This window comes from Sphingomonas mollis (assembly GCF_016427505.1).
GTDB lineage: Bacteria > Pseudomonadota > Alphaproteobacteria > Sphingomonadales > Sphingomonadaceae > Sphingomonas > Sphingomonas mollis.
Window position 1 is genome coordinate 1 of sequence record NZ_JAELXS010000008.1, and the last position, 56,557, is coordinate 56,557.

52 protein-coding genes, 1 tRNA gene and 1 pseudogene (1 of these 54 cut by a window edge) are annotated in these 56,557 nt (G+C 66.5%); 27 read left to right on the forward strand and 27 right to left on the reverse strand.

Going from position 1 to position 56,557, the window contains the following annotated elements:
* Positions 1-241, forward strand: a pseudogene (locus JAO74_RS13915) (methyl-accepting chemotaxis protein); the annotation flags it as partial.
* Positions 242-251: 10 nt separating this feature from the next.
* On the opposite strand, the gene JAO74_RS13920 reads toward JAO74_RS13915, so the two are convergent.
* The 3 genes from JAO74_RS13920 to purD all read right to left on the reverse strand — a co-directional run bounded on the left by JAO74_RS13920 (position 252) and on the right by purD (position 3,359).
* On the reverse strand, positions 252-1,037 hold the full coding sequence (locus tag JAO74_RS13920; protein WP_199039258.1) for a helix-hairpin-helix domain-containing protein: 786 nt from the start codon (positions 1,035-1,037) through the stop codon (positions 252-254).
* A 49-nt stretch (positions 1,038-1,086) separates the two neighbouring features.
* Entirely contained in the window at positions 1,087-1,902 is an 816-nt protein-coding gene (locus JAO74_RS13925; RefSeq protein ID WP_199039261.1) for a hypothetical protein, read from the reverse strand.
* Positions 1,903-2,072: 170 nt separating this feature from the next.
* Positions 2,073-3,359 carry a phosphoribosylamine--glycine ligase gene (purD, locus tag JAO74_RS13930; RefSeq protein ID WP_199039263.1) on the reverse strand — a complete coding sequence of 429 codons (1,287 nt, stop codon included), beginning with the start codon at positions 3,357-3,359 and terminating at the stop codon, positions 2,073-2,075.
* On the opposite strand from purD, the gene xseA reads away from it, so the two are divergent.
* Genes xseA through JAO74_RS13945 form a run of 3 tightly spaced genes read left to right on the forward strand, consistent with a single transcriptional unit; the run spans position 3,358 to position 5,839 of the window.
* A complete protein-coding gene (gene xseA / locus JAO74_RS13935) occupies positions 3,358-4,731 on the forward strand; it encodes an exodeoxyribonuclease VII large subunit (RefSeq protein WP_199039264.1) in 1,374 nt (457 codons plus the stop codon). The two genes, purD and xseA, sit on opposite strands and share 2 nt — an antisense overlap.
* A gap of 23 nt (positions 4,732-4,754) precedes the next feature.
* On the forward strand, positions 4,755-4,955 hold the full coding sequence (locus JAO74_RS13940; protein WP_199039266.1) for a DUF2093 domain-containing protein: 201 nt from the start codon (positions 4,755-4,757) through the stop codon (positions 4,953-4,955).
* Positions 4,952-5,839 carry a M23 family metallopeptidase gene (locus tag JAO74_RS13945; protein ID WP_199039270.1) on the forward strand — a complete coding sequence of 296 codons (888 nt, stop codon included), beginning with the start codon at positions 4,952-4,954 and terminating at the stop codon, positions 5,837-5,839. Before JAO74_RS13940 ends, JAO74_RS13945 begins: the two co-directional genes overlap by 4 nt.
* On the opposite strand, the gene JAO74_RS13950 is transcribed toward JAO74_RS13945, so the two are convergent.
* Positions 5,836-6,351: a hypothetical protein gene (locus JAO74_RS13950; protein ID WP_199039274.1), complete on the reverse strand. Its 516-nt coding sequence runs from the start codon at positions 6,349-6,351 to the stop codon at positions 5,836-5,838. The genes JAO74_RS13945 and JAO74_RS13950 overlap by 4 nt on opposite strands.
* 183 nt (positions 6,352-6,534) lie before the next feature.
* Here JAO74_RS13950 and JAO74_RS13955 point away from each other — a divergent pair, with 183 nt between their 5' ends.
* The 3 genes from JAO74_RS13955 to JAO74_RS13965 all read left to right on the forward strand — a co-directional run bounded on the left by JAO74_RS13955 (position 6,535) and on the right by JAO74_RS13965 (position 11,241).
* Positions 6,535-9,531 carry a TonB-dependent receptor domain-containing protein gene (locus tag JAO74_RS13955; RefSeq protein WP_199039277.1) on the forward strand — a complete coding sequence of 999 codons (2,997 nt, stop codon included), beginning with the start codon at positions 6,535-6,537 and terminating at the stop codon, positions 9,529-9,531.
* A gap of 118 nt (positions 9,532-9,649) precedes the next feature.
* A complete protein-coding gene (locus JAO74_RS13960) occupies positions 9,650-10,933 on the forward strand; it encodes an aspartyl/asparaginyl beta-hydroxylase domain-containing protein (protein WP_199039279.1) in 1,284 nt (427 codons plus the stop codon).
* 50 nt (positions 10,934-10,983) lie between these two features.
* A complete protein-coding gene (locus JAO74_RS13965; RefSeq protein WP_199039282.1) occupies positions 10,984-11,241 on the forward strand; it encodes a hypothetical protein in 258 nt (85 codons plus the stop codon).
* A 7-nt stretch (positions 11,242-11,248) separates the two neighbouring features.
* Here the strand turns inward: JAO74_RS13965 and clpB are convergent, their stop codons facing one another.
* Positions 11,249-13,828 carry an ATP-dependent chaperone ClpB gene (gene clpB, locus JAO74_RS13970; RefSeq protein WP_199039285.1) on the reverse strand — a complete coding sequence of 860 codons (2,580 nt, stop codon included), beginning with the start codon at positions 13,826-13,828 and terminating at the stop codon, positions 11,249-11,251.
* Positions 13,829-13,961: 133 nt separating this feature from the next.
* Between clpB and JAO74_RS13975 the strand changes: the two genes are divergently transcribed.
* The 3 genes from JAO74_RS13975 (at position 13,962) to JAO74_RS13985 (ending at position 19,024) form a co-directional block, all read left to right on the forward strand.
* On the forward strand, positions 13,962-16,808 hold the full coding sequence (locus JAO74_RS13975; protein WP_199039289.1) for a M16 family metallopeptidase: 2,847 nt from the start codon (positions 13,962-13,964) through the stop codon (positions 16,806-16,808).
* A 24-nt stretch (positions 16,809-16,832) separates the two neighbouring features.
* Positions 16,833-17,132, forward strand: a complete 300-nt coding sequence (locus JAO74_RS13980) for a hypothetical protein (RefSeq protein WP_056532298.1) — start codon at positions 16,833-16,835, stop codon at positions 17,130-17,132.
* Positions 17,133-17,221: 89 nt separating this feature from the next.
* Positions 17,222-19,024 (forward strand): DUF885 domain-containing protein, encoded by a 1,803-nt coding sequence (locus JAO74_RS13985; protein ID WP_199039292.1) that lies wholly within the window; start codon positions 17,222-17,224, stop codon positions 19,022-19,024.
* Positions 19,025-19,161: 137 nt separating this feature from the next.
* On the opposite strand, the gene JAO74_RS13990 is transcribed toward JAO74_RS13985, so the two are convergent.
* From JAO74_RS13990 to hisG, 7 genes are all read right to left on the reverse strand, one after another.
* Positions 19,162-21,099 carry an alpha/beta hydrolase family protein gene (locus JAO74_RS13990; protein ID WP_332908816.1) on the reverse strand — a complete coding sequence of 646 codons (1,938 nt, stop codon included), beginning with the start codon at positions 21,097-21,099 and terminating at the stop codon, positions 19,162-19,164.
* Positions 21,100-21,195: 96 nt separating this feature from the next.
* Positions 21,196-23,358, reverse strand: coding sequence for a sodium-translocating pyrophosphatase (locus tag JAO74_RS13995; protein ID WP_199039294.1), 2,163 nt, complete (start codon positions 23,356-23,358; stop codon positions 21,196-21,198).
* 104 nt (positions 23,359-23,462) lie between these two features.
* Entirely contained in the window at positions 23,463-24,368 is a 906-nt protein-coding gene (gene thiL / locus JAO74_RS14000) for a thiamine-phosphate kinase (protein WP_199039296.1), read from the reverse strand.
* Between the two features lie 38 nt (positions 24,369-24,406).
* A complete protein-coding gene (gene nusB, locus JAO74_RS14005; protein WP_199039298.1) occupies positions 24,407-24,862 on the reverse strand; it encodes a transcription antitermination factor NusB in 456 nt (151 codons plus the stop codon).
* Positions 24,863-24,914: 52 nt separating this feature from the next.
* Positions 24,915-25,619 (reverse strand): PEPxxWA-CTERM sorting domain-containing protein, encoded by a 705-nt coding sequence (locus JAO74_RS14010; protein ID WP_233151019.1) that lies wholly within the window; start codon positions 25,617-25,619, stop codon positions 24,915-24,917.
* 100 nt (positions 25,620-25,719) lie between these two features.
* On the reverse strand, positions 25,720-27,015 hold the full coding sequence (gene hisD, locus JAO74_RS14015; RefSeq protein ID WP_199039300.1) for a histidinol dehydrogenase: 1,296 nt from the start codon (positions 27,013-27,015) through the stop codon (positions 25,720-25,722).
* The gene (gene hisG, locus JAO74_RS14020; protein ID WP_199039303.1) at positions 27,012-27,674 is read right to left on the reverse strand and encodes an ATP phosphoribosyltransferase; all 663 of its coding nucleotides are present in this window, start codon (positions 27,672-27,674) and stop codon (positions 27,012-27,014) included. Before hisG ends, hisD begins: the two co-directional genes overlap by 4 nt.
* A gap of 44 nt (positions 27,675-27,718) precedes the next feature.
* Here hisG and JAO74_RS14025 point away from each other — a divergent pair, with 44 nt between their 5' ends.
* Entirely contained in the window at positions 27,719-28,837 is a 1,119-nt protein-coding gene (locus JAO74_RS14025) for a DUF2332 domain-containing protein (RefSeq protein ID WP_199039306.1), read from the forward strand.
* Between the two features lie 85 nt (positions 28,838-28,922).
* Here JAO74_RS14025 and JAO74_RS14030 read toward each other — a convergent pair whose 3' ends face one another.
* The 4 genes from JAO74_RS14030 to JAO74_RS14045 are packed head-to-tail and all read right to left on the reverse strand — an operon-like array spanning position 28,923 to position 31,302.
* Positions 28,923-29,807, reverse strand: coding sequence for an alpha/beta fold hydrolase (locus tag JAO74_RS14030; RefSeq protein WP_199039309.1), 885 nt, complete (start codon positions 29,805-29,807; stop codon positions 28,923-28,925).
* The gene (locus JAO74_RS14035; RefSeq protein WP_199039313.1) at positions 29,804-30,277 is read right to left on the reverse strand and encodes an NUDIX hydrolase; all 474 of its coding nucleotides are present in this window, start codon (positions 30,275-30,277) and stop codon (positions 29,804-29,806) included. The genes JAO74_RS14030 and JAO74_RS14035 overlap by 4 nt, the downstream gene beginning before the upstream one ends.
* A 16-nt stretch (positions 30,278-30,293) precedes the next feature.
* Positions 30,294-31,001, reverse strand: a complete 708-nt coding sequence (locus JAO74_RS14040) for a glutathione S-transferase (RefSeq protein ID WP_199039316.1) — start codon at positions 30,999-31,001, stop codon at positions 30,294-30,296.
* Between the two features lie 16 nt (positions 31,002-31,017).
* Positions 31,018-31,302, reverse strand: coding sequence for a BolA family protein (locus JAO74_RS14045; protein ID WP_199039319.1), 285 nt, complete (start codon positions 31,300-31,302; stop codon positions 31,018-31,020).
* Between the two features lie 36 nt (positions 31,303-31,338).
* Here JAO74_RS14045 and JAO74_RS14050 point away from each other — a divergent pair, with 36 nt between their 5' ends.
* The gene (locus JAO74_RS14050; RefSeq protein ID WP_332908817.1) at positions 31,339-31,947 is read left to right on the forward strand and encodes a J domain-containing protein; all 609 of its coding nucleotides are present in this window, start codon (positions 31,339-31,341) and stop codon (positions 31,945-31,947) included.
* A gap of 129 nt (positions 31,948-32,076) precedes the next feature.
* Here JAO74_RS14050 and JAO74_RS14055 read toward each other — a convergent pair whose 3' ends face one another.
* The 6 genes from JAO74_RS14055 to JAO74_RS14080 form a co-directional block, all read right to left on the reverse strand.
* On the reverse strand, positions 32,077-32,532 hold the full coding sequence (locus JAO74_RS14055) for an SRPBCC family protein (protein WP_199039323.1): 456 nt from the start codon (positions 32,530-32,532) through the stop codon (positions 32,077-32,079).
* Positions 32,529-33,014 carry a VOC family protein gene (locus JAO74_RS14060; protein WP_199039325.1) on the reverse strand — a complete coding sequence of 162 codons (486 nt, stop codon included), beginning with the start codon at positions 33,012-33,014 and terminating at the stop codon, positions 32,529-32,531. Before JAO74_RS14060 ends, JAO74_RS14055 begins: the two co-directional genes overlap by 4 nt.
* 100 nt (positions 33,015-33,114) lie before the next feature.
* A complete protein-coding gene (locus tag JAO74_RS14065; RefSeq protein WP_199039327.1) occupies positions 33,115-33,798 on the reverse strand; it encodes a VOC family protein in 684 nt (227 codons plus the stop codon).
* Between the two features lie 13 nt (positions 33,799-33,811).
* Positions 33,812-34,531 carry a DUF1428 domain-containing protein gene (locus tag JAO74_RS19285; RefSeq protein WP_199039329.1) on the reverse strand — a complete coding sequence of 240 codons (720 nt, stop codon included), beginning with the start codon at positions 34,529-34,531 and terminating at the stop codon, positions 33,812-33,814.
* Positions 34,528-35,244: a glutathione S-transferase family protein gene (locus JAO74_RS14075; protein ID WP_199039331.1), complete on the reverse strand. Its 717-nt coding sequence runs from the start codon at positions 35,242-35,244 to the stop codon at positions 34,528-34,530. The genes JAO74_RS19285 and JAO74_RS14075 overlap by 4 nt, the downstream gene beginning before the upstream one ends.
* A gap of 196 nt (positions 35,245-35,440) precedes the next feature.
* Entirely contained in the window at positions 35,441-35,875 is a 435-nt protein-coding gene (locus tag JAO74_RS14080) for a VOC family protein (RefSeq protein ID WP_199039333.1), read from the reverse strand.
* Positions 35,876-35,939: 64 nt separating this feature from the next.
* Here JAO74_RS14080 and JAO74_RS14085 point away from each other — a divergent pair, with 64 nt between their 5' ends.
* The 9 genes from JAO74_RS14085 to JAO74_RS14125 all read left to right on the forward strand — a co-directional run bounded on the left by JAO74_RS14085 (position 35,940) and on the right by JAO74_RS14125 (position 44,954).
* Positions 35,940-36,653 carry a winged helix-turn-helix transcriptional regulator gene (locus JAO74_RS14085; protein WP_199039335.1) on the forward strand — a complete coding sequence of 238 codons (714 nt, stop codon included), beginning with the start codon at positions 35,940-35,942 and terminating at the stop codon, positions 36,651-36,653.
* Positions 36,654-36,697: 44 nt separating this feature from the next.
* The gene (cobS, locus tag JAO74_RS14090; RefSeq protein WP_199039344.1) at positions 36,698-37,702 is read left to right on the forward strand and encodes a cobaltochelatase subunit CobS; all 1,005 of its coding nucleotides are present in this window, start codon (positions 36,698-36,700) and stop codon (positions 37,700-37,702) included.
* Between the two features lie 52 nt (positions 37,703-37,754).
* A complete protein-coding gene (locus tag JAO74_RS14095; protein ID WP_199039348.1) occupies positions 37,755-38,036 on the forward strand; it encodes a type II toxin-antitoxin system Phd/YefM family antitoxin in 282 nt (93 codons plus the stop codon).
* A complete protein-coding gene (locus tag JAO74_RS14100; protein WP_199039351.1) occupies positions 38,033-38,422 on the forward strand; it encodes a type II toxin-antitoxin system VapC family toxin in 390 nt (129 codons plus the stop codon). The genes JAO74_RS14095 and JAO74_RS14100 overlap by 4 nt, the downstream gene beginning before the upstream one ends.
* The gene (gene cobT / locus JAO74_RS14105; protein WP_199039368.1) at positions 38,422-40,245 is read left to right on the forward strand and encodes a cobaltochelatase subunit CobT; all 1,824 of its coding nucleotides are present in this window, start codon (positions 38,422-38,424) and stop codon (positions 40,243-40,245) included. Before JAO74_RS14100 ends, cobT begins: the two co-directional genes overlap by 1 nt.
* Positions 40,246-40,262: 17 nt before the next feature.
* Complete coding sequence (locus JAO74_RS14110; protein ID WP_199039371.1) at positions 40,263-41,057, forward strand: MipA/OmpV family protein; 795 nt, start codon at positions 40,263-40,265, stop codon at positions 41,055-41,057.
* A 2-nt stretch (positions 41,058-41,059) separates the two neighbouring features.
* Positions 41,060-41,368 (forward strand): ribbon-helix-helix domain-containing protein, encoded by a 309-nt coding sequence (locus JAO74_RS14115; RefSeq protein WP_199039803.1) that lies wholly within the window; start codon positions 41,060-41,062, stop codon positions 41,366-41,368.
* Between the two features lie 51 nt (positions 41,369-41,419).
* A complete protein-coding gene (locus tag JAO74_RS14120; protein ID WP_199039805.1) occupies positions 41,420-43,885 on the forward strand; it encodes a TonB-dependent receptor in 2,466 nt (821 codons plus the stop codon).
* A 70-nt stretch (positions 43,886-43,955) separates the two neighbouring features.
* Positions 43,956-44,954, forward strand: coding sequence for a PepSY-associated TM helix domain-containing protein (locus JAO74_RS14125; protein WP_199039374.1), 999 nt, complete (start codon positions 43,956-43,958; stop codon positions 44,952-44,954).
* A 65-nt stretch (positions 44,955-45,019) separates the two neighbouring features.
* Here the strand turns inward: JAO74_RS14125 and JAO74_RS14130 are convergent, their stop codons facing one another.
* On the reverse strand, positions 45,020-49,612 hold the full coding sequence (locus JAO74_RS14130) for an NAD-glutamate dehydrogenase (RefSeq protein WP_199039377.1): 4,593 nt from the start codon (positions 49,610-49,612) through the stop codon (positions 45,020-45,022).
* A 49-nt stretch (positions 49,613-49,661) separates the two neighbouring features.
* Positions 49,662-50,933 carry a PAS domain-containing protein gene (locus JAO74_RS14135; protein ID WP_416194312.1) on the reverse strand — a complete coding sequence of 424 codons (1,272 nt, stop codon included), beginning with the start codon at positions 50,931-50,933 and terminating at the stop codon, positions 49,662-49,664.
* Between the two features lie 141 nt (positions 50,934-51,074).
* Here JAO74_RS14135 and JAO74_RS14140 point away from each other — a divergent pair.
* From JAO74_RS14140 to JAO74_RS14155, 4 genes are all read left to right on the forward strand, one after another.
* Positions 51,075-51,150, forward strand: a tRNA-Thr gene (locus JAO74_RS14140).
* Positions 51,151-51,376: 226 nt separating this feature from the next.
* Positions 51,377-51,604: a hypothetical protein gene (locus JAO74_RS14145; RefSeq protein ID WP_199039380.1), complete on the forward strand. Its 228-nt coding sequence runs from the start codon at positions 51,377-51,379 to the stop codon at positions 51,602-51,604.
* Positions 51,605-51,884: 280 nt separating this feature from the next.
* Positions 51,885-52,070: a hypothetical protein gene (locus JAO74_RS14150; RefSeq protein ID WP_199039383.1), complete on the forward strand. Its 186-nt coding sequence runs from the start codon at positions 51,885-51,887 to the stop codon at positions 52,068-52,070.
* Between the two features lie 2 nt (positions 52,071-52,072).
* Positions 52,073-52,258 carry a DUF6961 family protein gene (locus tag JAO74_RS14155; protein WP_199039386.1) on the forward strand — a complete coding sequence of 62 codons (186 nt, stop codon included), beginning with the start codon at positions 52,073-52,075 and terminating at the stop codon, positions 52,256-52,258.
* A gap of 219 nt (positions 52,259-52,477) precedes the next feature.
* Here the strand turns inward: JAO74_RS14155 and JAO74_RS14160 are convergent, their stop codons facing one another.
* Together JAO74_RS14160 and JAO74_RS14165 are read right to left on the reverse strand one after the other, a co-directional pair.
* Positions 52,478-53,314, reverse strand: a complete 837-nt coding sequence (locus JAO74_RS14160) for a hypothetical protein (RefSeq protein ID WP_233151020.1) — start codon at positions 53,312-53,314, stop codon at positions 52,478-52,480.
* 15 nt (positions 53,315-53,329) lie between these two features.
* Positions 53,330-53,845: a hypothetical protein gene (locus JAO74_RS14165; protein ID WP_199039392.1), complete on the reverse strand. Its 516-nt coding sequence runs from the start codon at positions 53,843-53,845 to the stop codon at positions 53,330-53,332.
* A gap of 105 nt (positions 53,846-53,950) precedes the next feature.
* Here JAO74_RS14165 and JAO74_RS19165 point away from each other — a divergent pair, with 105 nt between their 5' ends.
* Entirely contained in the window at positions 53,951-54,982 is a 1,032-nt protein-coding gene (locus JAO74_RS19165; RefSeq protein ID WP_199039394.1) for an ImmA/IrrE family metallo-endopeptidase, read from the forward strand.
* 3 nt (positions 54,983-54,985) lie between these two features.
* A complete protein-coding gene (locus JAO74_RS18805) occupies positions 54,986-55,432 on the forward strand; it encodes a hypothetical protein (RefSeq protein ID WP_233151021.1) in 447 nt (148 codons plus the stop codon).
* Positions 55,433-55,801: 369 nt separating this feature from the next.
* On the opposite strand, the gene JAO74_RS14175 is transcribed toward JAO74_RS18805, so the two are convergent.
* Positions 55,802-56,557, reverse strand: the 3' portion of a protein-coding gene (locus JAO74_RS14175; protein ID WP_199039397.1) for a Y-family DNA polymerase. 516 nt of this gene lie beyond the right edge of the window; 756 of the gene's 1,272 nt are visible here — the last part of the coding sequence; its start codon lies beyond the right edge, outside the window; it ends in the stop codon at positions 55,802-55,804.

Sequence of the window (56,557 nt, forward strand, 5' to 3'; positions counted from 1 at the left end):
GGCGGCGATCGGGACGATGGACCAGTCGACGCAGCAGAACGCGGCGATGGTCGAGGAGACATCGGCGGCGGCGCGCAGTCTGGTGGCGGAAGTCGGTGGACTGGTCGGACAGGCGAACCGCTTCAGAACGGGGAAGGACGGTCGGCGCCCGCCGGCCGGCCGACCCGATTATGCCAGCCGGGCCGCCTATGATCCTCCTGCCAGGGACTTGCACGGGCTGCACATGGCAGGGTGCAAGTAAGGAGCCGCCCTTACAGTCTGCCGAAGACCGCTTCGAATCCGGCGCGGTCGCCGGCGGCGAGGAGGCGGGCCTGTTCCAGCCAGCGGTCGCGGGTCATGCGGCCGGTGAAGGGGCCGAGTTGCGCGTCGAGCGCTTCGGCCTGTTGCTCGGTCAGGGCGGCGAGGTCGCCGACCGTGGTGATGCCGTGGCCGGCGAGGCGGGTCGCGAGTTTCGGGCCGAGGCCCTTCAGCTGGGTGACGGGCGTGTCGGCGTGGTTGGTCGCATCGACCGGTGCGGGAGCGGGTGCCGGCACGGCGGTGGCCAGCGGTGCCGCCATGGGTGCCGGGGGCGTGTCGGCGGCGACCGAGGCGGGGGTGGCGTCCAGCGGCGCGGCGGCGGGGATCGGCTCGTCGGCCAGCGGGGCGGGTTCGGAGGTCGGCTCCGCTACGGGTTCGGCCGGGGGTGGCGGCGGGGCCACTGGCTCGACCGGGATCGCGGCCACCGGGGCGGGGGCCGGCGCAGGCATGGGTGCCGGGGGTGGTGCGGGCGGGGGCGGCGTCGGTGCCTCGACGACGGCGGCCGGTTCGGGCTTCGGGTCTTTGGCGGGTGGCGTCATGCCGGCTTCGCGGGCGTTGATCTTTACCTGCCGCTCGGCCTTCGTGCGGATGCGCTTGCGGCGGATGCCGACGATGATGATCGCGATCGCGGCGATCGCCACCAGCAACATGAAGACCATGTGGACGGCGGTGATCGCGCCGATGCCGTCGGGCAGCAGGCTGGCGCCCGATTGTGACGCGGTGGCGCTGGTGTCGTTCATGGATATCATCCTAAGGGTACAAACTCGATCGGAACAGGGATCATGATCGTCAGACGCGGTGCTGATCCAAAAAGGCTATAATACGTTGCCTGTCGGCGTCCGACTGGCAGATTGAGCCCTTTGCTTCCGTAAAATTGACCTCCAGGTCATTATAAAGGAACCGGGCCACACATATTGGTGAACTGGAATCGCACTCGATAGATAACTGTGACGGACCATGGCCCGATACACCAACAACTCGGCTTGCACTCGGTGCATTGGGGTATCTTATCACTGCACTGAGAATTCCCACGTTCCCCTTGATCGTACCATACATATTGAATCCGCAGTAGGATCCTACTGGTTGTAGGCCAAATCTATCGAGATAACTCGGCGTAACATGGATAGGAAGGTGTGCATCAACTATCTGCGATACGATCGTGACGGACAAGTCACGTAGGCTAAACCGTTGGTAGATCGCACTTGGTTCATATGCACCGAACTTCCTATAGACCTTCGACAAAAAGTCTGACAGCGATTGCATATTCGTGCGGTCGACAAGGAGGGTCACCATCCATTGAGGTCCTCCCTGCTGATTATTTCGCCAAGCGTAGAACTTTGCAGGAAATTGGAAGGATACAGGCTCATCCTCAATCCGGTAATCATTGCCTGCACCATTACCATATTGGTATTTGTACAGCCGGGTGATCACCGGCGTATCGCTGTCGACGATGTTAAATCCATAAGGCGGGTCGACCTTTACCCGGTCGCCAGGCTTAGGCTCGCTGCAAGCGGTAATGCCGAACATGGCCATCAGGGCAACGCTGGAAATAAAGAGAGGGGCGCGTCCTCGCGCGGATACAACGCCATTCATCTTGTTTTCCATGATATTGTTCGTTGAAACGCTGCGCAGACACGTGGCGGTGCCACGTACAAGCAATTAACGCGGCCAGCGGTCTTCTCCGGGCGACCGCCTCCGGCACCAGATTCGGCTCCGTCATGACCCTGTTCTGATCGAGTTTGCACCCTAGCGGTGACGGGGGCGGGCGGCGAGATTTATTCGCCGCGCTCGCGGGCGACTTCGCGCCAGCCGATGTCGCGGCGGCAGAAGCCATCGGGGAAATCGAGCAGCGCGGCGGCGCGATAGGCGGCGGCCTGTGCCGCCGCGACGCTGGCGCCGCGTGCCGTGACGGCCAGCACGCGGCCGCCCGAGGCGACGAGCGTGTCGCCGGATAGGCCAGTGTTGAACAGGCGCGTGCCGGCCTGGAAGACGGTGGCGCCGGTCGCCTCCGCCGCATCGATGCCGGCGATCGCACCACCGGCGGCGGGGGTGCCGGGATAGCCGCGCGCGGCGACCACCACGGTCAGCGCGGGATCGGCGGCGAAGACGGGGGCGGGGGCCTCGTCCAGCCTGCCTTGCGCGGTGGCGAGCATCAGCGCGGCGAGATCGCCTTCGAACCGCAGCATCAGCACCTGCGTCTCGGGATCGCCGAAGCGGGCATTGTATTCGATCAGCTTGGGCCCCTGCGCGGTCAGCATCAGGCCGGCGTAGAGGACGCCGACGAACGGCGTACCCTCGGCCGCCATCGTTTCGACCGTGGGGCGGACGATGGTGTCGATCGCCTGTCGTTCGAGATCGGGGGTGAGGACGCGGGCGGGGCTATACGCACCCATGCCGCCGGTGTTCGGGCCGGTATCGCCCTCGCCGACGCGCTTGTGATCCTGCGCGGAGCCGAACGGCATCAGATGCGTGCCGTCGGTCAGGACGAAGAGGCTGGCTTCCTCGCCGCTCAGGAATTCCTCGATCACCGCTTCGGCGCCGGGGGTAGCGAACAGGTCGTCGATCGCGGCCATCGCCTCGTCACGGGTCATCGCCACGGTCACGCCCTTGCCGGCGGCGAGGCCGTCCGCCTTGATGACGACGGGCAGGCCGAAGGTGCCGTTCAGCGCGCGGACGGCGGTGTCGCGGTCGGTGACGCGCAGATAGCCGGCGGTGGGGATGCCGGCGCGGGCGCACAGATCCTTGGTGAAGCCCTTCGATCCTTCCAGCTGCGCGGCGGCCTTCGACGGGCCGAACACGGGCACGCCGGCGGTGCGGAGCGAATCGGCAAGGCCGTCGACCAGCGGTGCCTCTGGCCCGATGACTACGAGGCCGATCGTTTTTTCCGCGCAGAAGGCGACGACGGCGGCGTGATCCGTCGCATCGAGCGGCACGAGCGTCGCATGGGCGGCGATGCCGGGGTTGCCGGGTGCCGCGAAGAGCGTATCGAGCAATGGCGACTGCGCGAGCTTCCACGCCAGCGCATGTTCGCGGCCGCCGCCGCCGATCAGCAGGATGTTCATGCCCGACCCTTTTTCCGATGAAGCGCGGCTGGTAGCCGAGCCGGTGCCCGGCGACAACGCGCTCGCGCTGTCCGTCAGCGAGCTGTCGTTCAAGCTGAAGCGGATGGTGGAGGGCGAATTCGGCCATGTCCGCCTGCGCGGCGAGATTTCGGGCTATAAGCGGGCGACCTCGGGCCATGTCTATATGAGCCTGAAGGACGATGCCGCGGTGATCGACGGCGTGATGTGGAAGGGATCGGCATCGACGCTGGCGTTCCAGCCGCAGGACGGCGTCGAGGTGATCGCGACGGGCAAGCTGACGACCTATCCCGGCCGCTCTAAATACCAGGTCGTGATCGAGCGGATGGAGCTGGCCGGCGCGGGGGCGCTGATGGCGCTGTTCGAAAAACTGCGCGCGAAGCTGGCGGGGGAAGGGCTGTTCGATCGGGAACGCAAGAAGCCGCTGCCGTTCATGCCGCGGGTGATCGGGGTCGTGACCTCGCCGACGGGGGCGGTGATCCGTGACATCCTCCACCGGCTGGAGGATCGCTGCCCCAGCCATGTGATCGTGTGGCCGGTGAAGGTGCAGGGCGAGAGCGCGGCGGCGGAGATCGCGGCGGCGGTGCGGGGGTTCGATGCCATCCCCGCCGGTGGACCGGTGCCAAGGCCCGATCTGGTGATCGTGGCGCGCGGCGGTGGCTCGATCGAGGATCTGTGGGCGTTCAACGAGGAAGTGGTGGTGCGCGCGGTTGCGGATTGTTCGATCCCGATCATATCGGCGGTGGGGCATGAGACGGATACGAGCCTGTGCGATCATGCCGCCGACCTGCGCGCGCCGACGCCGACCGCGGCGGCGGAGATCGCGGTGCCGGTGCTGGCGGATGTGCGGCTGACGGTGGCATCGCATAGCGCGCGGACCGAGCGGTGCGCGCGGCGTTACGTGGAGCGCGGGCGCGAGCGGCTGGACGGGTTGTCGCGACTGTTGCCGAAACGGGATGCGTTGCTGGGGCCGCAGCGGCAGCGGGCGGATGAGGCGGGCGCGCGGCTGGATCGCGGGCTGGAGCGGCGGGTGACGAACGCGCGCAGTCAGTTGGGGCACGCGGCGGGGGCGCTGCGCCCGGCGGTGCTGGAGCGGCAGGCGGAGAGCGCGCGCGACCGGCTGGCGGCGACGTGGCGGTTGGTGCAGTCGCTGAACCCCGATCGCATCCTGGAGCGGGGTTATGCGCGGGTGACGGCGCGGATCGGTGGCGAGACGCTGTCGAGCGCGGCGGCGGTGCGGGCGGCGGGCGCGGTGTCGCTCCGCTTCCGCGACGGCACCGTCGATGCACGGGTTGAGCGGGCGGCCGGCAAAACCTATGTCGTGGAGAAGCCAGAGCAGCCGTCGCTGCTGTAATCCACCTTACGGAAGCTGCCGCCATGCTGATGTCGAACACCGATCGCCCTGCCCGCCTGCATTATATGGCCAATGGCTTCCGCGTGCTGGCGCCGGGCGATCATGTGGTGTGCGCGGTATCCGGCGTGCGCGTGCCGCTGGACGAGCTGCGATACTGGAGCGTGGGCGCGCAGGCCGCCTATGCCAGCGCCGCGATCGCGAGCGAGGCGCTGTCGCCGCGATGAGGCGGATCGCGGCGATCGGTGGCGTGGCGGTGCTGGCCGGATGCGTCGCGCCGTCCGGACCGCCGCCGGTCGCTGCGCCGCCGGTCGTGGCGGTGCCGAGCCCCCCCGTGCCTGTGGTGCCGGCGGTGTTCCGGATGACGGGCGTGCCGATGCAGGGCGGGCTGGTGCGGGGGCAGGCGCCGAATGGGGCGGTGTCGGTGATGCTCGACGACAAGCCGGTGGCGGTCGCGGGAGACGGGCGCTTCATTCTGGGTTTCGACCGCGATGCGCCAGGGACCGCGCGGCTGGTCGCGATGCTTGGGGATGGCCGACAGGTGACGCAGGCGCTGACGGTCGCGCCGCGGGAATGGCGGATCGAGCGGGTCGACGCGCCCTATCGCGCGGGCAAGAGCGACGCCGAGTTCGATGCGGCCCGTCCGGCCGAACTGGCGCAGATCGTCGCGGCGCGGGCGCGGGTGACCGATGCGGCGGGGTGGCGACAGCCGATGCGCTGGCCGGCGAGCGGTCGCCAGTCCGGCTGGTTCGGTGCGCAGCGTGTATATCAGGGCAAGCCCGGCAGCTATCACGGCGGCGCCGATGTCGCGGTGCCGACGGGCACGCCGGTAATGGCGCCGGCCGATGGCGTCGTGATCCTGGCGGCGGACCGGCCCTTCACGCTGGAGGGCAATCTGTTGATGATCGACCACGGCATGGGCCTGAACAGCGCGATGCTGCACCTGTCGCGGATCGACGTGCGCGTCGGCGACCATGTGCGCCAGGGGCAGCCGGTCGGCCTGTCGGGTGCGACGGGGCGCGCGACGGGGCCGCATCTGCACTGGGGGCTGCAGTGGCGGGGGGCGAAGCTGGACCCGTTGCTGGTGGTGGGCGTGGGGCCGGCGGGTTAGCGGAGGCGCTTGACCAGAAAGGCGCGGCGACCGCCGATCTTGGCGCGAAAACCACCCAGTCGTGTGGCCGTGATGTTGATCGTTTCGCCCGATTGCGGCGGTGAGACGGGGTCGAGTGTTTCCCAACGCGATCCATCTGCCAGTGTCACGATGTAGCGTCCGGGCGTGCGCGTTGGACTCGTCCCCCGCACGACGCCAGCCAGTTCTTTCACCTCGGCGTTCTTCACATCCGCCGCTGCCATCTGGCTGGATGCGGGCAGGCCGAAGCTTCGCTTCCGGCGTTCTACCACGGCTTTCCGATCCAGCACGACCAGATCGCCAGAACGCTGCGCATCCACTAAATTACCGGCGGCCCGGTCGTAACAAGCCAGTCGTGTGACATCGTCGCGCATCCCGCGGCATGTAGCCAATTCATCGCCGAGATTTCGACCAGACGTCTGTTGCGCCAACGCCGGTGCGTGAAGCCACGTCAGGATCGTCAGGGCGATCAGCCGTTTGGGACGCACGATCACATTCTCCATCCATATTCCGACACGCTTCTACAAGGCCGGGGTCTGTCGCAGAAGTGTGGCGGAAACGTCACAAAACGTCAGGAAAGGCTTGCATGTCCGCAGAGGCGATTGATCGCGGCTGATCGCTGGTCGTAGACATCGAGAATATTCGGCGTCGAAGCCGGGAAAAGGGAATTATATCACATGATGAAACTGACGCGCCAGCGGCTGTTGGCCTCAACACTCTTCATGGGCTCCGCGCTGGTCGGGTCGTCGGCGCTTGCGCAGACGGCGCCGCAGACGCCGGAGACGGTGACCCAGACGCAAGATCCCGCGCAGCCCGACGACCAGTCGCCCGGCAGCGACATCGTCGTCACCGGCACGCTGATCCGCAACCCCAACCTGGTGAGCGCAACGCCCGTCACCTCGATCGGGTCGGACGAGATCGCCCTGCGTCAGTCGAATGTCGCCGAGCAGTTGCTGCGCGAAACGCCGGGCGTCGCATCGAGCATCGGTTCGTCGACCAACAACGGCAACGGCGGTGCGTCTTTCGTCGATCTTCGGGGCCTGGGCCAGAACCGCAATATCGTGCTGCTGAACAGCGCGCGGATCGTGCCCGCCAACCTGAACGGCGCCGTCGATCTGAACAACATCCCGCTGGCCCTCCTCGACCGGGTCGACATCCTGACCGGCGGCGCGAGCACGACCTATGGCGCGGATGCAGTGTCGGGCGTCGTCAACTTCATCACCAAGCGCGATTTTTCGGGCATCGACCTGAACGTGAGCGAGCAGATCACCGATCGCGGTGACGGCAACGTCTTCCGCGCGGATCTCGCCGTCGGTGCGAACTTCGACGACGGTCGCGGCAACGCGGTGCTGGCGCTGGGTTATCAGCAGGCCGATCCCGTGTTCTTCGGCGGATCGCGCGAGCGGTCGAACCTGACGATCGATTCGTTCGATGGTTCGGGCAGCGGTGCATCGCAGACGGCCGTACCGTCGCGCTTCTCGGTATCGGGCGTGGGCAACCGCAACATCGATCCGGCGACCGGCCAGCTCGTTCCCGTGTTCGCGCTGTTCAACTTCAATCCCTATAATATCTTCCAGACGCCGTTCGAGCGTTTCAACATGTACAGCGCCGCACGCTATCAGGTGTCCGACGCGGTCGAAGTGTACAGCGAAGGCCTGTACTCGCAGAACACCGTGCAGACGATCATCGCACCGTCGGGCACGTTCTCGACACCGTTGCTGGTGCCGATCAACAACCCGTTCCTGCCAGCGGCCGCCGGCCAGACGCTCTGCCAGAACAATATCGATCTGGACCCGACCGCGGCCGGCATCCTGCGCCCCACTGCCGCACAGTGCATTGCGGCCCGCAATACGGCGCTCGCGCCGGGCGATGCCGGCTATCTGGAAGCGCCGACCAACGTGTCGCGTCGTCTGGTCGAGGCCGGTGGCCGGATCAGCAGCTATCGGACCGAACTGTTCAACTTCAAGGCTGGCTTCCGCGGCGATGTCGCGCAGGGCATCAGCTATGACGTCTACGGCGCCTATGGCCGCAGCACCAACACGCAGACGATCCTGAACTACGTGTACACGGATCGTGTGCAGCAGGGTCTTCGTGCAGCGAACACGACCACGTGCCGTGATACGTCGAACGGTTGCGTACCGGTCAACATCTTCGGTGCGGCGGGATCGATCACGCCGGATCAGGTCAACTACCTGTTGGTGCCTGCGACTTCGGGTAACCGGTCGTCGCTCGCACAGGTCCACGGCGTGCTGAACGCCGAACTGGGTCACCTCGGCGCATCGCAGCCGGTGTCGGTCGCGGTCGGTTCCGAGTATCGCAAGTATACCGCCGAAGTCTTCGCCGATCTGCTGGCGCAGGACCCCGGTGCACTGGGCGGCGCGGGCGGTGCGACCGTCCCCGTCACCGGTGGATATGACGTGATCGAAGGGTTTGGCGAAATCGTCGCGCCGTTGATCGCCGACCAGCCGTTCTTCCAGAGCCTGACCGCCGAAGCCGGCGTCCGGTATTCGAAGTACAAGATCGATGCAGCCGGCAGTCCGTCGTTCGATGCATGGACGTACAAGGGTGGCCTGACCTGGGAGCCGGTGCGTTCGCTGAAGCTGCGCGGCAACTATCAACGCGCGGTCCGTGCGCCGAACATCGGCGAATTGTTCACGCCGAACGCGGTCGGCCTGGTGAACCTGCGCAACGATCCCTGTCAGGGTGCGGCACCGGTGACCAACGCCAACCTGCGCGCGGTCTGCATCGCGCAGGGCGCCCCGGCGGGCCAGATCGGCGCGATCGATCCGCCGTCGGCCGGCCAGATCAACGGCAACTTCATTTACAGCACCAACAACCGGCCGGAAAAGGCGGATACGTATACGTTCGGTGCCGTGTTCGCGCCGGACTTCATCCGCAACCTGACGATCTCGGCCGATTACTATAACATCAAGATCCGTGACGCGTTGTCGACCCCGGCCGTCGGCGATCTGATCGCCGCCTGCTTCGGTAACCTGACCGCTGCCAGCGCGACCAGCACCGCCTGCACCTCGATCCGTCGTGATCCGGCGACGGGTGGTCTGGACGGTGATCCCAGCACGACCCCGGGCGTGCCGCAGACGCTGACCAACAGCGGCCGACTGCAGACGGATGGCATCGACGTCGTGGCGAATTATCGCACCGACTTGACAGCCGACGTCCGTCTTGGCCTGAGCTTTAACGCCAATTATGTCCTGAACTCGAAGTTCCGGGCGACGTCGGGCGGGTTGAACCGTGAGTGCGCAGGCTATTACAGCATCAACTGCTCGCTCACCGGCTCGATCCTGCCGGAGTTCACGTTCAACCAGCGCACCACGCTGTCGTTCGGCGACATCGATCTGTCGCTGTTGTGGCGCCATCTTTCGAGCACCAAACAGGAGCCGTTCGACGCGGACAGCAGCAACTTCGGTGCCAACGGTCCGGCCTTTGCGGCTTTCCGAAAGATCGATGCGTTCAACTATTTTGATATGACGATCCGCGCGAACGTGACCGACAACTTCGAATTGACGCTGACCGGTACCAACATCACCGACAAGAAGCCGCCGACGGTGGGTAGCAACATCGGTGTGACGACGTTCAACAGCGGCAACACCTTCCCGGCCACCTACGACGCAATCGGTCGTCGTTATGCGGTCGGTGCACGGGTTCGCTTCTGATCGGACGATCCTCGATCTGAAAGGGGCGGGTTTCCTTTGGAAGCCCGCCCCTTTTTTTGCCTGGCGCGAAATGGTCTTGGCAATTGTCGACACCGGATTGCTGGCATAGAAGATCGTCGTGACCGTAACTTCCATCGCCCAGAATCTGGCTGCCGCCAGCGCCGCGCAGCGTCGTGGCGATCATGCGGGCGCGATCGCCCAGTATCGCAGCGCGCTGGTCCACGATCCGCGCAATCCGCAGGTCCACAACGCGCTGGGCAATGCGTTGCTCGTCACGGGTGACGCGGCGGGCGCGCGTCGCCATTTCGACGATGCCGTTGCGGCCGACCCCACCGCCCCCGAACTATTCCTGAATTTGGCGAAGGCATGTCGACTGCTGTCCGAGGATGCAGCCGAGCAGGCGGCGCTGGATGCTGCCTTAAGGATCGATCAACGCCATTTCATGGCGCGTCTGCGCTTGGCGGAACTGCACGAGCGCCGGGCCGATGGTGCAGCGGCGGCGACGCATTGGGCCGCAGTCGTGGCGCTGGCTCCGTCGGATGCCGAATGTCCGCCGGGGTTGGTGCCCGTGCTGGCTCATGCGCGTCGTTTTCTGGCGGGACGCATGGCGGCGTTCGAGGCAGCGGTCGTTCCTGCATTGGCCGTGACGCGCGCGCCGTCGTCCGACGAGGCGAAGCGGCGCTTCGATGCGTGTGTTGAGGTGGCGCTGGGCAAGCGACGGGTTTTCACCAACGAGTGTCACGGACTTCACTATCCGTTCCTGCCAGCGGACGAGTTCTTTCCCCGCGCCCGTTTCCCATGGCTGGCGGAACTGGAAGCGCAGACATCGGTGATCCGCGAAGAGGCGAAGGCATTGCTCGCCATGCGGACCGAGCGGATCGTTCCGTATGTGCAGCAGGACCCCGGCACGCCGCGCAACAAGTGGAGCGAACTGGATCGTAGCAGTCGGTGGAGCGCGCTGTTCCTGTGGCGGCACGGTGTGCGCGACGATCAGGCATGCCTGCTTTGCCCCGCCACTGCAGCGCTTGTCGACCGCTTGCCGTTGGTGGATATTCCGGGTCGATCGCCGACCGTTTTCTTCTCGATCCTGGAGCCGCGGACGCGCATCCCGCCACATACTGGTGTCACCAATACGCGTGCGATCGTCCACCTGCCGCTGATCGTTCCCGACGGGTGCCATTTCCGTGTCGGTGGTGAAACCAGAGCGTGGCGGGAAGGCGAGGCGTTCGCATTCGACGACACGATCGAACATGAGGCGGTGAACGACAGCGACACGCTTCGGGTGGTCCTCATCATGGATGCGTGGAATCCGCATCTAGAACCGGACGAACGCGATCTGCTGCGCCGGTTCTTTGTCGTGAGCGATGAAAGCGGCTTTGCGACGTCCGCTCCCGACGATTGACAATTCTGCGGTATCCGGCAGCCTGAGCCTCCTGAAGGAAGGAGCCGGGAATGACTCGTCATCTCATCGCCATGCTGATGATCCTGTCGGTCGCCGGGCCGGCAGTGGCCGACACGAAACCGGCCGCAAAGCCGACGCGCAAGAACGATCCGGATGCTATCCGGTGTGTGAAGATGCCCGTGACGGGATCGCTGGCACGCTTCGAGCGGACGTGCATGACCAACCGCGAATGGGAGCAGAATCGTGACGATGCCCGGCGCATGCAGGGACTGACATGCAGCGACCGGGCACGTTGCGCGGGAAACTGACTTAGAGCTACACCACCCCCAGCGCCAGTTTCCCGTCGCCCTCGTCCACCGTCACCGTCGACCCATCCCGGACCTCGCCGCGCAGGATCAGGTCGGCGAGCGGGTCCTGCAGGTGGCGTTGGACGGCCCGGCGCAGGGGGCGGGCGCCGTAGACGGGGTCGTAGCCGACGCGGCCCAGCCACATCTTGGCGGCGTCGGTTAGGTCGAGGGTGATCTTGCGATCGGCCAGCAGTCTGGCGACGCGGGCGACCTGGATGTCGACGATGGGAGCCATGTGGGTGAGGCCCAGGCGATGGAAGAGGATGATCTCGTCCAGCCGGTTGAGGAATTCCGGGCGGAAATGGGCGCGGACGATCTCCATGACCTGCGGCTCGACGGTCGAGACGTCGGCGTCGTCGGGCATGTTGGCGAGATACTGGCTGCCCAGATTGCTGGTCAGGATGATGAGCGTGTTGCTGAAATCCACGGTGCGGCCCTGGCCGTCGGTCAGACGGCCGTCGTCGAGCACCTGCAACAGGATGTTGAAGACGTCGCCATGCGCCTTTTCGACCTCGTCGAAGAGGACGACCTGATAGGGGCGGCGGCGGACGGCTTCGGTCAGGACGCCGCCTTCCTCGTATCCGACATAGCCGGGAGGGGCGCCGATCAGGCGGGCGACGGCGTGCTTCTCCATGAATTCGCTCATGTCGATGCGGACCATCGCGGCGGGATCGTCGAACAGGAATTCGGCGAGCGCCTTGGTGAGTTCGGTCTTGCCGACGCCCGTCGGCCCCAGGAACAGGAAACTGCCCAGCGGGCGATTGGGGTCCTGTAGTCCGGCGCGGGCGCGGCGGACGGCGGTGGCGACGGCGTGGACGGCATCGGCCTGGCCGATGACGCGTTTGCCGAGCAGTTCCTCCATCTTCAGGAGCTTGTCGCGCTCGCCCTGCAACATGCGGTCGACGGGAATGCCGGTCCAGCGGGAAACGACCGCGGCGATGTCGTCGGCGGTCACTTCCTCGCGCAGCATCGCGCCCTGGGTGGCGCCGGCGGCTTCCTCCAGTTGGCGGGTCAGTTGCGGGATGGTGCCGTAGGACAGCTCGCCGGCCTTCGCCAGATCGCCGGACCGCTGCGCCTGTTCGAGCGCGAGGCGGGCGGCGTCGAGCTGTTCCTTCAGCTTGGCCTCGGCGCCGATCTTGTCCTTCTCCGCCTGCCAGCGGGTGGTGAGTTCGGCGGATTGCTGTTCCAGATTGGCGAGGTCGCGCTCGATCGTGTCGAGGCGGTCGATGCTGGCATCGTCGGTCTCGCGGCGCAGGCCCTCACGCTCGATCTTCAGGCGCAGGATGCGGCGGTCCAGGGTTTCGATCTCTTCGGGCTTGGATTCCACCTCCATGCGGATGCGGCTGGCGGCCTCGTCCATCAGGTCGATCGCCTTGTCGGGCAGGAAGCGATCGGTGATGTAGCGGTTCGATAGCGTCGATGCGGCGACCAGCGCGGCATCGGTGATGCGGACGCCGTGGTGGAGTTCGTACTTTTCCTTCAGACCGCGCAGGATGCTGATCGTGTCCTCGACGGTGGGTTCACCGACGAAGACGGGCTGGAACCGGCGCTGGAGCGCGGGGTCCTTTTCGACGTGCTTGCGATATTCGTCGAGCGTGGTGGCGCCGACGCAGTGGAGTTCGCCGCGGGCGAGTGCGGGTTTCAACAGGTTGCCGGCGTCCATCGCGCCTTCGGATTTGCCGGCGCCGATCAGCTGGTGCATCTCGTCGATGAACAGGACGATATCGCCCTCAGCCGCCTTCACCTCGTCGATGACGCCTTTCAGCCGTTCCTCGAACTCGCCGCGATATTTCGCGCCGGCGATCAGCGCGCCCATGTCGAGCGACATGAGCGTCTTGTCCTTCAGGCCATCGGGCACGTCGCCATTGGCGATGCGCAGCGCCAGCCCCTCGACGATGGCGGTCTTGCCGACGCCGGGTTCGCCGATGAGGACGGGGTTGTTCTTGGTGCGGCGGGCGAGGACCTGAATGGTGCGGCGGATTTCCTCGTCGCGGCCGATCACGGGGTCGAGCTTGCCGTCGCGCGCCGCCTGCGTCAGGTCGCGGGCGAATTTCTTGAGCGCGTCGTAGCGATCCTCGGCGCCGGCGGTGTCGGCGGTGCGGCCCTGGCGGAGGGTGTTGATCGCGGTGTTCAGCGCCTCCGGCGTCGCACCGGCGGTCTTCAACGCCTTGCCGGCGGCGGTATTGAGCGAGAGGGCGAGCGCGACCAGCAGACGTTCGACGGTGACGAAGCTGTCGCCGGCCTTGGCGGCGATCTGTTCGGCCTGATCGAGCACACGGACGGCGTCGTTACTGATGCCGGGGCTGTTCTGCGCGCCGGAGCCGGACACGGCGGGAATCTTGGCGAGCGCGAGGTCGGTTTCGCTGGCGGCACGGCGGGCGTCGCCACCGGCGGCCTGAATCAGGCCGGACGCCATGCCCTGTTCGTCTTCGAGCAGCGCCTTCAGGAGATGTTCGGGGGCGATCTGCTGATGGTTCATGCGGATCGCGACGGTCTGCGCGGACTGGAGGAAGCCCTTTGCGCGGTCGGTGAATTTTTCGAGGTTCATGGTTGATCCCTGCTGTCTTGCGGCATCAGATGGTGTTGTATTCGGGCAACACAAGGGCTGGCGACGTCGGCATCGTTGCGCATGGCGGGTGGCCGGCTATACCCCTCGCCATCATTCCGGGAGACGCCTTGCCATGTCGTTGAAACTCGCCGCTCTTTCGGGCGTGGCGCTCGTTGCGCTCGCCCCGCCCGCCGCCGCGCAGACGAAGCCGGCGTCGGTGGCGACGCTGATCCGGTCGGTCGACATTCCGTATCAGCAGTTCGTGTTGAAGAACGGGCTGCGGGTGATCGTGCATACTGATCGCAAGGCGCCGGTGGTGGCGGTGAGCGTGTGGTACGATGTCGGCGCCAAGCACGAGCCGCAGGGCAAGACCGGCTTCGCGCATCTGTTCGAGCATCTGATGTTCAACGGATCGGAGAATGCGCGGGACGATTTCTTCGAGCCGCTGAAACAGGTCGGTGCGACCGATTTCAACGGGACGACCAATCAGGACCGGACCAATTATTTCGAGACGGTGCCGACCGGCGCGCTGGAACGGGCGCTGTTCCTGGAATCGGACCGGATGGGGTATCTGCTGGGCGCGGTGACTCAAGGAAAGCTGGATGAGCAGCGCGGCGTCGTCCAGAACGAAAAGCGGCAGGGCGATAACCAGCCATACGGCCTGACGCGGTACAAGATCACCGAGGGGCTGTTCCCCGCGACGCACCCGTATGGCCACGACACGATCGGATCGATGGCCGATCTGGATGCCGCGTCGCTGCAGACGGTGAAGGACTGGTTCACCGGCCATTACGGCCCGAACAATGCGGTGCTGGTGCTGGCCGGCGACGTCGATGTCGCGACCGCGCGGCCGCTGGTCGAGAAGTATTTCGGCGGCATCAGGCCGGGGCCGAAGAGCGTGCGGCCGGTGGCGCCGGTCCCGACGCTGGCGGCGGCCAAGGCGGAAACGATCCGCGACCGGGTGGCGGCGGTGATGGTCAGCCGCAACTGGGCGGTGCCGGGACTGAACGATCCCGATTCGTCGGCGCTGGACGTGGCGGCGGGCGTGCTGGGCGGGCTGGACAGCTCGCGGTTCGACAATGCGCTGGTGAAGAAGGAGAAGCTGGCGGTCAGCGTATCGACCTATAACGGCGCGGGCGCGCAGGTGGGGACGTTCGGCATCCGCGCGATCGTACGGCCGGGGGTCGATCCGGCGCTGGTGTCGCAGCGGATCGATGCGATCCTGGCCGACTTCCTGAAGAACGGCCCCACCGCGGACGAGGTGTCGCGGGTCGCCACGACGCGGGCGGCGGGGGTGATCGGCGGGCTGGAATCGGTCGGCGGTTTCGGCGGCAAGGCGGTGGCGCTGGCGCAGGGGGCGCTGTTTTCCGACGATCCAGGTTTCTACAAGAAGCGGCTCGAGCGGCTCGCGGCGCAGACACCGGCGAGCGTGAAGGCGGCGGCGGACAAGTGGCTGGGCCGGCCCGCCTATGCCCTGACCGTCGAGCAGGGCAAGCGCGATGCCTATTCCGAGGCGGTGGTGCCGCCGGCGGTGGCGGTGGTCGCGGCACCCGACACGCCGGTGAAGGGCACGCGCGGGGCGATGCCGCCGGTGGGCGCGCTGACCGGCCTGACCTTTCCGACGGTGCAGCGCAGCCGCCTGAGCAACGGTATCGAGCTGGTCTATGCGCAGCGCGATGCGGTGCCGATCACGCAACTGGCGCTGTCGTTCGATGCCGGCGTCGCCGCCGATGTGACGGGCAAGCTGGGGACGCAGGGCCTGACGCTGGCGATGATGGACGAGGGCACGGCCCGGATGGGGTCGATCGCGCTGGCCGAGGCGCGCGAGCGGCTGGCGGCCAGTATCGGTGGCGGGTCGAGCAACGACCGCACCACGTTGAACCTGAGCGTGCCGAGCGCCAATCTGCGGCCCGCGATCGACCTGTTCTCGGATGTCGTGCGCCATCCGGCGTTCGACGAGGCTGAGCTGGCGCGGGTGCGCAACCAGCAGCTGACGGGGATCGCGCAAGAACTGACGAGCCCCGGCGGGCTGGTCGGGCGGGTGATGCCGCCGTTGCTGTACGGTGCGGCCTATCCCTATGCCAAGGCGCAGGGCGGCGGCGATCCGCAGGCGGTGGCGGCGCTGACGCGGGCCGACCTGATCGCGTTCCAGCAGGCATGGCTGCGGCCGGACAAGGCGAAGATCTTCGTCGTCAGCGACCGGCCGATCGCCGAGGTGCAGGCGGCCCTCGAGGCGGGCTTTGGCGACTGGCGGCCGACGGGCGCGGCGGGCGTCAAGGACTTCGCCGCGCCGATGCAGCCGGCCACCCCGAAGATCGTGCTGGTCGACCGGCCGGACAGCCCGCAATCGCTGATCGTCGGGCTGATCCCGACGACGCTGAAGGGCACGCAGGACCTGTTGCCGGTGGCGACCGCCAACGATGCGCTGGGCGGTGGTTTCCTCAGCCGGATCAACATGGACCTGCGCGAGGCGCGGCACTGGTCGTACGGCGCGCGCGGCGGTTTCCAGATCGCCGAACACGCCGCCCCCTATACGATCACCGCGCCGGTGCAGGCGGACAAGACGGGGCCGGCGCTCGCCTCCGCCCGCGCCGACGTCGCCGCGTTCCTGGGGCCGCAGCCGATGACGCAGGCGGAATTCGACCGGGCGATCAACGGTGCGGTCAACGCGTTGCCGGGCAGTTTCGAGACGGCCGGCGCGGTGCTGGGCGCGATGCAGCAGAACGACCTGTATCGCCGGCCCGACGATTATTACGGCACGATCACGCAGCGGTATCGCGGCCTGACGCTGCCGCAACTGAACCAGACGATCCGCGGCGCGATCGATCCGCAGCGCACGGTGTGGGTCGTGGTGGGCGAGGCGGCGAAGGTGAAGCCGCAGCTTGACTCGCTGGGGCTGCCCGTCGAGGTGGTGAGCGCGACATCGCTGGGCGTGCCGGTGCAACCCATGGCGCCGGCGCCGGTTAAAGCGGGCAAGTAAGCGACGATATTCAGGAGAATGACCATGGCCGACATCGATGGCAAATATGATTGCACCGTGAAGTCGCCGCTGGGCGACCAGAAGATGGTGCTGACGGTGCGCAGCGACGGCACGACCTTCACCGGTGACGTGTCGGGCGCGATGGGCGGCATGGACGTGACCGGCGAGGTCGCGGGCGACAAGATCAGCTGGAAGCAGAGCATGACCGTGCCGATGCCGATGACGCTGGACTGCGAAGCGACGATCGAGGGCGACACGCTGGTCGGCAGCGTCGGCGCGGGCGCGTTCGGCAGCTTTCCCATGTCGGGTACGCGGGTCGGGTGATTTTCGCGCCCTGTTAAGCCAAGATGAAGGCCCGCTCCCCCGCCAGACCGGCGAAGGGGGCGGGCCTTGTTCGTTCAGGAGATGCCGCGATGACCACCCGCCGATCGTTCATGGGTGGCACCGCCGCCACCGTGGCGCTGGCCGCCGCGCCGCGTGCGGCGATGGCGGCGGAGACGCCGCTGACCGCGCTGTTCGCCGACCTGTTGCAGGCGCAGTTGCGGCGCAACCCGGAGGGGGCGACCAATCTGGGGCTCGACACCGGCGCCGATGCCGATCTGCGCGCGCGCCTGTCCGATCAGTCGATCGCGGCGATGGCGACGAACCGCGCGGCGACGTTGGCGGAGATCAAGCGGCTGGAGGCGATCGATACGGCCACGCTGTCGGCGGACGAGAAGATCGATCTGGCGTGCGTGCTCTACACCCGCCGGTCGGCGGCGCGGGTGCAGGCATTTTCGTTCGGCGGCACGGCGTATGGGCCGACGCCGTATGTCGTGTCGCAGCAGTCGGGGGCGTATCAGTCGGTGCCCGATTTCCTCGACACCAAGCACAAGATCGACGGCGCCGGCGATGCCGATGCGTATCTGCGACGGCTGACCGCCTTTGCCGGGCAACTGGATGCGCAGACCGAGCGGATGCGGCGCGATGCCGGGGCGCGGGTGGTGCCGCCCGATTTCATCCTGGACCTGACGCTGGAGCAGATGGGCAAGCTGCGCGTGCCGGCGGCGGATGCGCTGGTCGTGCAGTCGCTGGCGCGGCGGGCGGCGGCGAAGGGGCTGGCGGCGGATTATGGTGCGAAGGCGGGGCGCATCTGGGACACCGCCGTCTTGCCGGCGCTCGACCGGCAGATCGCGCAGGCGAAGGTGATGCGCGCCACCGCGACGCATGATGCGGGCATCTGGAAGATACCGGAGGGAGCGGCCTTCTATCCGGCGGCGCTGCAATCGACCACGACGACCAGCCTGTCGCCGGAGGAGGTTCACCGGTTCGGGCTGGAGCAGGCGACGGCGCTGAACGCGCGCCTGGATACCGAGCTGAAAAAGCTGGGGTATAGCAAGGGTAGCGTCGGCGCGCGGATGGCGGCGCTAGGGCGCGAACCGAAATATCTGTATCCGGATAGCGATGCCGGGCGGGCGCAGGCGATCGCGTATTGCAACGAGCGGCTGGCGGCGATCCGCGGGAAGCTGCCGGCGGTGTTCGAGCGGATGCCGCCCTATGCGTTCGAGGTGCGGCGCGTGCCGCCACAGACCGAGGCGGGGGCGGCGGGCGCCTTTGCACAGCCGCCGTCGCTGGACGGGTCGCGACCGGGGCTGGTGTATTTCAACCTGCGCGACATCAACGACTGGCCGACGTTCGCGCTGGCGACGACGACCTATCACGAAGGGCTGCCGGGCCATCAGATGGAGGGCGGACTGGCGCTGTCGAACACGCGGTTGCCGCTGATCCGCAAGATCGGCGGCTTTTCGGGCTATGGCGAGGGGTGGGCGTTGTACGCCGAACAGCTGGCAGACGAGATCGGCATGTATGCCGACGATCCGGTCGGTCGCTGCGGTTATCTGGTCGCGCAACTGTTCCGCGCCAATCGCTGCGTCGTCGATACCGGCCTGCACCATTATCGCTGGAGCCGCGAGAAGGCGGTGCAGTATTTCGTCGACCAGCAGGGCGATCCGGTCAGCGATGCATCGCGCGAGATCGACCGCTATTGCGTCAATCCCGGTCAGGCGGCGAGTTACAAGCTGGGGCATTCGACCTTCGTCGCGATCCGCGACAAGGCGAAGGCAAGACAGGGCGCGCGGTTCGACCTGAAGGCGTATCATGCCGCCGTGCTGCGGTACGGGCGGGTGCCGCTGGATGTGCTGACGCAGATCGGCGATGAGTGGATCGCGCGGGGGTGATGTGTAGAGCGTCGCTCCCGGCAAATCTTGGTTCCCCGGCGGAGGCCGGGGTCCAGTTTGGTGAAGGGATGTGATAACTTACCACTGCCTTCCCAACTGGACCCCGGCCTCCGCCGGGGAACAGCAAGGGGATCCAATCACGCCGGGTTGTAGCGATCCAGGAACGTCTTCATCCGCTTCAGGAATTCCAGCCGGTCCTCGCCGCGGGTGAAGTGGTGGTCGGCGAGGGGTTGTTCGAGATATTCATAGGGCTTGCCCGCGTCCTTCAGCGCGCTGGCCATCATCCGCGATTGCTTCACCGGCACGCGCTTGTCCTCGGCGCCGTGGACGAGGAGGATGGGGATCGAGAAGTTCGCGGCGCCGAAGCGGGGGGAGACGGCGCGGAAATCGGGCGCCTGTTTCTTCAGCCAGTTCGCGCGGGTCTTGGCCATCAGGAAGCGGCTGTCGTAGCGGCGCATCGCTTCGAGATCGGACACGCCGGCATAGGAGACCGTGCATTTGTACGCACCGCCGCGCTGCGCCGCGCGCATCGCCGCATAGCCGCCATAGGACGCGCCGATCATGCACATCCGCTTCGGATCGGCGACGCCGTCCTTCACCAGATACGCGGCGGCATCGTCGAGATCGTCCTGCATCGACAGGCCCCATTGACCCTCGCCCAGACGGGCGAATTCCTTGCCGTAGCCGGACGAGCCGCGATAATTGGGCTGGACGACGGCATAGCCCGACTCCGCCAGATACTGCACCCACCAGTCCCACCCTTCCGCATCGCGGGCGAAGGGACCGCCGTGCGGCATCACGATCAGGGGCAGCGATGTCGCGGGGCGGTTGCGCGGCAGGGTCAGCACCGCCTCGATCGGTTTGCCGTCGCGGGCGGTGTAGGTGATCGTCTTGACCGGCGAGAGCGGGCGGTTCTTCAACTGGTCGTTGTTCCAGCCGATCCGGACCATGGTGCCGTAGCCGGTGTCGAAATAATACAGGCCACCGGCCTGCGACGCGCCGCCGACCTCGACCAGCAATTTGGTGCGATCGGCGCTCCACGATACGACATCGGCGCGGCGGGTGCCGACCGCCTTGTCCATTTCGACCTGCACCTTGCGTAATTCGGGATTGACCCATTCGACACGCGACCAGCGATCGGTGACGCGGTATCCGTCGATATCGTTGCCGGCGCCGTTGCGGATGACGCCGTCGACATCGTAGCGGTCGAGCCCGAACAGGCGCTTGCCGATTTTCAGATCGGGCAGCGACAGCTCGTACACCGCATCGCGGCCATCGGAATCGTCGATCGCCACCGCGCTGCCATCGGCGCGGAAGACAAGCGGGGTGACGATGCTATGCTCGTCGCCGCGCTTCTGCACCGCGATCGGCTTGAACGTGCTGCCCGGGCCGGGGCGATAGAGCAGCGAGCCACGTTGCGATTCGTCATTATATTGCCAGCCCATGCGGACCGTGCCCGACGGATCGGCATACCAGTCGAACACGTTCGCCATGCCCGCGACGACACGTTTGCCGCGCCCGGTCGACAGGTCGTATTCGAAGACCGACGGGTACATGTCGGCCATCGATTCGATGCCGGTCTGCTTGGCGAGGAGCAGGCGCGGCGTACCGTCGGTCGCGGTCCAGATCACGTCGTCGGCGCGCAGGCCAGCCTCGGTCCAGCCGAGGCGATTGGATTTCGTCATGTCGGCGGACACCGCGAGCGTGCGGGTGATGTAATATTCCTCGCCGTACAGGATCTGCTGCGCGCCGAGGCCGACAGCCAGCCAGTCGTTGCCGACCCAGCGCCACCAGTTCACGTCGGTCTTTTCCGGCACCGGCATCATCACCGGCTTGCCGCCGCCGGTGAGCGGACGGACGACGAGATATTGCTTGCCGCCGACCGCCATCTTGGCGGCGATGCGGGTGCCGTCGGGCGACAGGGCGGGCGATTCGACGGCGGGGAGGGTGGCGAACACCTCGACCGGGATCGGCGCGGCGGTATCGACCTTTGGCACCGTCGTGTCGGGCACCTGCGCGGGTGATGCGGTCCCCAGCGCCGCGACCATCGCGGCGGCCCATAGCTTCGTCGTCACGCAACCCCCCGTTATAGCGGGACGATTCCCCCTCGCCCCATCATCATCATCACGTGGCGCGCCACCGGTTACAAGCCAGTGGCGCTTCCCCTTTCCTCAGACGCCGCCGGCCAGTGCGGCGAGCAGCAGCAGGGCGACGATGTTGGTGATCTTTATCATCGGGTTCACGGCCGGGCCGGCGGTGTCCTTGTAGGGATCGCCGACAGTGTCGCCGGTGACGGCGGCCTTATGCGCCTCCGACCCCTTCCCTCCGTGATTGCCGTCCTCGATATACTTCTTGGCATTGTCCCATGCGCCGCCGCCGCTGGTCATCGACAGGGCGACGAACAGGCCGGAGACGATGACACCGAGCAGCATCGCGCCGAGCGCCGCGAAGCCCGATGCCTGACCCGCGACCGCGGTGATGATGAAGTAGAGCGCGATCGGGGAGGCGACGGGCAGCAGGCTGGGGACGATCATCTCCTTGATCGCGGCGCGGGTGACGAGATCGACGGTGCGGCCGTAATCGGGGCGGCTGGTGCCCAGCATGATGCCGGGATTGTCGCGGAACTGGCCGCGCACCTCCTCCACCACCGCGCCGGCCGCGCGGCCGACGGCGGTCATGCCGAACGCGCCGAACAGATAGGGGAGCAGCGCGCCGAGCAGCAGGCCGACGATGACGTACGGGTTCGACAGGCTGAAATCGACGGTCAGGTCGGGGAAGTAGGTCCGCAGATCGGTGGTGTAGGCGCCAAACAGGACGAGTGCGGCGAGGCCGGCGGAGCCGATCGCATAGCCCTTCGTCACCGCCTTGGTCGTGTTGCCGACCGCGTCGAGCGCGTCGGTGCGTTCGCGGACCTCGTCGGGCAGGCCGGCCATTTCGGCGATGCCGCCAGCATTGTCGGTGACGGGACCATAGGCGTCGAGTGCCACGACCATGCCCGCCTGTGCCAGCATCGCGGTGGCGGCGAAGGCGATGCCGATGATGCCCGCCAGCTGATACGAGGCGATGACCGCGACGACGATGACGAGGGTGGGCAGCGCGGTCGCCTCAAGGCTGATCGCCAGGCCCTGGATGACGTTGGTGCCGTGGCCGGTTTCCGACGCCTTGGCGATGCTGCGCACCGGGCGATGGTTGGTGCCGGTGTAATATTCGGTGATCCACACCAGCAATCCGGTGACGACGAGGCCGACCATCATGCACCAGAACAGGTCCATGCCGGTGAAGCTGGCCGCACCCTCCGCCGGCGCGGCGGCAACGACATCGGTGGCGAGCGCGCCGGTGCCGGCGTCGAGGAAACCGGCGCCGCCGATCGTGGCGTTCAGGTCGCCGAGCACATAGACGCTGGCAACGTAGATCGCGGGGATCGACAGGATCGTGGCGGTGAAGAAGCCCTTGTACAGCGCGCCCATGATGCTGCCGCCGCCGAGCCGGACCATGTAGGTGCCGATGATCGAGGTGACGATGCACACGCCGCCGACGATCAGCGGCAGGCTCATCAAACGCATCAACTCGGCCGCATCCGCCTGAATCAGCAACGCGATCGAGATCATCGTGACGCCGAGCGTGACGACATAGGTTTCGAACAGATCGGCGGCCATGCCCGCGCAGTCGCCGACATTGTCGCCGACGTTATCGGCGATGACGGCGGGGTTGCGGGGATCGTCCTCCGGGATGCCGGCCTCCACCTTGCCGACCAGATCGGCGCCGACGTCGGCCGCCTTGGTGAAGATGCCGCCGCCGAGGCGTGCGAAGATCGAAATGAGCGACGCGCCGAATGCGAGCGCAGTCAGCGCCTCGACGATGACGCGATCATTGGGGGCGAGGCCGGAGGGGCCGGTGAGATACCAGAAGAACGAGGCGATCGAGAGCAGGCCCAGCCCCGCGACGAGCATCCCGGTGACGGCGCCGGAGCGGAAGGCGGTGGTCAGGCCCCCCTGCAATGAGGTGCGTGCCGCTTCCGCCGTCCGTACGTTGGCGCGGACCGAGATGTTCATGCCGACATAGCCCGCCACGCCCGACAGGACCGCGCCGATGACGAAGCCGACGGTGGAGATCAGGCCCAGCGTCAACGCCAGCACGCCCGCGACGACGACGCCGACGATCGCGATGGTGGTGTATTGCCGGCCTAGATAGGCTTTCGCGCCCTCCTGAATGGCGGCGGCGATGTCCTGCATCCTGGCGTCGCCCGCGGGCTGGCGCAGGACCTGGGCACTGGTGAATATACCGTACAGCACGGCGATGACGCCGCAGATCATGGCGAGATAGACTGTCGTCACGCGTCGCTCCTTCTCCTGAACCGCGGGTCGCCATGCGTGGGCGATACCGTCGATCGGGGGAGCCTATCGGTTTCGGACGCGCGTGCAAGCCGTCAGGCGGCGCTTCAGGTGTTCGGGGCGTGTTCCCAGCCGAGGCGGGCGGGCAGGGCGACCGATTCCCCGCCATCGACCAGCGTCACGCCGCGCCCGTCGGCGAAGGCGCCGATGCGGGTGGCGGGGACGGGCGGTTGCCATTCGGGCGGCGCGGCGAACAGCAATTCGTAATCGTCGCCCGAGGTCGCCGCCGCCAGCCGGCCGCGCCGCTCGGCCCCCGCCTGATCGCGGTAGGCGCGCGACAGCGGGATGGTGGCGATGTCGATGGTGACGGCCAGACCGCTCGCCGCCGCCATCCGCGCCGCGTCGATCAACAGGCCGTCCGACACGTCGCTCATCGCATGGACATGGGGGGCGAGCGCGCGCCCCTCCGCCAGCCGCGGTCGCGGGCGGCGATAGGCGGCGAGCAGCGTCGCCGGCCCCGGTGCGCCGATCGCGATGCCGAGGCCGGCGCCCGCGTCACCGATCACGCCCGTCACCCAGAGCGCGTCGCCGGCCTGCGCCCCGGTGCGGCTGGGGGCGGCGGCGTCGCGGCCGATCGCGGTGCAACTGAGCACGCGCGGGGCGCCGGCCGGCAGCGAGACGGTATCGCCGCCGATCAGCGGCACCGCGAACGCCGCCGTTACCTCGGCCAGGCCGGTCAGGAAGGCGGCGTCCCAGCCGTCGTGCGACAGCGGCAGGTTGAGCAACACGCCCTCCGGCACCGCGCCCTTGGCGGCGAGATCGGACAGGCTGACCGCGACGAGTTTCCACGCGACATCGGCGGGGGGATCGTGATCCACGAAATGGACACCCTCGACCAGCGTATCGGTGGTCATCACCAGACCGCCGACGACGGCGGCATCGTCGAGCAGGCCGCGCGCGCCGGCATGGAGCGGCAGGCCACGCAGGGCGACGATGAATTCGGCTTCGGTCAACGCATTTCCCCGCGGCGCTCGCTTCTACCCAACAAATGTCAGGCGCGCGCGTCCCTGGCGATAGCGTCGAGCAGGCCGTTGACGAAGCCCGATTCGCGCCGGTCGTAAAAGGCGTGGGCGACATCGACATATTCGCTGATGACCGCGGGCATCGGCACGTCGGGGCGGGCAAGCAGTTCGTACGTACCGGCGCGCAGAATCGCCTTCATCGGTTTGTCGAGGCGGGTGAGCGTCCAGCCGCTGGCCAGCTTGCCCTCGATCAACAGATCGATCTCGCCGCTGCGGGTGGTGGCGCCCTTCACCAGATCGTCGAAGAAATCGACGTCCGCCTCGGCATATTCGACATCCTCGATCGTCGCGCCGATCCGGTGGTTGTGGAATTCATGCAGGAGCGAGGGGACCGCGGTCCCCTCCATCTCGTGCTGATAGAGCGCCTGGACGGCGGCGAGGCGAGCGGCGGCGCGCGCCTTGGTACGGGCAGAGGTACGGGACATGGCGCTGCCTGTAGGCGGATAGGGCGCGTGTGTCAGCCCCGGCGGGTATCGCTCAGGCGGCGAACACGATGCGCCGCCGCCGATACCGGGCATATCCGCCGATCATGCCGAAGCCGACGAGCATCGTCGCCCAGGTCGCCGGTTCGGGAACGGCGGTGACCGATATGCCGCCGGCGTAATCGAGCAGTGTCGTGCCATCGGTGACGGCCGCCCCGTAACTTACGCTGCCGCCGGCATTGCCGTTGCTCCAGAAATTGACGGCATTGCCGCCGGTGATCGTGAACACGATGCCGTAGATGTCGAAGAAGCCGCCGGAAAACGGATAATCGGTCGCGGTCTGGGGTGACCCACCCGGATAGAAGAGATTGTCATAGGACAGGCCGGGCGCGAGACCTTCCGGCGTCTGCACGCCGCTGGCGATCGGGTAATGACCGAAACTGCGCGGCGCGAGCAGGTTGGTGGGACTGGGGCTGGATGGATTGCTCGGCACGATTCCGGTGATCTTGGCGTTCGCGATGCCGATGTTGGCGTTGGAGAACACGCCGCTGATCCCCGACACGATGTACGACCCGACCGGATCGACGGTGTTGGGTGAGGTGCCGAGCGTGCCGGTGTTGGGGTTCGGAACGTAGGTAATCTGGAACGAACCGCTGATGCCGGAGCCGGCGAAATCGAACAGCGCCGTGGCGGCCGTTGCCGGTGAGGCCAGCAGAACAAAAGTTGTGAATACGGCCGCGGCAATACCCGACTTCATCATGGCATATCCTCCCTTTTCGGGGCGAGAAGTACCGTCATGTCATCTGGCGATAAAGCGCGATTGTCCTAACATTCGATGGTGAGTCGATGCTTGCCCTTTACTATCGGTTCATGCGCAGTCGAAGCGCCACCGATCGTGCATGCGCCGGCAAACCTTCCGCCTCCGCCATTTTGACTGTCGCGGGGCCGAGTTCGGCGAGGGCGGTTTCGTCCAGCCCCAGAAAACTGGTGCGCTTCATGAAGTCGAGGACGGACAGGCCGCTGGCGAAGCGGGCGCGGCGGCCGGTGGGGAGGACGTGGTTGGGACCGGCGACGTAATCGCCGATCGCTTCCGGCGTGTGGCGGCCGAGGAACACGCTGCCGGCGTGGCGGACGCGGTCGAACAGGGTCTGGGGCTCGTCGACCGCCAGTTGGAGGTGTTCGGGGGCGAGGCGATCGACCAGCGGCATCGCATCGGCGAGGGTGGCGACGACGATGATCGCGCCGTTTGCTTCCCATGCCTGCCGCGCGACCGCGCCGGTGGCGAGTGTATTTAGCTGGCGATCAACGGCGTCGGCGACGGCGTCGGCATAGGCGCTGTCGTCGGTGAACAGGATCGATTGCGTCGTCACGTCGTGTTCGGCCTGGCTTAGCAGATCGGCAGCGGTCCATTCGGGGTCGTTCAGCGCATCGGCGACGACGACGATTTCCGAGGGGCCGGCGACCATGTCGATGCCGACGACGCCGTAGAGCTGGCGCTTGGCCTCCGCGACCCATGCGTTGCCGGGGCCGGTGATGACATCGACGGGGGCGATATCGCCCGCGCCGTAAGCCAGCGCGGCGACGCCCTGTGCGCCGCCGATCCGCCAGATCTCGTCCACCCCGGCGAGATGCGCGGCGGCGAGGACCAGCGGGTTGATCTGGCCATCCGGCGTCGGTGTGACCATCGCGAGGCGGCCGACGCCGGCGACCTTGGCGGGGATCGCGTTCATCAGCAGCGACGACGGATAGGCGGCGCGGCCGCCGGGCACGTACAGCCCGGCCGCATCCACCGGCCGCCAGCGCGCGCCGAGGCGGACGCCGACGGGATCGATATAGTCGGTGTCGGCGGGCTTCTGCCGCTCATGATAGGCGCGGATGCGGCCGGCGGCGAGATCGAGCGCGGCGCGCAGTTCCGGCTCCAGCGCGGCATAGGCGTCGGCACAGACGCTCGCGTCGATGCGCCAGCCGGTGGTATCGAGATCATGGCGATCGAGCCGCAGCGTCAGGTCGCGCACCGCATCGGCGCCGCGCGTGCGGACGTCGGCGATGATCGCCGCTACGTCACGCGCCACATCGGCAGAGGATTCGCGACGGTCCTCGACCAGCGCGGTGAAGGCGGTGGCGAAGCCGGCGTCGGCGGCGTTCAGGCGGATCATGCCGCGATGCTGCCGGCGACGGCGCGGCGGAATGCCTCGACCAGGGGGACGACATCGGCGCGGGTCTTCATCGCGGCGCGGTTGACGACGAGGCGGCTGGTGACGTCCATGATGCGTTCGACCTCGACCAGCCCGTTCTCCTTCAGGGTACGGCCCGACGACACGAGGTCGACGATGCGCGGGGCGAGGCCGAGCGTAGGGGCGAGCTCCATCGCGCCGTTCAGCTTGACGCATTCCGCCTGCACGCCGCGGCGCGCGAAATGGGCTTGGGTGACGTGCGGATATTTGGTTGCGACGTGGACATGGCTCCAGCCGCGCGGATCGTCGCCGGCGGCGAGGGCGACGGGTTCGGCGACCGACAGGCGGCAATGGCCGATGCCGAGATCGACGGGGGCGTAGAGTTCGGAATAATCGAATTCGGCCAGCACGTCGGACCCGACGATGCCGAGTTGCGCGGCACCATGCGCGACGAAGGTGGCGACGTCGAACGCGCGGACGCGGATCAACTCGATACCGGGCACGTCGGTGGCGAAACGCAGCGCGCGGCTGTCCCCGTCGGCGAAGGACGCTTCCGGGTGGATGCCGGCGGCGGCGAGCAGCGGCAGGGCTTCCGCCAGGATGCGACCCTTGGGAACGGCGATGATGAGCGGTTGCGGCATGGGCGGGCTTTACCGACGCCCCCCGGCAGGCGCAATGAAGCGAGATGACAAACGGGTCATCAGGCGAAGCAGCCAATCGCGCGGCGTTCGACGTGCAGGCGGGATATTGCGCGGCGATGGACGCGCCGGTGACTGCGCGGATCTGCACCGCGCTGGCAGAGGCGATCGACCGGGAGGGCGAGACCGGGCGGCGGGTGCTCGACTGGACGGGCGAGCCGGTGGCGGATGCGCTGGCGTTGAGGTTGGTGGGCGGGTTGCACGCGCTGCACCGGGCGGGCGTGGACCCGGCGCTGTCGGCGGTGTTCGCTGGCGACACGGTGGCGGAACCGCTGGTGCGGCTGGTGTTGCAGGATGTGATGCTGCGGCACGATGCGGCGTTGCTGCCGTGGCTGGACGGGCCGCCGCAGACGAACGAGGCGGCGCGGTCGGCGGGGCTGATGACCGGCATGCTGCATCTGGCGGCGCGATTCGGCCCGCGGATCGAGGTGCTGGAGATCGGGTCGAGTGCGGGACTGAACCTGTTGATCGATCGCTTTCGCTTCGATCTGGGCGGGGTGGTGGCCGGGCCTGAAGGGGCGGCGGTGACGATCCGGCCGGACTGGCGCGGGCCACCGCCGCCCGCCGTGCCGATCGAGATCGTGGGCGCGCACGGCGTCGATGTGGCGCCGGTGGACGTGCGCGATCCGGCGGCGGCGGAGCGGCTGGCGGCATATGTATGGGTCGATGCGGTGGAGCGGCAGGCGCGGCTGGCGGCGGCGGTCGCGATGATACGCGAGGATGGCGTGGCGCTGGACCAGGGCGACGCGGCGGACTGGATCGAGGTGCGGCTGGCCGAACCGCAGGAGGCGGGTGTGATCCGCGTGCTGATGCATTCGGTGGTGTGGCAGTATCTGGGCGACGAACGCCGCTCGCGGATCAGGGACGCGATGACGGCGGCGGGTGCGCGGGCAACGGTGGAGCGGCCGCTGGGGTGGGTGATGATGGAGCCGAACCGCGATCTCCACCGGCACGAGGTGCGGGTGCGCGGCTGGCCGGGCGATACGCCGATGGAGCTGGTGGCGCTGACCCATGCGCACGGCGCGTGGGTGGAGGGGCTGGCGCCGCCATATGAGACGCGGGATTATGTGATGATGCGCGGGCCGTACGATCCGGCGGGGCGGTAGGGTTCTCCTGCGAAGGCAGGAGTCCAGAGTTATGGAGGACAGCGCTTGTGGTCCTGGGCTCCTGCGTTCGCAGGAGCAAGGGTCGTCAGATGCCCCATTGCCGCATCGCTGCGATCACCGCAGCCGGATTCTGCCACGGCACGAAATGACCGGCATCGACGCGCTCGATCGTCAGGTTCGGGACCAGCGTATCAAGTCCCTCCAGCTGCACCGGTAGCAGCGCCCTGTCCTGCGTGCCCCAGATCACCAGCGTCGGTTGCGTCACCGGCGGGAACGGGGCGTCGAGGAAGGCGGGGCGGGACGGGGTTTCGCCGGCGGCGGGGACGGTGATCGGGGAGGCGCGATACCAGTTGAGCATTGCGGTCATCGCACCGGGCTGGCCCCATTCGTCCAGATACGCGGCCTTGTCGGCGCCGGCGATGGCGGTGGTGACGTGCGCGGCGAAGTTGCTGGTGAAAAAGCGTTCGAGCCCTTCGCCGATCAGGCCGCGATCGAGACCCGTGTCGCGGAAGCGGGTGATGTACTGGCTGGCGGCGCGTTGGGCGGGATCGTCGAACAGCGAGCGCTGGAAGACGAGAGGATGGGGAGCGTTGACGATGACCAGTCGCTCGATCCGGTCGGGATGGCCGAGCGCCGCCATCCACGCGATCGCGCCGCCCCAGTCATGGCCGACCAGCGTGAAGCGATCGATCCCGAGTGCATCGGCAAGCGCCAGCAGATCGGCGACGATGCGATCGGGGGCATAGGCGGCGATGCCCTCCGGCTTCGACGAGCGGGCATAGCCGCGCTGGTCGGGTGCGACGACGCGGTGGTCGCGGGCAAGGTCGGGGACGATGTGCCGCCATGTCCGGTGCGATTCGGGGAAACCGTGGAGCAGGATGACGGCGGGCGCATTCTCCGGTCCGGCGATCTGCACGTCGAGTTCGACCCCGGTGGACAGCGTCAGGCGGGTGAGGGGGGCGTCGGTCATGCCGGCAGGATGCGCGCCGATGCGGTGGCGGGCAAGTCGTCGGTTGCTTCCAGCATCGCGATCAGGTCGGTGGGGAAGATCGGTTCGGGATGGGCGGCGATCTCGGCGCGGGTGAACCAGTGCCAGTTGGTCATCACACGCTGTTCGAGCGGGGTGTGGCCGGTGGTGACGACGTCGCAGGCGTCGATCTCCACGCGATAGAAGCGTTCGTCGGCGGTGACCTCGACGCCCTCCAGCGTCAGGAAATCGACGACGCGGCGGGCGACCTCGGGGCCGCAATCGCGGTCGAGACCGACTTCCTCCATCAATTCGCGGCGGGCGGCGGCAGCATAGGTTTCGCCGGGATCGACCGCGCCGCCCGGCGTCACCCAGAAGGGCGGCCGGTCGGCGGGGGTGAAGCGGAACAGCAGGACGCGACCGGCGGCATCGACCAGCAGGATGCGGGCGGCGGGACGGGATGTGCGGGCCATGGGGCGGGGGGCGGGATCAGTCGTCATCGAGTTCCGGATAATGGCGGAAGATGCCGTCTTCGTTGAAGGGCAGTCGACGATCGCTTTTCAGATAGGCGCGGATGCCGGGCAGGGTGGCGACCTGATCGTGGATGCGGATCACCTCCGGATAATCGGGTTCCAGCGTCTTCATGCGGCGGGGGAACATGTAGCGCAGTCCCTCGACCAGCTGGAACATCGAGGTGTCGACGCAGGTCCAGCGGTGATCGACCATCCAGTCGCCACTGTTGGCGCGGATCGACGCCTCGAAATGCGTGAGGAACTTGGGCATCCGTTCAGTCCGGAACTGGGCGGCGGCGCGGGCGGCCTCGCGGCGCTGTTCGGCGTAATAGGCGCCGGGGTCGACGGGGTGGTGGACGTTGTGGACCTCGGCGACCATGTCGGCGATGGTCAGTTGCATCTGATGCAGCCACAGGCGTTCGGCCATCGTGGACGGGCCGATGCCATGGCGTTCGCCCAGGAACATCAGGATATTGGCGGTCTGCGCGATCACCAGCCCCTCGCTGGCGAGATAGGGCGGCGCGAACGGTGGCCGGGCGGTGCGGGTCGCCATGTCGGCCACCATCGCCTCTGCACCCAGCCGGCGGGCGCAGTCGTCATACTCGATGCCGGCCGCTTCCATCGCCAGCCGGACGAACTCACCCCGGCCGGGGATCGACGGCCAGTACCACAGGTCATAGGCCATCGATCCGTCTCTCCCCCTATTCGCCCGGCGCGCGGGTGCGCATCGCCAGTGCGTGAATGCGCGTGCTCAACAGATCGGCGAGCGCGTTGTTCACCAGTCTTTGCCGGGCGACGCGATTCAGGCCGGCAAAGGCGTCGCTGACGATATCGACGCTGAAATGCGTCTCGCCGGTGCCGTCGTCGCCCATATGGCCGCGATGCTGTGCGCTGTCGTTCGACACGGCGAGATGCGAGGGCGCCAAGGCGTTTTGCAGGCGATGCGTGATGGTTACGTCGAGCGGTTCGGTGGCGGTGTCGGTCATCGCGCCTATATAGCCGCTTTTGCACGAAGGGGCGATGTGGCCGGTAGCAGTGACAGGAAGGAACGCCCGGCGGCGCGGTTCCATGGCCGGGTCGAGGCGAACGGGCGCCCCTGCGCGGTGGAGGGCTGCCCGGAGCCGGGCGAGTTCCGGGCGCCGCCGCTGGAGGGGGCGGGCGACGGCAGCGGGCCGCCGCAGTTCCGCTGGATGTGCCTGGAACACGTCCGCGCGTTCAACAGCCGGTATAATTTCTTCGACGGGATGACCGCGGACGAAATCCATGATGCGCAGCGGCCGCTGGCGGGGTGGGAGCGCGAAACGCGCGCCTTCGCGCGGGCGGGGGCAGGCGATCAGGGACCGCGCTGGTCGGATTATTCCGATCCGCTGGACGCCATCGGCGCGCGGTTCCGACGCGAGGTTGCGCCCGAGCGGACCGATGGCAAGCCGTTGTCGGGGCAGGACCGGGCCAGCCTGAAGGTGCTGGGCCTGCCGGCGAGCGCGGACCGGGCGGCATTGCGGAAACGGTATTCGGAGCTGGTGCGGCAGTATCATCCCGATCGCAACGGCGGCGACCGGAGCCACGAGGCGGCGTTGCGCGGGGTGATCGATGCGTATCAGCAGTTGCGGCAGGCGCCGGCATTTGCGTGATCGTCAAAACACGACGACCTTTTCCTGAGCCGTCATTGCGAGCGTAGCGAAGCAACCCAGGGCACCGTGCGCTACTCTGGGTTGCTTCGCTACGCTCGCAATGATGGATGGAGCTACATGTGAACTGCCTTATCCAGTGATACGCCTCGCCACTTCCTCCAGTTGATCCGTCGCTGCGTTCCAGCCCGGCTCGAAGCCCATCGCGGCATGGTTGTCGCGGGCCTCGGCGGTCCAGTGGCGGGCGGTGGCGGTGTAGCGGGTCTGGCCGGCTTCGTCGGCGAATTCGTCGACGCGGACCATGAATGGGCCTTGCGGATGCCAGCCGACGCGCAAGGCGTCGGTGGAGACGATCAGGCGGTGGGGGATGACCTCCAGATAGACGCCCTCCAGTTCGTTCCGTTCGCCATCGGGGCCGCACAGGGTGATCGAGGAACGGCCACCGGCTTTCAGGTCCATGGCGTGGATCTCGGTCGTCCACGGGCGCGGGCAGAACCAGTCGGCGGTGTGTTCGGTCCAGGCACGCCAGACGGCATCGACGGGGGCGTCGATCAGGCGGGTGATCGACAGGTCCCAGGTGTCGCTCATGCGGGGTCTCCGTGGCGGGCGGCCTCGATCGCGGCGATGTCGATCTTGGTCATGGTCATCATCGCGGTGAACGCGCGGGCGGCGGCGGCGCGATCGGGATCGGCGAGGGCGGCGGTCAGGGCGCGGGGGACGATCTGCCACGACAGGCCCCAGCGATCCTTGCACCAGCTGCACTGGCTCTCGCTGCCGCCATTATCGACGATGGCGTGCCAGTATCGGTCGGTTTCGGCCTGATCCCCGGTGTGCACCTGGAACGACACCGCCTCGTTGAAGCGGAAATGCGGGCCGCCGTTCAGGCCGAGGAACGACAGGCCGAGGACGGTGAATTCGACCGTCAGCACGTCGCCCTGCCTGCCGGCGGGATAGTCGCCGGGGGCGCGGTGGACGGCGTCGATGCGGCTGTCGGGGAAGGTGGCGGCGTAGAAGGTCGCGGCCTCCTCCGCATCGCCATCGAACCACAGGCAGGGGGTGATGCGGGCCATCACGCGGCCTTTCGCGGGCCGACCAGCCCGAGCTGCGATCCGTGGGGATCGGTGACGTTGGCGGAATAATCGCCGCCGGGGATCGGGTCCGGCCCCTGGATCAGTTTACCGCCCCTGCCGGTCGCGGTGGCGATGGCGGCGTCGATATCGGGGACGAGGATATAGCTGTTCCACCGCGCCGGTGCGCCGGTGGTCGCGCTCGACATGACGGCGCCGAGCGGGGCGTCGCCGTCGCGGCCGATGAAGGTGTAGTCACCCATGTCGCCCATCGGCATCGCGCCCTGTTTCCCCAGCCGAACAGACCGCCGAAGAAAGTCAGCGCGGCGTCGGGATCGGGGGTGGCGAGTTCGATCCAGACGCCGTGACCGAACTGGTTAGGCGCCTGTCTGAACGCGGTCGCGGGTTCCGGGCTGTCGCCCTTCATTACCGTGAAGGCGACGCCCTGCGGATCGGAGAGGATGGCGAAGCGGCCGACATGCGGGATGTCCATCGGCCCGAACTGCAGCGCACCGCCCCGTTCCTTGGTTGCCGCGACGGTGGCGTCGACATCGTCGCTGGCGAAATAGATCGACCAGCCGGACATGGCGGGGGCGCCGGGCGGCGGGGTCATCATGCCGGCGATCGCGTCGCCATCGGGGGCGGTGGCGATCAGGTAGCCGCCATGTTCCGGCATCGGCGACGCGGCGAAGGTCCAGCCGGTGACGGCGGCGTAGAAGTCCTGCGCGGCGGCGGCATCTGGGGTGTTCAGTTCGAACCAGACGGGGGTTCCTGCGGGCGTGGTCATCTGACTTCTCCCTTCATGCGTCGAGGATGGTGGCGAAGCCGCCATAGATCATGCGCTGGCCATCGAACGGCATGTCGGCGGGGGGCGTCTGCATCCGGTCGTCCGCCGCCACCGCCGCCATGCCGGTGTCGCGCACCTGCTTCGAGGGCCACTCGACCCAGGCATAGACGACGACCTCGTCGTCGCGGGCATGGGCGGCGGTAGCGAAATCGGTGACCTTGCCGAGCGGCACGTCGTCGCCCCATGCCTCAACCACCCGGGTGGCGCCGTGATCGCGGAAGACGGCCGAGGCGCGGCGGGCGATGTCGAAATAGGCGTCCTTGCGGTCCGGCGGGACGGGAAGGACGAAGCCGTCCACGTACCGGGTGTCGGCGGATGCGCCATCGTCCACCTCGACCGTGAAGCCGCCGAAGATCATGCGGCTGGCATCGAAGGGCATGTCGGCGGCGAAGTCCTTCATGCGCGGGTCGGTCATCATCCGCTCGATGGCCCCGTCGCGCGTCGCGCGATCGGGATATTCGATCCACGACAGGAGGACGGTTTCGTCCTCCTTCGCCAGCACCGCGACCTTGAAGTCGTTGATCTTGCCGTCGGGCACATCATCGCTCCAGTTCTCTGCAAGGCGGATCGCGCCGAATTCGCGGAGCAACGGCGCCGCCCGGTTGGCGTGATCGATATAGGCCTGTTTGTTCGCGGTCGGCACCGCGGTGACGAATCCCTCGACATAGGTCATGCGACGGTCCCTTCCTGTTCAAGCTGCTGGCTTTTCAGCCATTCGGCGAATCCCGGCGGTGGCGAGCCGGTGAAGCCGGCCAGTTGATCGGCCATCGCACGGGCGAAGGCGGGCCGTGCCTCGCCGCGTGCGACATAGGCGGCGAGGTTGGGGTAGGGCGCCAGCATGCCGTCGCCGGATACGATGCGCAGCACCGCGACCATCAACAGGTCGCCGGCGGTGAAGCGATCCCCGTCCAGCCATGTCCGGTCGCCCAGCCGCTGTGCCAGCTCGCCCAGCCGCTCGTCGATGCGCGAGCAGACGGCGGGCAGGCGGGGTGCGGACCATGGCTTGCCGCGTTCGAACAACGTGGCGATGGCGTGATCCATGATCGGCGGCTCGACGGTGTTCAGGGCAGCGAACATCCATTCGATCGCGCGCGATCGGGCGGCGGGGTCATCGGGCAGGAGGATGCCGGGATGCGCCTCGGCGATGTGCAGCACGATCGCGCCGGACTCGAAGAGGACGAGGTCGCCCGCCTCATAGGTCGGCACCTGGCCGAACGGCTGGCAGGTACGGTGGGGCGGTCGTTTTTGCGCGCCTTGTGGCAGATAGCGGACGGTATAGGGCTGGCCGACTTCTTCCAGCGCCCAACGGACACGCAGGTCGCGGACCTGGCCGCGGGCGAAATCGGGCACCCAGTCGAATGCGGTGATGACGGGACGATCGGTCATCCTCTCTCTCCTTGATCGTTGGTTCGTATTTCCCCTGCGCGATATAGAGGCCGAACCGGCTGGCCGTGGCAAGCCGGCGGCGGATTGCTGTCAGACGAAGGGCGCGGTGCCGGTGAGGCCGGCGCGGCCGAGGATGGCGAGGGCAGTCAGCGCGAAGGCAGCGAGGCCCGTGGCGAAGGGATGCAGCGCGCGCATGTCACGCAGCCGTCGGTTCGGCGGGGGTCATCGCTTCGGCTGCCGCGGCCATGTCCATGAAGAACGGCCCCCAGCCATGGCCATCGGGGTCCTCGAAGGCGCGGCTGTACATATAGCCCATGTCTTCGGGATCGTGCAGTTCGCGGCCGCCGGCGGCGAGTGCCGCCTGGGTGATCGCGTCCACCGCGTCCCGGCTGCCGAACGACAGGGCGAACAGGGCGCCGCTGTCGGTATGGGCGTCGATGATCCGTTTTTTGATGAAGGTGGCATAGAATGCGTGGTCGAGCAGCATGACGTTGATTGTGTCCGACCAGCTCATCGCGGCGGCCTGTTCGTTCGAGAACATCATGTTCTGCTCCATGCCGATCGCCTTGTAGAAAGCGGTCGAGGCGGCGACGTCCGCGACGGGCAGGTTCACGAAGATCATTTTCGTCATCGTTCGTCTCCTTGGGCGACTCACTGTTTGCCTTTGATGACGCATTGAGTTATAAAAAACAACCATGAAGTCAGAAAAGATAATCAAGAAAGATCCGGGTGGTCGCCGCCGCTGGTATGACGATGCTTGCGGCACGGCGATGGCGCTGGAGTTCGTCGGCGAACGCTGGTCGTTGCTGGTGTTGCGCGAACTGATGTTCGGGCCGCGGCGGTTCGGTGAGATCAAAGCGCATCTGACCGGGGTCAGTGCCAATGTGCTGACGCAGCGGCTGGAAAATCTGGAACGGGCGGGGATGCTGATCCGGCGCAGGCTGCCGCCGCCGGCCGGTGCGCAGGTATATGAACTGACGCCATGGGGTTATGAGATCGAGCCGGTGTTGCAGACGATGGGCCGCTGGGCGACGCGGTCGCCCGCGCACGATCCGACATTGCCGCTGTCGCCGGCGTCGGCGATGTTGTCGCTCAGGACGATGATCGACCGTGACAAGGCGCGCGCGTTGGCGGGGGCGACGATCGGTTTCCGGCTGGGTGGCGACCGGTTCGTGGCGCGGTTGACGGCAGACGATCTGGCGATCGTGCGGGGTGAGCCGATGGGCGTGGACGTGACGATCGACACCGATCCGACGACGCTGGCGGTGTGGATCTACGTCAAGCGAGCGATCGCCGCGGCGGAGGCGGAAGGGACGATGCGGATCGTCGGCGACCGCGCGCTGGCCGAACGCTTCGCCGATCTGTTCGCGCTGCCGGCGAAGATCGGTAACGAAGGTAACATTGAGTAGGGACCGTCGCTTGCGTTAACGCGTTGGGGACGCAAAGAGGCACCATGACCGACATTCCCAATACCCAGCCAGACAGCCGCGAATCGACGATCCTGGACGCGCCCGACAAGATGGTGTCGGTGCGCGACCTGTTCGGTATCGATCTCGACATGCAGGTTCCCGCCTTTTCGGTGGCGGACGAGCGCGTACCCGATCTCGATCCGGCCTATGTATTCGATGCGGACACGACGCTGGCGGTGCTGGCGGGCTTTGCGCACAACCGGCGGGTGATGGTGCAGGGCTATCACGGCACCGGCAAATCGACGCATATCGAACAGGTGGCGGCGCGGCTGAACTGGCCGTGCATCCGCATCAATCTCGACGCGCATATCAGCCGCATCGATCTGGTCGGCCGCGACGCGATTGTGCTGCGCGACGGACAACAGGTGACGGAGTTCCGCGAGGGGCTGTTGCCATGGGCGTTGCAGACGCCGACGGCGCTGGTGTTCGACGAATATGACGCGGGTCGCCCCGATGTGATGTTCGTGATCCAGCGCGTGCTGGAGACCGAGGGCAAGCTGACGCTGCTCGACCAGAACCGCGTCATCCGGCCGTCGCCGTGGTTCCGCCTGTTCGCGACCGCCAATACGGTGGGTCTGGGCGATACCAGCGGGCTGTATCACGGCACGCAGCAGATCAACCAGGGTCAGATGGACCGGTGGAACATCGTCGTCACGCTCAACTATCTGCCCGCCGCGGTCGAGGCGCAGATCGTGCTGGCGAAGTCGGGTGAATACGACAAGCCCGATGGCAAGAAGACGGTGGATGCGATGGTCCGTGTCGCCGACCTGACGCGCAAGGGCTTCGTCAACGGCGATATCTCGACCGTGATGAGCCCGCGCACCGTCATCACCTGGGCGCAGAACGCGCTGATCTTCGGCGATGTCGGCTTTGCGTTCCGGCTGTCGTTCCTGAACAAGTGCGACGAGGCGGAACGGTCGCTGGTGGCGGAATATTACCAGCGGGTGTTCGGCAAGGACCTGCCGGAGAGTGTGGTGGGGAAGGCTTGAAGCACGATCGGTGGTGGACTAGGTTGCTTAGCTAACCCCCTTGGAGGCAATCATGGCCGAGGCCGATCCGCAGAAGACGTTCAACGTTCACGAGGCGAAGACCAATCTTTCGCGATTGATGGATCGTGCACATGCCGGTGAAGAGATCGTGCTGGCGAAGGCGGGTGAACCCTGGGCGAAAATCGTGCCAATCGTCCCGCCGGTGAAAGCGAAGCGGGTGCCGGGGGGGTGGCCGGAACTGGCGCAGATCCCGGAATCGGTGTGGTTCGAGCCGCTGCCGGAGGAGGAGCTTGCCTTGTGGGAGGGTAAGCGGCTGGACAAATACGGTCTGTGAGCCGGCTGCTTCTCGACACCCATGTGGTTCTGTTCTGGTGGGCCAGATCGTCCAAGCTGGGCGAGGCGGCGCAGGAGGCGATCAGCCTCGCCGATACCGAGGTCCATGTCAGCGTGGCGACCGGCTGGGAGATCGCCACGAAATTCCGTATCGGCAAGCTGGCCTTCGTCGGCGATCCCGCCATCCATATGCCGCAGATGATGGAGGCCCATCGCTTTGTGTTTCTGCCGATCAAGGCCGACCATGCGCTACGGGCAGGGTCGCTGCCGGGTGACCACCGCGACCCCTTCGACCGAATGATCGCGGCTCAGGCGCTGATCGAGGACATGACCGTCGTTACCCGCGATCCCGAGATCGCCGGTTTTGGTTGCAAGGTACTCTGGTAATGGTGAACGAAACCCCTCTCGACCGGTTCAAGGCAGTGCTCGGCGGCGCGGCGCGGGCGTTGGCGAACGAGCCGGAGGTGGAACTGGCGTTCACCGCCGATGCGCCGGTGCAGTCGGGCAAGCATATCAAGGTGCCGATGCCGGCGCGCGCGCTGCCGCCCGAACAGGTGGCGGAGGCGCGGGGCTTTGCGGATTCGTTCGCGCTCAGGCTGCGGCTGCACGATGCGACGCTGCACCAGCGGGCGGCGCCGGCGGAGCCGGTGGCGCGGGCGGTGTACGATGCGATCGAGACGGCGCGGGTCGAGGCGCTGGGCAGTCGCGGGTATGACGGGATCGGCGACAATCTGGCGCATGCGCTCGACGCACGGATGCGGAGCGATCCGATCACGCGCGCCCGGTTGAAGGCGGAGGTGCCGCTGTCGACCGCACTGGGGCTGATGGTGCGCGAGGCGCTGACCGGACGCGAGTCGCCTTCGGTCGCGGCGCCGGGGCTGGCGATGGTGCGCGAATGGGTGGACGGCCGCGTCGATCTGTCCGCGCTGGCGCTGGCACTGGACGATCAGCGCGCGTTTCAGGCGCTGGCGACGCGGCTGCTCGCGGACCTGGAACTGATCGAGGGCGAGCAGGAGCCGAACGAGGCCGACGAAGGCGGCAGCGACGAGGAAGGCACCGACGAGCAGCAGGCCGACAACGAGACCGACGATGCCGACGAAGGCGGGCAGGGCGAAGGCGAGGTCGAGGCGCGCGGTGAGGAACGCGAGTCCGACAATGACGACGGCGACAGTCAGGAACAGGGCGAGGATGCGCCCGACGACATGGACGGCGAACCCGGTGACGAGGGCGACGAGGGCATGCAGCCCGTCCGCCCCAACCGGCCGGCCGCCGATCTAGGGCCGCAGTTCGATTACAAGCCGTGGACGACGCAGTTCGACGAGGTCGTGACGGCGGACGACCTGTGCGATGCGGAGGAACTGGCGCGGCTGCGCGGGTATCTCGACCAGCAACTTGCGCACTTGCAATCGGCGGTGTCGAAGCTGGCGAACCGGTTGCAGCGGCGGTTGATGGCGCAGCAATCGCGCGCGTGGGATTTCGATCAGGAAGAAGGGCTGCTGGATGCAGCCCGGCTGGCGCGGGTGATCGTCAGCCCCGGCCAGTCGCTGAGTTACAAGGTCGAGCGCGATACCGATTTCCGCGACACGGTGGTGACGTTGCTGATCGACAATTCGGGGTCGATGCGCGGGCGGCCTATCTCGATCGCGGCGATCTCCGCCGATATCCTCGCACGGACGCTGGAGCGGTGCGGCGTCAAGACCGAGATCCTCGGTTTCACGACGCGCGCGTGGAAAGGCGGACAGAGCCGCGAGACGTGGCTGGCGGCGGGGCGGCCGGTTCAGCCGGGGCGGCTGAACGACACGCGGCACATCGTCTATAAAAAGGCGGACGAGCCGTGGCGGCGGTCGCGCAACGCGCTGGGCCTGATGATGCGCGAAGGGTTGCTGAAGGAGAATATCGACGGCGAGGCGCTGTTATGGGCGCACGCCCGGCTGGTGGCGCGGCCGGAGGAGCGGCGCATCTTGATGGTGATCTCGGACGGCGCGCCGGTCGACGATTCGACGCTGTCGGTCAATTCGGGCAGCTATCTGGAGCGGCATCTGCGACAGGTGATCGGCTGGATCGAATCGAAGAGCCCGGTCGAACTGGTGGCGATCGGCATCGGTCACGACGTGACGCGCTATTATGCGCGGGCGGTAACGATCATGGATGCCGAACAACTGGGCGGGGCGATCATCGATCAACTGGCGGCGCTGTTCGATACGGATTGATGCTGTATCGTGGGCGGATGAAAACCATCGCCACGATTGCCGTCTTCCTCACCGCCATCGGCCTGACGGCGGTGCCGGCCGCTGCGCAGGATGATCGACCCCGGCGAACGCGGGTGGTGTTGGGGCCGCAACTGACGCCGAGCTTTCCCGGCGCGGATCGGGTGAGCGTGCGCCCCTTTATCGATGTATCGCGGGTGCGGGGCGACGATGTGTTCGCGTTCGAGGCACCCGACGAAAGCGCCGGGTCGGCGTTGTTCCGGCGGGGGCGGTTCGCGATCGGGCCGGCGATCGGGTTCGAAGGGCGGCGCGGGCGGCGCGACGTGCGGGCGGGGCTGGACACCGTTGGTTTCACGGTCGAGCCGGGCGGCTTCGTCCAGTGGCAGGCGACCGATGCCATCCGGCTGCGGGCCGAACTGCGCAAGGGGCTGGGCGGGCACAAGGGCTGGATCGGCAATGTCGGCGCGGATTATGTCGTGCGCGACCGCGACGACTGGCTGGTGTCGCTGGGACCGCGCGCGACGCTGGGCGACCGGCGATATCACCGTGCGTATTTCGGCGTGACGCCGCCCGCATCGACGGCGTCGGGGTTACCGGCGTTCGATGCGGGCGGCGGCTTGCAGGCGGTCGGCGTGACGGCGGGGGCGCTGCGGCAGATGGGGCCGCGCTGGGGCCTGATGGGCTATGCCAAATACGACCGGCTGGTGAGCGATGCCGCGCGGTCGCCGATCGTGCGGGCGGATGGGTCGCGCAACCAATTGTCGGGCGGGCTAGCGCTGATGTGGACGTTCGGGCCGTTGCCGGCTGGACGGTGACGTTGACGGGGATCGCGGCACCGGCGGGCGGCTTTGTCGGGCCGGTCAAGCGGTCGGTGACGATCGCGGGGCATCAGACCTCGATCAGTCTGGAACCGGTATTCTGGGCGGCGCTCGAGGCGGCGGCGGCGAAACGGTCATGGCCGCTGTCGGCGGTGGTGGCGCAGGTCGACGCGCTGCGATTGCTGGCGGACGACCCGCCCAATCTGGCAAGTGCGTTGCGCAGCTGGTTGTTCGCGCAAAAGGCGAATGGCGTAAGCGACGAAAAGGATGACACATTTTGCGACAGTGATGAAAATCACTCTCAATAGCGTTGACAGTGCGAACGACTCTCAATAGCTGCATCCCCATAACAAGGGGGTATTTCAGTGTCCAAGTCGTCTGCGTCGTTCCTCGCTCTGTCGTGCGTTGGATTCATCGCATCCGCGCCTGCCCATGCGGCCGGCCCGGTGGCCGCCGATGTGACCGCAGCCGATCGTGCGGCGACGGCGCAGGACGGTAAACGACAGGCGGAACGTGACGAGATCATCGTCAATGGCCGCCATGAAGCGGCGCCCGCCGTGGTGGAAAGCCCCAAGGCGACGTCGGCGTTGCTCGATACGCCGCAGACGATCACCGTCATCAGCGATCAGGTATTGCGCAAGCAGAACCTGCAGACGTTGCGCGACGCGTTGCAGACGATCCCCGGCATCACCTTCGGCGCGGGCGAAGGCGGCGGCGGTTACGGCGACAGCATCAACCTGCGTGGCTATTCCGCGAACAACGACATCACCATCGATGGCGTTCGCGACAGTGCGCAGTACAGCCGCACCGATCCGTTCAACCTGCAACAGATCGAGGTGTACAACGGTGCGAACTCGGTCTTCAACGGCGCGGGCAGCGTCGGCGGTACGATCAATCTCGTCACCAAGGAGCCGCGGCCCGAGGATCTGACGATCATCCAGGCCGGTGTCGGCACCGACGATTACTGGCGCGGCGCGGTGGATGCCAACAAGCGCGTGTCCGATCTGGTCGCGGTGCGGCTGAACGGCGCATACCACCGCAACGACGTGCCGGGCCGCGACGTCGATCGGTACAAACGCTGGGGCATCGCGCCATCGGTGACGATCGGTGTCGACGGGCCGACCAGCCTGACGCTGGCCTATGTCCATCAGGAGGATCGCAACACGCCGGTGTACGGCGTTCCGTATTTCCGCAACGCATTCAACGATGGCGAACTGGCCGGCGTGGATCGCAGCGATTATTTCAGCATCGCCAATCTGGACCGGCAGGACACGACCGTCGATCGCTTCACCGCGACGTTGCGCCACCGGGTCAACGAGCAACTGTCGATCCGCAACCTGACGCGCTGGCAACGGGTGGGCCAGTACAGCGTGACCAGCGCACCGCAGGGCACGTACTGCCTGACCGCGACCGGCCGCACGCCGACCGGTGCCGCCTGCATCGCGACGTTCGCCAACTTCGCCGATGCGAGCGGTGTCGTCCGTCCGACCCAGAGCGTCACCGTCGCGCCGGGGCTGTACCAGCCGAGCGGCCCGCGCGGTCTGGTCCGCGATCAGGAGAACCAGTTGCTGTACAACCAGACCGATATCCGGCTGGAAACGGGCGAGAAGGGTGGCATCCGCAACGTCGCCAATGTCGGCGTGTCGGGGACGATCGAAGATTACGCGATCACCGGTGCCTCGCTGCCGCGAACGACCGGCGGCGCGCTCGTGATCCTGCCACAGATCGATTACCGCAATCCCAACACGGTCTATACCGGTCCGATCAACTACACGGTGACGGCGCAATCGAAGTCGGAGACGACCAATCTGGCGGTCTATGCATTCGATACGCTGGAACTGGGCCGGTATGTCGAGTTGAACGGCGGCGTCCGTTGGGAAGTGCAGGATGCCACGTTCCGCCAGTTGCCGCTGGCCTTCGTGCCGCCGGGCACGACCGCGCTGACCGGTGCGGCGCTGTTGCCGCAGACCAGCCATGAGAAGCTGTTCTCGTACCGGGTCGGCGCGGTGGTGCATCCGGTGCAGAATGTCAGCATCTATGGCGGCTATGGCAATGCAAAGACCCCGTCGTCGGCGACGGTGCGGCTGGGTTGCGGTGTGGCGTCGTCATCGGGTGTCGCCGTGTTCAGCCCGTGCGAGGTCGCGCCGGAAACCGCCAAGAATTACGAAGCGGGGATCAAGGCGACGCTGTTCGGCCGGCGACTGGAACTGACCGCGGCGGTGTTCCGCAACGAGCGGACCAATTTCCGGGTCGCGTCGAACGACCCGGTCCTGCCGGCGGCGACGCAGGTGCTGGACGGTCGCGCGCGGGTCGACGGCATCGCGCTGGGCGCGTCGGGGAATGTCACCAGGAACTGGACGATCTTCGCCAACTACACCTATCTGGATGGCGAGATTCTGCAGGCAACCTCCGACCAGTGCATCGCCGATCCGGGTAATGGCACCGCGACGAACAACCCTTGTGGCAATTCGGCCGCCAATCCGGACCCGCAGCGGGGCAGTTTCTTCGTGCAGACGCCCAAGCATTCGGGCAGCCTGTTCACGACGTACAAGCTGCCGTTCGGTCTGGAGGTCGGTTACGGCCTGACCTATCAGGGCAGCTTCGCACTGAACGCTGCGTCGTTGCTGGCGCCGACGCAGTACCGGTCCGACGATTTCCTGACGCACCGGGCGTATCTGGCATACAGTTTCGCGAACGGGCTGACCGCACAGGTGAACGTGCAGAACTTCACCGACGAGAAATACTATACCGGCATCCGCAACAATGGCTGGGCGACCCCCGGCGACCGGCGTTCGGCGGTGTTGAGCCTGTTCTATAGCTTGTGAGGTTTGCGAGCTTCTCCCCGCCACCCCGGCGGGGAGGAGACGGCCGGTGATTGACGCACGATGACGCGGGGTGGCACGGCCACCGGCGAAGGGGTGCGGCATGGACGGGCGGGCGTGGCGGCGGTTGCATGGATGGGTCGCGCTGGTGCTCGCGATCCTGATTATGCCGGCGACGTTGAGCGGCGCGATGCTGATGTGGCCGGAGGCGATCGGCCGGTTGACCGGCGCGCCGCGGTTCGCGACCAGTGGCGCGGCGTTGCTGCCCGTCGATCGCTATGCGCGGGCGGCGCGGCCGGTGTTGCGGCCGGGTGAGCGGATCGCCGAGATGATATTGCCCGATCGACGCGGTGCGCCGGTGGTCGTTACCGCCACATCTGTAGCTGCGACGGGTGCGGTTCAGGTCGATATCTTTCTCGATCCGCCGACCGCGCGGGTGCTGGAAGTCGCGGCAAGCGATGCCGGCGCGGTCGGGTTTCTGCGGCGGGTGCATGGCAAGCTGCTGGTGCCGGGCGCGGGGCGGAGCATCGTCGGTGCCGGCGGCGTGATCGCGGTCATGCTGGTCATGGTCGGCGTCGTGGTGTGGTGGCCGGGTCGGCGGCGCCGGGCCGGTCGTGGATCGGTGTGGCTTGGTTATGCGGTCGGAGTTCTGATTGCCGTGCCCTTGCTGGTCTGGTCGTTCAGTGGCGTCTGGATCGGTGTCGCCAAGCCCGCGCCGGTATCGGCACGGCCGATGGCGCGGCCGGCACAGCCCTTGTCGGTGGTCGTGGCGCGGGCGGTGGCGATCGCGCCGGGTGCGGTGCGGCGTATCGTCTGGCCGACCGAGCGGAATCCGGACTGGACGGTCGGTGTCGCATCGGCGGCGGTGAAGGTAGCCGACGATAGCGGGTCGGCGGTGGCGGCGCCGGCGCGCGTGCCGGCGGGTCTCGCGGGGCGGTCGATGCTGGCGCTGCATGACGGCAGCGGGTTGGGGGTTGGCTGGCGCGTGGCCGGTCTGATCGCAGGACTGGCGCCGGTAGTGATGTTGGTCGTCGGTATCGTGGCTTGGCGTCGGCGTGGGGTTTTGCCCTGACACCCTCACCCTTCCGGCGCTTCGCGCCTCCCTCCCTCTCCCAAGGGGAGAGGGAAAAGAGGGGGTTACCGGCCCAGTAGCACGCGGGCTTGCGTCGCCACCTGTGCCAGCATCGCCGCGCTGGGCTGCGTGGCGGCGCGGGCGCGGGCGACCATCGTGGTGAACTGGCCGGTGCGGGCGGTGTTGTCGTCCAGCCATGCATCGACTGCCGCCAGCGGATCGCCTTCGGCGCGGCGGGCGAGGAATTCGAGGCGGAGTTGCTCGAAATCGCGCACCAGTCCGGCGACGAGCAGCCGCTCCCACGGATCGCCGGGCGCAAGCCGCGTCGCCTGCGTCTGCGCCCAGTCGATACCGAGCGCCTGACCCAGCCGGGTATAGGCGCGGGTCAGCGCGGCCTCGTCGATGCCCAGCCGGACACCGAGATCGGCGAGGCCGACCGCGCCGTCTAGCTCGAACAGGCGGACGACGCGGGCGATCAGGTCGTCGGGGGCGCCGGCGAGCTGCAACTGGTCGGCGATGCGGACGCGTTGCGCGCGTACCTCGTCAAGCAGCAAGGTCTCGATCTGGCGGTCGAGTTCGGCGATGCCGCCGGCCAGCCGGTCGATGACCGTTTGTACCGGCGTGCCGGGGCTGGCGACGCGCAGCAGGTCGGCGATGTGCGACCGGGTGAAGTGCGCGACCTCGTCGAACAGCGCGATGCGCGCTGGTTCGGCCATCGGCGTCGTCTCGATCGCGGCCCATAGCGCGTCCAGCCCGAACAGACGTTCGGCGACCGCGAACATAGCGGCGATATCGGCAAGGTCGACGCCTTCCTCCTCCGCCAATTCGAACGCGGGCAGGATGCCGAGGCGGTTGACGACGCGGTTGGCGAGCTTCGTCGCGACGATCTCGCCGCGCAGGCGGTGGTCGTCGATCGCCTGCGCAAATCGCTCCTGCATCGCGGCCGGGAAGGCGGCGTGGAGATCGGGCGCCAGCGCGGGGTCGAGGCCGAGACCGCTGGTCTCGATCGCGTCCTGCAACGCCAGTTTGGCGGTGGCGAGCAGTACGGCGAGTTCGGGGCGGGTGAGGCCCTGTCCCTCCTGTCCGCGGCGGAGCAGGTCGTCATTGGCGGCCAGCCCCTCGACCCGGCGATCGAGCCGGCCCGATGCCTCGAATATCTCGATCGCGCGGACATAGCGGGGGACGGCGGGGGCGCCGTCCGCCTCGGCGATCGACAGCGCCAGCGTCTGGAGGCGATTATCCTCCAGCACCAGATGCGCGACGTCGTCGGTCATGCTGGCGAGGAAGGTGTTGCGATCGGCCTCCGCCAGCCGCCCTTCGTTCATCTCGCGATTCAGCGCGATCTTGATGTTGACCTCGTTATCCGAGCAATCGACGCCCGCCGAATTGTCGATGAAATCGGTGTTGATGCGGCCACCGCGCGCCGCGAAGGCGATGCGTGCGGCCTGCGTGACGCCCAGATTGGCGCCCTCGCCGATGGCGGTGACGCACAGTTCCTCGGCATCGACGCGCAGGCGGTCGTTGGCGGGATCGCCGACCGCTGCGTTGTTCTCGCCGGCGGCCTTCACATAGGTGCCGATGCCGCCGAACCAGAGCAGGTCGGCGGGCGCCTTCAGGATCGCGGCGATCAGCGCGGCGGGTTCCAGTTCGGTCGCATCGATGCCGAGTGCGGCGCGCACTTCGGGCGTGATCGCGATCGATTTGGCGTTGCGGCTGTGGATGCCACCGCCGGGCGACACCGCCGCGCCGTAATCCGCCCAGCTGGAACGAGGCAGCGCGAACAGACGCTCGCGCTCGGCGAAGGAGGTCGCCATGTCGGGATTCGGATCGAGGAAGATGTGGCGGTGATCGAACGCGGCGACCAGCCGGATCGCCTTCGACAGCAACATGCCGTTGCCGAACACGTCGCCCGACATGTCGCCGCAGCCGACGACGCTGATGCCGTCGGTCTGCACATCGACGCCGCGTTCGGCGAAGTGGCGCTGCACCGATACCCATGCGCCCTTGGCGGTGATGCCCATCGCCTTGTGGTCGTAACCCTGCGACCCGCCGCTGGCGAAGGCATCGCCCAGCCAGAAACCGCGTTCCAGCGCCAGTGCGTTGGCGACATCGCTGAACGTCGCGGTGCCCTTGTCGGCGGCGACGACGAAATAGGGGTCCTCGCCGTCATGGATGCGGACATGGTCCGGGTGGACGACGGCGCCGTCGACGATGTTGTCGGTGATCGACAGCAGCGATCGGATGAAGATGCGATAGCTCTCCGTTCCCTCGGCCAGCCACGCGTCGCGATCGACCGTTGGAGAGGGGAGCTGCTTGGGATAGAAGCCGCCCTTCGCGCCGGTTGGCACGATGACGGCGTTCTTCACGCGCTGCGCCTTCATCAGGCCCAGGATCTCGACGCGGAAATCGTCGCGCCGGTCGGACCAGCGCAGGCCACCGCGCGCGACCGGGCCGGCGCGCAGATGGATGCCCTCGACGCGCGGCGAATACACCCACACCTCGCGCCACGGCACGGGGGCGGGCAGGCCGGGGATCAGGTGGCTGTCGAGCTTGAACGCCAGCGCTTCCGACGCGGCGGGGGCATAGGCGTTGGTGCGCAATGTCGCGGCAATCAGCGCGGTATAGGCGCGCAGGATGCGGTCGTCGTCGATCGCCGATACCGCATCGAGTCCCTCCGCGATCGCCGCATCGCACACGCTGACGTCACCGGAGGCGGCGGGATCGTGGGCGACGGCGAAGCGGGCAACCAGCGCGCGGGCCACGTCGGGCGCACGGCGCAGCGCATCGACGACGGTGGTCAGGCCATAAGGCAACCCCGCCTGACGCAGATAGCGGAACCACGCGCGCAGCAGGACGACGGATTGCGGGGCCAGTCCGACCTCGACGATCAGGCGGTTGAATTCGTCGTTCTCCGCCTGTCCTTCGAGCACAGCGGCGATCGCGCCTTCCAGCACGGTCGGGTCGGTATCGGCGGCGGCGGCCTCGACGACGAAATCATGAACGAAGGCGTCGCCTGCATCGCGCAGGCGGGTCGGCAGTTCGCCGATGACGCGGAAACCAAAATTTTCCAGCACCGGTACGGCGTCCGACAGGGCGAGCGCGCCGCCGAGCTTGTACACCTTCAGCTGGCGATCTTCGCCCGGCAGCGGCGGGAGCAGCCGCACGCCGCGGGCATCGGGCGTCTCCAGCGCGGCGAGGCGCAGGATGTCCGAGGCGGCCTCGTTCGCGGTTGAGACGTTGCGGTAATTCTGCGGGAAGGCGGCGGCCCAGCGCAGCGCGAGGCGGGCGGCGCGCGCGGTCGACGTCGTCTCGGTCAGGGCGGCCTCGACATCGGGCACCCAGCCCCGGACCATCCGTTCCAGTCGCTGCGCGAGCGGGGCGGTGTCGGGCACCGCGCCACCGGCCTCACGCGGATCGAGCATGTAGCGGAGGAGGGCGACCTGCCCATCCTCCAGCGCGATCGACCAGGTCAGCACCTCGGCATCGGCGGCCTCGGCCAGCATCTCGCCGATGGCGACGCGGCGGCTGGTGGTGACGTCGTCGCGCGGCAGCCAGACGAAGGCGTTCAGATGGCGACCGAGCGGCGCGCGGACGAGCGTCAACACGGGGCGCGGGCGATCGGCGATCGACATCGCGGTCAGCGCCAGTTGCTCAAGCTCGGCCGGATCGAAACCCGCGACCAGATCGTGCGGCAGCGCGGTCATCGCATGGGTCAGCGCCTTGCCGGTATGGCCGCCGGGATCAAAGCCGAACTTCTCCTCCAATGCTGCCAGGCGTGCACGCAGCACGGGAACGGTGCGCGGATCGGCGGCCAGCGCAGCGCTGGTCCACAGGCCGGCATGGATCGACAGGCCGGTCACGCGACCCTCCGCCATCACCGGCATGACGACCAGATCAAGCGGCACGGCGCGATGGACGCGGCCGACGAGGTTCGATTTCAGCAGCAACGGCGCCTGACCGCCGCCTTCGTACCATGCCAGCGCCAGCCGGCACGACGCATCGGCGAGGATCGGCCGCGGTTGCGGATTGCGAGCGATGCCAAGTGGCGCGGTGAAGCCGGCGCCGGGCGTCCAGACCTGATGACCGAGGAACGTCAGCTTGCCGTCGAGGAACCAGCGGAGCAGCGCCGCGCCCTCACCCGACCACAGCGCATCGGCATCGCGCGCCATCGCCTGCTTCAGCGCGCCCCAGTCGGCCACGGCGACGCGCACATCGGCCAGCGCGGCTTCGAGTCCGGCGGTCAGATCGCGCCGGTCGCGCGCATCGGCGCGTTCCAGCTCCAGATAGATCATCGATTCGGGTAGCGGCCCCGCACCGATCGTGACGAGCGTACCATCGGCGTCGCGCGTGACGGGGACGACGGGGTGGATGATGCGGTGGATCGCGATGTCCTGACCGGTGATTGCGGCAGCGACCGAATCGACCAGAAAGGGCATGTCGTCGTTGACGATCGCGACGCGCATACGGCGATGGGCATCGTCCGCCGCGATCAGTTCCAGCGCCACGGCGGCATGGCCGGGGACGCGCGCGGCAGCGGTGGCGGCGACGAATCGCGCCGCGTTTTCCACCTCGGCCGGGCCGAAATCGCGCAGCTCGCCCGGCAACGCACCCATGGTCAGCCGCGCAGCGAGCGCGGCAGCTTCTTTGTCCATCTCCATGGGGCGGTCCTATGCGCCCGGCGGCAGGTCATCTCAAGGCCTGTCCTTTTCAGGGCTTGTGAGCGATCGCCGTCCGGTCCTGTGTCTTGAGGGCGCGGGTCGCCAGATCGTGATCGGCGATGCCGGCGACGATATCGAGCACGCCGTCCGCGCCCATCCGTGCGACCAGCACCACGGCATCGCCGGTTGCCGCCTCCACCGCCAGCGGCAGGCGGGCGATCACCGGGCGCTCTCCCAAGGTTGGCGCATGGGGCGCGGTGCCGGCGGGGCGGCGGGCCTGACGCTCGGCGGCGACGATCGCCTTGATCCCGCCCTCGAATCCGTCGAGGAAGGTCGGCAGGCGACCGGCGGCGATGCCGTGGCGGCGGGCATGGCCCAGCACCGCGGCGAATTCGGTCAGGCGTGTCTTGTCGTAATCGGGGCCGAAGACCAGCTTCACCATCGGCGTCATCGGTGCGCGCGGCTGGATAGTCAGCCCGGCCTCGGTCACCAGACGCAGATACGTCTCGCGATCGTCATCGGCGGCCAGCGAGAAATCATGCGCGCGGCCCAGCGCCCGGTACAGCGCCGACCGGCTGCGCGTATCCGCCGCGCGCACCGCCGCCGCCGTCTCGCGCGCCATCATCAGCGCGTCGGCGAGCGATCCGGTCATCGCGAGATCGGCATGGCCGGTCGCTGCCGCGCCGCGATCCGCAAGGGGGCCGTCCGCCCAGGCCGACGCCTCGCCCGCGCCGCGTGGTCCGGCGAGGACAGCGGCGCCCAGCTCGGCATCCAGGCGCGCCTGCACCACGGGATCGGCGACATCCTTCCAGTTGATGACGCCATAGATATGATCGATGCCGCCGCCGTCCGCCGCCGCGAAGGGCATCAGGATGCCGCGATACAGCGTCGTGCAGCCGCGCAGGCTGACGAACTCCGCCTCGAACCCGATCGGTGCGCGGTTGGCGATGATCTGCAGATAGTGATCGGTCAGGCGCGACAGCAGCGATCGGCCCGGCACGTCGGCGACGCGCACGATATCGCCACCCAGCCGGCATTCGTCGCGCAGCTTGCTGCCCAGATAGCCGATGCCCGGATCGGTCACGTCACCGGCGAAGTCGAGCAGCACGCCGTGCGCGCCGAAATCGGCGACGTTGCCCGGATCGAGATCTTCGATCGACGGAAAGGGGCGGCCCTTCAGCAACGACACCCAGTGGTTATAGGCGCGCACATGCATCCGCCGCTCGTCGCCGCCCATATCGAACAACGGCTCGTCGACCGTCGCCTCGGTGCCGGGGTCGGTCAGGACCTCATGGTCGTCCAGGCCGTGCCGCATGTCCATCGATCCGTCATCCCCGTATTCTCGTGTCGGCGATTGTGGACCCTGCGCAGTAAACGATGGGTAAATCGCGGGCAGGTGCTTGTCAGCGGCCCCCATCGCTGATAATCGCCGCCGCCTCGACCCGGCACGGCCGGTTCTCGGGCCGCTTTAGCTCAGCTGGTAGAGCATCGCATTCGTAATGCGGGGGTCACAGGTTCGAGTCCTGTAAGCGGCACCATCCTAAATTGCTGAAAATACATAACCTTTCGGTAAGTTGCACCGCCAAATTCTGTTCGTGTAAGCATTTCGGTATCGCAGTGGTATCGCGAGCTTGGGAGGCGGGCCTGCGATTGCTCAATGCTGAGGCGTTCATCCTGATGGGCGTGTTCGTCACCGTGTGCAATTATGTCGGGTTCCATCTCCTTGGGCCACCCTAGTCGTTAGGACAGGGGGCGGTGGGGGCGGTGTTCCTGCTCTATGCGCTTGGCTCGGTCAGTTCGGGTTGGTTCGGCACCCTGGCCGGTCGCGTCGGACGCCGGAAAATCTTCTGGATGCCGACGGTCATCCTGATGGCCGGTGTCGCACTGACCGCCGCCACGCCGATTGCATGTTGCGAACCTGACGGAGATGACCGGCTTCAGGCAGTGCCTAGCGCAATGTCCGTGGAAGCGATGCGAAGATCAAATAAGTAGTAGTGGCCGCGCACCTGGGAGGGATATGCGCGGCCACCCCATTCACCGTCATCGGGGTTTGCCCGATCGCCCGCGCGCCTTGGGGGAATGGAGGCGGGCTGGTGAACGAGGAGTGCAACTAGCTGCCCGATTGCATCGCCGCCAACGATCAATGCCGTACAGACTTAGTGGCGTGGCCGATTACTCGATCCTCATTGTTCTTTGGACAGCGACTGCGGGCAAGCCGCTGGTTCGGGACAAAGATGGACGGCCACTGACGGTGTTTCGTAAAGCCTAAAGCATGGACATTGACCCGCTTGCCACTGCTCTAGATCACGCTCGAGCATTCGCCGCCACGCTGAAGCCGGGCGGTCTGTTCGACAAGAAGACCGACTTCACAGCCGATAATCTGCTGGCACTCATTGCGGCGGCGGCTCCACCGACGGCCGAAGACGCGATGATCGAGCAGGTGGGTGACCTCGCCTAACGATGACGCCGGAACAGGAGCGATGGGCCGAAGCCCTTGCGGTGATCAAGCGGCATGGTGACGGTCTGGCTGCATTCCTGAACGAGCGGTGCGTGACTTTGGCCAAAGCGGGGGATATGGCGGGCGTCGCCCGGTGGCGGGAAATCATCCACCGCTGCGATCAACTTCGCGACGGGACGGCCCAGTAGATGTGTAACTGTGCCCGCTTCAGCGCCGAGCCAGAGACGCTTGGCCGTCGCAAAAACGCAGTTACTGCTGGGGAAGACGATATGAGAGCGGTACGCTTGCCCATGAGGGGGTACGCTGAAGCTAACAAAAGCATCTCTGTTGATCGAGCTGACAATCATTGCCGGTAGGATCACCGCTGCGAGCCATACATACCAGCTATTCGTTGAACATGCTGCAATTCACCCAACTTCGGATATATGTTCCTCAACGTAATCGATAAGTTTGCGAATATCTGCATCTACCGTTCGCACGAAGCTGTCGTTCACTTCCAAACGGATGTTTCCTTCCTTATCCTTTCCATTCCGGTGGACGCAATCGTGACGGATCGGCTCGGCCTTCATCATTCGGACCTTCATGTCTCGGTCTGGGAAGAGGTCAAAGTTGAGTGTCAGCTTCCAGATGACTTCGATCTTCTTAAAGTTGTGATAGAGCAGGGTTCGTAGGTGCGTAGCAGCGGTATGGGCGACAATGCCAGGATTGGCATGTATCTCCGCCAAAGGCAGTTTGAGTTCTTTCAGTTCACGGTCGCCTACAATAATGCGCTGTAGCGCACCCGGCTTGTTCAGCACCTCCGTTATCAAAGTGTCTGACAGGTAGGCTTCCAAAGCTGCGAACTGCTGAATGAACGCCATGCGTAGCACGGTCGCGGTGTGAAACGAAGGAGGCGTGCCTTTAAGTACCGTGCGCACATCCTCAAGTGTCATGATGATGTTAACAGCCGGGTCACTCGGCAGGTCCCAAGCGGCGTCATCAGGTTCAACCATGTAAGCGTCCGATGCGCTTAACTTTAAATCACGACCATCGTCGTTCGTAATGCCGATGTGACCATCGCTGTTCTGTATTGAGAGACTGTACCCCTCGTTGCAGTGCTCGCACCAAACGTCTTCCTGATCTTCGGTAAACCGCTCGTCAGCGTTATCGCCCGTCCAATCAGTTTCAGGAACCGTAATAGTTTCCATGTTGTGCTCGCCGCACGTCGCACACGTGAACTGAATGTCGCTCGCATAACTGGCCACTTTATTATCCCCTTTCTATGACAACCCTAAAATCGCCCGCTGGATGCGCTTCTCCGCTTCCGTCAACCGCTGCGCCACCTCTCGGCATCGCCACCAGATGATCGTTGAGCAAATTACAAAGATGGCGACCGGCAGAACGAGGTAGAAGCCGAAGATGACCCACGTGCCGTCTTGAAGGGCCTGTACTTCCTGCCAAACCGTGCAGTAGGCGAAGTAGCCCAGGCTTATAGCGAACAAGCTGAACACTACCCGGAGTAGCACACGATTGAACTTGTGGAAGCCGATCTCGAGCCCGCTGACTTGCCCCGCCAAGGTGCGAACATTCCTAGCCTCGGTCTTCATCAGGTTTGCCGTCACCGCGCCCTTGAGCGTGGTTACCCGCCGGGCGAGGCCAGCCACGCCGGTTGCTGATACGGCTTGAATAACAGCCAGCGCGAGATACAGTCCGATTCCTACCGTCTGGACGTTAGCCAGTTGCGCGAAGGTCAGCCCGGTTTTCGCTGCTTGCCAAGGCCATAAGTCGATACACACGTGAAGATCCCCGCTGGCGCCCTCTCTAACGTCCTTAGGGCGCGCGGCCTCGATCTGGCTACTCTCGCGTCTCGCAGCGGGGTGTCTCGGTCTAAGCTACAGCAGGTGGTCGACGACGGCGGCGAGCTAGACGACAACGAAATTGCATCCATCGCGGATGAATTGGCCGTGCCGATGCAGGCGCTTTTCACACAGCGCGAACTGCCTCTGTTTCCCTCCGTCGACTTCCGCACAGTCAGCCCCAAAATTGCTGAGTTCGAGAAGGGCACGCTCCAGGCCATTGGTTACGTTGAGAAGCTGTCCAGCACCCTGTCTGCGCTCGACCTTGACGTTGGGCTTGATGAAACTGTCGAGCAGATAAAACCCAAAGTCTACTCGGATGAAGAAGCGATCAAACTCGCGACAAAGTGGCGTGCTCGTTGGGGCATCACGGATGACCAGCAATTGGAATGGCAGGATGCCAACAAGATGTACGTCAGCCTGCGCTCTTTCATCGAGAGCCTTGGCGTCTTGGTTTTGCACCGTCCCTTTAAGACTGACGAAGCGGCTGGCCTGTACGTCCACATTGATGATGGCCCTCACACAATCGTCATCAACACGACAAACAGCAGCAAGGCTCGCAAGCTGTTCACGCTCGCTCACGAGTTTAGCCATGTCCTTCTCCGCAAGGAAGGTGCATCCAACCCCTCTATCATCCGGAATCGCGTTGAGCGTTTCTGTAATCGCTTTGCAGCGTGTTTACTCGCGCCCAAGCGTCTCATCAAAGCGGCACTTGCCCGCTTTCGCTATACGCCCGTCCCTGACGATGATTTCATCCGCTTGTTTGCGAAGAAGTTGGGGATCAGTCAGGAGGCGACATACGTCCGCCTCGTTCAAACTAACTTTTTAGCTCGCGACGACTACAAGGCATGGAAGGCCAAGTTTGGCAACCGCCACTTCGTACCTTCTGGCGATCAGGGTGAGAAGAGTAGCGGAGGAACGCCTGACCCCTTGCGTGACAAGCGCACAAAGTATGGCACCCGGCTTTTAGATTTGCTGAAGCGCGCACGGCTTACAGAACAGCTAGACGAGATCGACATTTATCGCCTGAGCGGGCTTAAACCTGTCTATCAAGATCAGCTTTTTGGGACCGCCTAGCGAATGGCGGCCGCTTCATCTAGCGCGGTTACGCCTAAGTGGGTCATCGATCTACACGGCATTAAGGATGCGCTCACGACAACGTCAAACTCGGCGAAGAACCGCGTAATCAGTGCTATCCAGAGCGGCGAAATGCTTATCGTGCGATCAGTGTCGAATGACCTGAACAACCTTTATCCTCATCTGTGGGCCGCGTTCACAGCCATCCAGCCTAGAAAGTACGTCCCAACCACTGTCGCCAGTAATCAGTCAGCCACGCTCCTACAGGAGCAGCACGGTTCCGGCATACTTGGCGGGCTTCCACTTTTCGAGCACTTCGAGGCGGTTGCTGTAGCGCGCGATAAGAAGTGCAGGCTAGTTTCAGCGGGCAAGGCACTGAAAAGCTGTAAGCAGATCGCAAAGGGCTGCGGCATCCCCGACGGTGACGTAACAGACATAACTGGCGTCTAAAGTCAGGACCCATTAATGTAGGTGTCGTGATTTGGTTCAGGCTCTGCAATGAGAACGGGATGAGTGACCTTGGCTGGCGGTCCCCGTCAAGCTGGTCGCAGATACGGTAAAGCGTCTGCATGTCGAGTTATTCTAGGTCTTTAGCCAGACGAACCACATACCCACACGGGAAGGGAATGGGTCCTTAGTCGGACAGCGAAGCCCCCATCATGCGGCGGCACATGCCGAACGCAAAGACGACCATACCACTGGCAACGGTATCTCCTTAAATCTTTGCATAAAACGCGACTAGACGACGAACGCCCGCTTACTGCGGTCGCAATCCGAACACAGATAGGCCGATTTCAATCAAACATGCGCGTTCAAACGTTATCTTGCGCGTGCCGTCGGCACCTCGCTTATGTTAGTCGTCCAGGAAGGCGAGCGCATTTCGGAGCGCAGCTTCCACTGTCGCTTGAACCCCTGCGACGCCGTCACCGCCGTCCACTTGCCGAACCGCCCGTTGATGTCGTCGAGCGCCCCCATCAGTCGGGCGCGCTTGTCGGCGTCCCCCTCGAACAGCGTCCGCGGTCGCATGTCGGCAGCGACAAGATCATCCAGCATGATCCCGGCCTTGGTATAGGCGTACCCATCCCGCCACGCCCGCTCCGCCGCCCGCCGCGCCGCGGCGATCAGCTCCAGGCTGTCGTTGGTCATCGGATGCAGCGTCACCATCCGCGATCCGGCATATTGCGGCCGATCAGGCTTGTGCCGGTTGGTGTGGAAGAACGCCGTCAGTTGGGCGGCGACCAGCCCATGATGGCGCAGCTTCTCGCCGGCGCGCAGTGCATACTGGCTGAGCGCGCCCATCATCCCGTCGAAGGTCGTCACGGGCGTCCCGAACGACCGCGTCACTGCCATGCCCTTCCGCTGTGGCGCCACCATCTCGACCGCGGCCGACGGCACCCCACGCAGCTCGGCCACCAGCCGCTCCAGCACCACTGTCCCCACCGCTCGCGCCTGCTTCATGGGCATGTCACGCAGCGTTCCAGCGGTCATGATGCCCAGATCGATCAGCTTGCGCGCGGTGGCGCCGCCCACGCCCCAGACATCGCCGACCGGGAAGCCGTGCATGACGTCGTCGCG

Excerpts from the sequence above, each read along its gene's own strand:
- xseA (WP_199039264.1), top strand. The coding sequence starts at position 3,358 with ATGCCCGACCCTTTTTCCGATGAAGCGCGGCTGGTAGCCGAGCCGGTG.
- JAO74_RS14095 (WP_199039348.1), top strand. The coding sequence starts at position 37,755 with ATGGCCGAGGCCGATCCGCAGAAGACGTTCAACGTTCACGAGGCGAAG.
- JAO74_RS13920 (WP_199039258.1), bottom strand. The coding sequence starts at position 1,037 with ATGAACGACACCAGCGCCACCGCGTCACAATCGGGCGCCAGCCTGCTG.
- JAO74_RS13980 (WP_056532298.1), top strand. The coding sequence starts at position 16,833 with ATGGCCGACATCGATGGCAAATATGATTGCACCGTGAAGTCGCCGCTG.
- nusB (WP_199039298.1), bottom strand. The coding sequence starts at position 24,862 with ATGTCCCGTACCTCTGCCCGTACCAAGGCGCGCGCCGCCGCTCGCCTC.
- JAO74_RS14075 (WP_199039331.1), bottom strand. The coding sequence starts at position 35,244 with ATGACCGATCGTCCCGTCATCACCGCATTCGACTGGGTGCCCGATTTC.
- JAO74_RS14130 (WP_199039377.1), bottom strand. The coding sequence starts at position 49,612 with ATGGAGATGGACAAAGAAGCTGCCGCGCTCGCTGCGCGGCTGACCATG.
- JAO74_RS14055 (WP_199039323.1), bottom strand. The coding sequence starts at position 32,532 with ATGAGCGACACCTGGGACCTGTCGATCACCCGCCTGATCGACGCCCCC.
- JAO74_RS18805 (WP_233151021.1), top strand. The coding sequence starts at position 54,986 with ATGGCGGCCGCTTCATCTAGCGCGGTTACGCCTAAGTGGGTCATCGAT.
- JAO74_RS14025 (WP_199039306.1), top strand. The coding sequence starts at position 27,719 with ATGACAAACGGGTCATCAGGCGAAGCAGCCAATCGCGCGGCGTTCGAC.
- JAO74_RS14155 (WP_199039386.1), top strand. The coding sequence starts at position 52,073 with ATGACGCCGGAACAGGAGCGATGGGCCGAAGCCCTTGCGGTGATCAAG.
- JAO74_RS14085 (WP_199039335.1), top strand. The coding sequence starts at position 35,940 with ATGAAGTCAGAAAAGATAATCAAGAAAGATCCGGGTGGTCGCCGCCGC.
- JAO74_RS14010 (WP_233151019.1), bottom strand. The coding sequence starts at position 25,619 with ATGATGAAGTCGGGTATTGCCGCGGCCGTATTCACAACTTTTGTTCTG.
- JAO74_RS14080 (WP_199039333.1), bottom strand. The coding sequence starts at position 35,875 with ATGACGAAAATGATCTTCGTGAACCTGCCCGTCGCGGACGTCGCCGCC.
- JAO74_RS14035 (WP_199039313.1), bottom strand. The coding sequence starts at position 30,277 with ATGGCCCGCACATCCCGTCCCGCCGCCCGCATCCTGCTGGTCGATGCC.
- JAO74_RS14060 (WP_199039325.1), bottom strand. The coding sequence starts at position 33,014 with ATGGCCCGCATCACCCCCTGCCTGTGGTTCGATGGCGATGCGGAGGAG.
- JAO74_RS13975 (WP_199039289.1), top strand. The coding sequence starts at position 13,962 with ATGTCGTTGAAACTCGCCGCTCTTTCGGGCGTGGCGCTCGTTGCGCTC.
- JAO74_RS14065 (WP_199039327.1), bottom strand. The coding sequence starts at position 33,798 with ATGACCACGCCCGCAGGAACCCCCGTCTGGTTCGAACTGAACACCCCA.
- JAO74_RS19285 (WP_199039329.1), bottom strand. The coding sequence starts at position 34,531 with ATGACCTATGTCGAGGGATTCGTCACCGCGGTGCCGACCGCGAACAAA.
- hisD (WP_199039300.1), bottom strand. The coding sequence starts at position 27,015 with ATGATCCGCCTGAACGCCGCCGACGCCGGCTTCGCCACCGCCTTCACC.
- JAO74_RS14110 (WP_199039371.1), top strand. The coding sequence starts at position 40,263 with ATGAAAACCATCGCCACGATTGCCGTCTTCCTCACCGCCATCGGCCTG.
- JAO74_RS13965 (WP_199039282.1), top strand. The coding sequence starts at position 10,984 with ATGACTCGTCATCTCATCGCCATGCTGATGATCCTGTCGGTCGCCGGG.
- JAO74_RS13945 (WP_199039270.1), top strand. The coding sequence starts at position 4,952 with ATGAGGCGGATCGCGGCGATCGGTGGCGTGGCGGTGCTGGCCGGATGC.
- JAO74_RS13925 (WP_199039261.1), bottom strand. The coding sequence starts at position 1,902 with ATGGAAAACAAGATGAATGGCGTTGTATCCGCGCGAGGACGCGCCCCT.
- cobT (WP_199039368.1), top strand. The coding sequence starts at position 38,422 with ATGGTGAACGAAACCCCTCTCGACCGGTTCAAGGCAGTGCTCGGCGGC.
- clpB (WP_199039285.1), bottom strand. The coding sequence starts at position 13,828 with ATGAACCTCGAAAAATTCACCGACCGCGCAAAGGGCTTCCTCCAGTCC.
- purD (WP_199039263.1), bottom strand. The coding sequence starts at position 3,359 with ATGAACATCCTGCTGATCGGCGGCGGCGGCCGCGAACATGCGCTGGCG.
- JAO74_RS14040 (WP_199039316.1), bottom strand. The coding sequence starts at position 31,001 with ATGGCCTATGACCTGTGGTACTGGCCGTCGATCCCCGGCCGGGGTGAG.
- JAO74_RS13955 (WP_199039277.1), top strand. The coding sequence starts at position 6,535 with ATGATGAAACTGACGCGCCAGCGGCTGTTGGCCTCAACACTCTTCATG.
- JAO74_RS13985 (WP_199039292.1), top strand. The coding sequence starts at position 17,222 with ATGACCACCCGCCGATCGTTCATGGGTGGCACCGCCGCCACCGTGGCG.
- JAO74_RS14045 (WP_199039319.1), bottom strand. The coding sequence starts at position 31,302 with ATGACCGACACCGCCACCGAACCGCTCGACGTAACCATCACGCATCGC.
- JAO74_RS13940 (WP_199039266.1), top strand. The coding sequence starts at position 4,755 with ATGCTGATGTCGAACACCGATCGCCCTGCCCGCCTGCATTATATGGCC.
- hisG (WP_199039303.1), bottom strand. The coding sequence starts at position 27,674 with ATGCCGCAACCGCTCATCATCGCCGTTCCCAAGGGTCGCATCCTGGCG.
- JAO74_RS14030 (WP_199039309.1), bottom strand. The coding sequence starts at position 29,807 with ATGACCGACGCCCCCCTCACCCGCCTGACGCTGTCCACCGGGGTCGAA.
- cobS (WP_199039344.1), top strand. The coding sequence starts at position 36,698 with ATGACCGACATTCCCAATACCCAGCCAGACAGCCGCGAATCGACGATC.
- JAO74_RS14135 (WP_416194312.1), bottom strand. The coding sequence starts at position 50,933 with ATGGACATGCGGCACGGCCTGGACGACCATGAGGTCCTGACCGACCCC.
- JAO74_RS14150 (WP_199039383.1), top strand. The coding sequence starts at position 51,885 with ATGGACATTGACCCGCTTGCCACTGCTCTAGATCACGCTCGAGCATTC.